The sequence below is a fragment of the Cupriavidus sp. CuC1 genome (assembly GCF_044627735.1).
GTDB classification, from domain to species: Bacteria; Pseudomonadota; Gammaproteobacteria; order Burkholderiales; family Burkholderiaceae; genus Cupriavidus; species Cupriavidus ulmosensis.
This window is the reverse complement of the sequence record NZ_JBIUHC010000014.1, coordinates 1-57281: the sequence shown is the minus strand read 5'-3', so window position 1 is coordinate 57281 and position 57281 is coordinate 1. Positions and strand designations below refer to the sequence as shown.

The 57281-nt window shown below is 63.1% G+C and carries 49 protein-coding genes, 1 tRNA gene and 3 pseudogenes (1 of these 53 running past the window's edge); 30 read left to right on the top strand and 23 right to left on the bottom strand.

The window, feature by feature from the left end:
• From ACGLHR_RS08745 to ACGLHR_RS08700, 10 genes are all read left to right on the top strand, one after another.
• Window positions 1-287, top strand: partial view of a pilus assembly protein gene (locus tag ACGLHR_RS08745; protein ID WP_400093260.1) — the 3' portion only. 343 nt of this gene lie to the left of the window's left edge; the window shows 287 of its 630 coding nt (coding positions 344-630); its start codon lies beyond the left edge, outside the window; its stop codon occupies window positions 285-287.
• Window positions 284-1834, top strand: a complete 1551-nt coding sequence (locus ACGLHR_RS08740; protein WP_400093258.1) for a pilus assembly protein PilY — start codon at window positions 284-286, stop codon at window positions 1832-1834. The genes ACGLHR_RS08745 and ACGLHR_RS08740 overlap by 4 nt, the downstream gene beginning before the upstream one ends.
• Before the next feature lie 82 nt (window positions 1835-1916).
• Window positions 1917-2366, top strand: coding sequence for a prepilin-type N-terminal cleavage/methylation domain-containing protein (locus ACGLHR_RS08735; protein WP_318234318.1), 450 nt, complete (start codon window positions 1917-1919; stop codon window positions 2364-2366).
• A gap of 7 nt (window positions 2367-2373) precedes the next feature.
• Entirely contained in the window at window positions 2374-2946 is a 573-nt protein-coding gene (locus ACGLHR_RS08730) for a GspH/FimT family pseudopilin (RefSeq protein WP_400093256.1), read from the top strand.
• 68 nt (window positions 2947-3014) lie between these two features.
• Complete coding sequence (gene ribD / locus ACGLHR_RS08725; RefSeq protein ID WP_267604008.1) at window positions 3015-4133, top strand: bifunctional diaminohydroxyphosphoribosylaminopyrimidine deaminase/5-amino-6-(5-phosphoribosylamino)uracil reductase RibD; 1119 nt, start codon at window positions 3015-3017, stop codon at window positions 4131-4133.
• 74 nt (window positions 4134-4207) lie between these two features.
• On the top strand, window positions 4208-4837 hold the full coding sequence (locus ACGLHR_RS08720; protein ID WP_400093254.1) for a riboflavin synthase: 630 nt from the start codon (window positions 4208-4210) through the stop codon (window positions 4835-4837).
• A 299-nt stretch (window positions 4838-5136) separates the two neighbouring features.
• Window positions 5137-6249, top strand: a complete 1113-nt coding sequence (gene ribBA / locus ACGLHR_RS08715) for a bifunctional 3,4-dihydroxy-2-butanone-4-phosphate synthase/GTP cyclohydrolase II (RefSeq protein ID WP_267604009.1) — start codon at window positions 5137-5139, stop codon at window positions 6247-6249.
• A gap of 64 nt (window positions 6250-6313) precedes the next feature.
• Window positions 6314-6817, top strand: a complete 504-nt coding sequence (ribH, locus tag ACGLHR_RS08710) for a 6,7-dimethyl-8-ribityllumazine synthase (protein ID WP_400093252.1) — start codon at window positions 6314-6316, stop codon at window positions 6815-6817.
• Window positions 6810-7331 carry a transcription antitermination factor NusB gene (nusB, locus tag ACGLHR_RS08705; RefSeq protein ID WP_318234310.1) on the top strand — a complete coding sequence of 174 codons (522 nt, stop codon included), beginning with the start codon at window positions 6810-6812 and terminating at the stop codon, window positions 7329-7331. The genes ribH and nusB overlap by 8 nt, the downstream gene beginning before the upstream one ends.
• A gap of 132 nt (window positions 7332-7463) precedes the next feature.
• Window positions 7464-8645, top strand: coding sequence for a pyridoxal phosphate-dependent aminotransferase (locus ACGLHR_RS08700; RefSeq protein ID WP_400093250.1), 1182 nt, complete (start codon window positions 7464-7466; stop codon window positions 8643-8645).
• 91 nt (window positions 8646-8736) lie between these two features.
• Here the strand turns inward: ACGLHR_RS08700 and ACGLHR_RS08695 are convergent, their stop codons facing one another.
• Window positions 8737-9822, bottom strand: coding sequence for a transglycosylase SLT domain-containing protein (locus ACGLHR_RS08695; RefSeq protein WP_400093248.1), 1086 nt, complete (start codon window positions 9820-9822; stop codon window positions 8737-8739).
• Between the two features lie 632 nt (window positions 9823-10454).
• Here ACGLHR_RS08695 and ubiD point away from each other — a divergent pair.
• Together ubiD and ACGLHR_RS08685 are read left to right on the top strand one after the other, a co-directional pair.
• Entirely contained in the window at window positions 10455-11984 is a 1530-nt protein-coding gene (gene ubiD, locus ACGLHR_RS08690; protein WP_318234308.1) for a 4-hydroxy-3-polyprenylbenzoate decarboxylase, read from the top strand.
• An 81-nt stretch (window positions 11985-12065) separates the two neighbouring features.
• Complete coding sequence (locus ACGLHR_RS08685) at window positions 12066-14102, top strand: acetoacetate--CoA ligase (protein WP_400093246.1); 2037 nt, start codon at window positions 12066-12068, stop codon at window positions 14100-14102.
• Between the two features lie 67 nt (window positions 14103-14169).
• On the opposite strand, the gene ACGLHR_RS08680 is transcribed toward ACGLHR_RS08685, so the two are convergent.
• Window positions 14170-14826 carry a glutathione S-transferase family protein gene (locus ACGLHR_RS08680; RefSeq protein ID WP_267604017.1) on the bottom strand — a complete coding sequence of 219 codons (657 nt, stop codon included), beginning with the start codon at window positions 14824-14826 and terminating at the stop codon, window positions 14170-14172.
• Window positions 14827-15318: 492 nt separating this feature from the next.
• On the opposite strand from ACGLHR_RS08680, the gene ACGLHR_RS08675 reads away from it, so the two are divergent.
• On the top strand, window positions 15319-16533 hold the full coding sequence (locus tag ACGLHR_RS08675) for a polyhydroxyalkanoate depolymerase (protein WP_400093245.1): 1215 nt from the start codon (window positions 15319-15321) through the stop codon (window positions 16531-16533).
• A gap of 44 nt (window positions 16534-16577) precedes the next feature.
• On the opposite strand, the gene ACGLHR_RS08670 is transcribed toward ACGLHR_RS08675, so the two are convergent.
• On the bottom strand, window positions 16578-17063 hold the full coding sequence (locus tag ACGLHR_RS08670; protein WP_400093243.1) for a cupin domain-containing protein: 486 nt from the start codon (window positions 17061-17063) through the stop codon (window positions 16578-16580).
• Window positions 17064-17318: 255 nt separating this feature from the next.
• On the opposite strand from ACGLHR_RS08670, the gene ACGLHR_RS08665 reads away from it, so the two are divergent.
• The 3 genes and pseudogenes from ACGLHR_RS08665 to ACGLHR_RS08655 form a co-directional block, all read left to right on the top strand.
• Entirely contained in the window at window positions 17319-18254 is a 936-nt protein-coding gene (locus tag ACGLHR_RS08665) for an aldose epimerase (protein WP_400093241.1), read from the top strand.
• Window positions 18255-18569: 315 nt separating this feature from the next.
• Window positions 18570-19817: an O-antigen ligase family protein gene (locus ACGLHR_RS08660; RefSeq protein ID WP_400093239.1), complete on the top strand. Its 1248-nt coding sequence runs from the start codon at window positions 18570-18572 to the stop codon at window positions 19815-19817.
• A 292-nt stretch (window positions 19818-20109) separates the two neighbouring features.
• A pseudogene (locus ACGLHR_RS08655) lies at window positions 20110-20644 on the top strand (IS630 family transposase); the annotation flags it as partial.
• Window positions 20645-20672: 28 nt separating this feature from the next.
• On the opposite strand, the gene ACGLHR_RS08650 reads toward ACGLHR_RS08655, so the two are convergent.
• The 7 genes and pseudogenes from ACGLHR_RS08650 to ACGLHR_RS08620 form a co-directional block, all read right to left on the bottom strand.
• Window positions 20673-21533 (bottom strand): phage integrase N-terminal domain-containing protein, encoded by an 861-nt coding sequence (locus tag ACGLHR_RS08650; protein WP_400093312.1) that lies wholly within the window; start codon window positions 21531-21533, stop codon window positions 20673-20675.
• 1039 nt (window positions 21534-22572) lie between these two features.
• Window positions 22573-23367: an ISL3 family transposase gene (locus ACGLHR_RS08645; protein WP_400093238.1), complete on the bottom strand. Its 795-nt coding sequence runs from the start codon at window positions 23365-23367 to the stop codon at window positions 22573-22575.
• The gene (locus tag ACGLHR_RS08640) at window positions 23355-23579 is read right to left on the bottom strand and encodes a helix-turn-helix domain-containing protein (protein WP_400093310.1); all 225 of its coding nucleotides are present in this window, start codon (window positions 23577-23579) and stop codon (window positions 23355-23357) included. Before ACGLHR_RS08640 ends, ACGLHR_RS08645 begins: the two co-directional genes overlap by 13 nt.
• Window positions 23574-23645, bottom strand: a pseudogene (locus ACGLHR_RS08635) (transposase family protein); the annotation flags it as partial. The pseudogene ACGLHR_RS08635 and the gene ACGLHR_RS08640, both read right to left, overlap by 6 nt.
• 36 nt (window positions 23646-23681) lie before the next feature.
• Complete coding sequence (locus ACGLHR_RS08630; protein ID WP_400093309.1) at window positions 23682-25004, bottom strand: IS4 family transposase; 1323 nt, start codon at window positions 25002-25004, stop codon at window positions 23682-23684.
• 105 nt (window positions 25005-25109) lie between these two features.
• Complete coding sequence (locus ACGLHR_RS08625) at window positions 25110-25295, bottom strand: hypothetical protein (RefSeq protein WP_400093237.1); 186 nt, start codon at window positions 25293-25295, stop codon at window positions 25110-25112.
• A 396-nt stretch (window positions 25296-25691) separates the two neighbouring features.
• Window positions 25692-26099, bottom strand: coding sequence for a hypothetical protein (locus ACGLHR_RS08620; RefSeq protein WP_400093235.1), 408 nt, complete (start codon window positions 26097-26099; stop codon window positions 25692-25694).
• A gap of 127 nt (window positions 26100-26226) precedes the next feature.
• Between ACGLHR_RS08620 and ACGLHR_RS08615 the strand changes: the two genes are divergently transcribed.
• Window positions 26227-26442 carry a helix-turn-helix domain-containing protein gene (locus ACGLHR_RS08615; protein ID WP_267604026.1) on the top strand — a complete coding sequence of 72 codons (216 nt, stop codon included), beginning with the start codon at window positions 26227-26229 and terminating at the stop codon, window positions 26440-26442.
• A gap of 165 nt (window positions 26443-26607) precedes the next feature.
• On the opposite strand, the pseudogene ACGLHR_RS08610 reads toward ACGLHR_RS08615, so the two are convergent.
• Window positions 26608-26911: pseudogene (locus tag ACGLHR_RS08610) on the bottom strand (IS5/IS1182 family transposase); the annotation flags it as partial.
• A gap of 122 nt (window positions 26912-27033) precedes the next feature.
• On the opposite strand from ACGLHR_RS08610, the gene ACGLHR_RS08605 reads away from it, so the two are divergent.
• The 3 genes from ACGLHR_RS08605 (at window position 27034) to trmB (ending at window position 29056) form a co-directional block, all read left to right on the top strand.
• The gene (locus ACGLHR_RS08605; RefSeq protein ID WP_400093233.1) at window positions 27034-27981 is read left to right on the top strand and encodes a hypothetical protein; all 948 of its coding nucleotides are present in this window, start codon (window positions 27034-27036) and stop codon (window positions 27979-27981) included.
• 156 nt (window positions 27982-28137) lie between these two features.
• Window positions 28138-28212, top strand: a tRNA-Gly gene (locus ACGLHR_RS08600).
• A gap of 76 nt (window positions 28213-28288) precedes the next feature.
• Window positions 28289-29056, top strand: a complete 768-nt coding sequence (gene trmB, locus ACGLHR_RS08595) for a tRNA (guanosine(46)-N7)-methyltransferase TrmB (protein WP_400093231.1) — start codon at window positions 28289-28291, stop codon at window positions 29054-29056.
• A 116-nt stretch (window positions 29057-29172) separates the two neighbouring features.
• Here trmB and ACGLHR_RS08590 read toward each other — a convergent pair whose 3' ends face one another.
• The 3 genes from ACGLHR_RS08590 to ACGLHR_RS08580 form a co-directional block, all read right to left on the bottom strand.
• Window positions 29173-30054: an undecaprenyl-diphosphate phosphatase gene (locus ACGLHR_RS08590; RefSeq protein ID WP_267604031.1), complete on the bottom strand. Its 882-nt coding sequence runs from the start codon at window positions 30052-30054 to the stop codon at window positions 29173-29175.
• 202 nt (window positions 30055-30256) lie between these two features.
• Window positions 30257-30817, bottom strand: a complete 561-nt coding sequence (locus ACGLHR_RS08585) for a DUF1439 domain-containing protein (RefSeq protein WP_267604032.1) — start codon at window positions 30815-30817, stop codon at window positions 30257-30259.
• A 19-nt stretch (window positions 30818-30836) separates the two neighbouring features.
• Window positions 30837-31121, bottom strand: coding sequence for a YkgJ family cysteine cluster protein (locus tag ACGLHR_RS08580; protein ID WP_267604033.1), 285 nt, complete (start codon window positions 31119-31121; stop codon window positions 30837-30839).
• 168 nt (window positions 31122-31289) lie between these two features.
• Between ACGLHR_RS08580 and ACGLHR_RS08575 the strand changes: the two genes are divergently transcribed.
• The 6 genes from ACGLHR_RS08575 (at window position 31290) to ACGLHR_RS08550 (ending at window position 39262) form a co-directional block, all read left to right on the top strand.
• The gene (locus ACGLHR_RS08575) at window positions 31290-32075 is read left to right on the top strand and encodes a TetR/AcrR family transcriptional regulator (RefSeq protein ID WP_267604034.1); all 786 of its coding nucleotides are present in this window, start codon (window positions 31290-31292) and stop codon (window positions 32073-32075) included.
• Window positions 32072-33196 (top strand): efflux RND transporter periplasmic adaptor subunit, encoded by a 1125-nt coding sequence (locus ACGLHR_RS08570; protein ID WP_400093229.1) that lies wholly within the window; start codon window positions 32072-32074, stop codon window positions 33194-33196. Before ACGLHR_RS08575 ends, ACGLHR_RS08570 begins: the two co-directional genes overlap by 4 nt.
• Before the next feature lie 12 nt (window positions 33197-33208).
• Window positions 33209-36415: an efflux RND transporter permease subunit gene (locus ACGLHR_RS08565; protein WP_400093227.1), complete on the top strand. Its 3207-nt coding sequence runs from the start codon at window positions 33209-33211 to the stop codon at window positions 36413-36415.
• 219 nt (window positions 36416-36634) lie between these two features.
• Complete coding sequence (locus ACGLHR_RS08560; protein WP_267604037.1) at window positions 36635-37288, top strand: protein-L-isoaspartate O-methyltransferase; 654 nt, start codon at window positions 36635-36637, stop codon at window positions 37286-37288.
• Window positions 37289-37302: 14 nt separating this feature from the next.
• Complete coding sequence (locus ACGLHR_RS08555; RefSeq protein WP_267604038.1) at window positions 37303-37626, top strand: rhodanese-like domain-containing protein; 324 nt, start codon at window positions 37303-37305, stop codon at window positions 37624-37626.
• 148 nt (window positions 37627-37774) lie between these two features.
• The gene (locus tag ACGLHR_RS08550) at window positions 37775-39262 is read left to right on the top strand and encodes a TolC family outer membrane protein (RefSeq protein ID WP_400093225.1); all 1488 of its coding nucleotides are present in this window, start codon (window positions 37775-37777) and stop codon (window positions 39260-39262) included.
• Between the two features lie 389 nt (window positions 39263-39651).
• Here ACGLHR_RS08550 and ACGLHR_RS08545 read toward each other — a convergent pair whose 3' ends face one another.
• Window positions 39652-40488, bottom strand: coding sequence for an META and DUF4377 domain-containing protein (locus ACGLHR_RS08545; protein WP_400093223.1), 837 nt, complete (start codon window positions 40486-40488; stop codon window positions 39652-39654).
• A 432-nt stretch (window positions 40489-40920) separates the two neighbouring features.
• On the opposite strand from ACGLHR_RS08545, the gene ACGLHR_RS08540 reads away from it, so the two are divergent.
• Together ACGLHR_RS08540 and pgi are read left to right on the top strand one after the other, a co-directional pair.
• Entirely contained in the window at window positions 40921-41955 is a 1035-nt protein-coding gene (locus ACGLHR_RS08540; RefSeq protein ID WP_400093222.1) for a hypothetical protein, read from the top strand.
• A 191-nt stretch (window positions 41956-42146) separates the two neighbouring features.
• Window positions 42147-43775 carry a glucose-6-phosphate isomerase gene (gene pgi / locus ACGLHR_RS08535; protein WP_400093220.1) on the top strand — a complete coding sequence of 543 codons (1629 nt, stop codon included), beginning with the start codon at window positions 42147-42149 and terminating at the stop codon, window positions 43773-43775.
• Between the two features lie 11 nt (window positions 43776-43786).
• Here pgi and rfbC read toward each other — a convergent pair whose 3' ends face one another.
• The 7 genes from rfbC to ACGLHR_RS08500 all read right to left on the bottom strand — a co-directional run bounded on the left by rfbC (window position 43787) and on the right by ACGLHR_RS08500 (window position 52048).
• A complete protein-coding gene (gene rfbC / locus ACGLHR_RS08530; protein ID WP_400093218.1) occupies window positions 43787-44338 on the bottom strand; it encodes a dTDP-4-dehydrorhamnose 3,5-epimerase in 552 nt (183 codons plus the stop codon).
• Complete coding sequence (gene rfbA, locus ACGLHR_RS08525; protein ID WP_400093217.1) at window positions 44335-45213, bottom strand: glucose-1-phosphate thymidylyltransferase RfbA; 879 nt, start codon at window positions 45211-45213, stop codon at window positions 44335-44337. Before rfbA ends, rfbC begins: the two co-directional genes overlap by 4 nt.
• An 11-nt stretch (window positions 45214-45224) precedes the next feature.
• The gene (gene rfbD / locus ACGLHR_RS08520) at window positions 45225-46142 is read right to left on the bottom strand and encodes a dTDP-4-dehydrorhamnose reductase (protein WP_400093216.1); all 918 of its coding nucleotides are present in this window, start codon (window positions 46140-46142) and stop codon (window positions 45225-45227) included.
• Window positions 46132-47196, bottom strand: coding sequence for a dTDP-glucose 4,6-dehydratase (gene rfbB, locus ACGLHR_RS08515; protein WP_400093215.1), 1065 nt, complete (start codon window positions 47194-47196; stop codon window positions 46132-46134). The genes rfbD and rfbB overlap by 11 nt, the downstream gene beginning before the upstream one ends.
• A 166-nt stretch (window positions 47197-47362) precedes the next feature.
• Window positions 47363-48787, bottom strand: coding sequence for a mannose-1-phosphate guanylyltransferase/mannose-6-phosphate isomerase (locus ACGLHR_RS08510; protein WP_400093213.1), 1425 nt, complete (start codon window positions 48785-48787; stop codon window positions 47363-47365).
• A gap of 96 nt (window positions 48788-48883) precedes the next feature.
• A complete protein-coding gene (locus tag ACGLHR_RS08505) occupies window positions 48884-50893 on the bottom strand; it encodes a capsular polysaccharide biosynthesis protein (protein ID WP_400093212.1) in 2010 nt (669 codons plus the stop codon).
• Window positions 50894-52048 carry a glycosyltransferase family 4 protein gene (locus ACGLHR_RS08500; RefSeq protein WP_400093211.1) on the bottom strand — a complete coding sequence of 385 codons (1155 nt, stop codon included), beginning with the start codon at window positions 52046-52048 and terminating at the stop codon, window positions 50894-50896.
• Between the two features lie 146 nt (window positions 52049-52194).
• On the opposite strand from ACGLHR_RS08500, the gene ACGLHR_RS08495 reads away from it, so the two are divergent.
• The gene (locus tag ACGLHR_RS08495) at window positions 52195-53355 is read left to right on the top strand and encodes a polysaccharide biosynthesis/export family protein (RefSeq protein ID WP_400093209.1); all 1161 of its coding nucleotides are present in this window, start codon (window positions 52195-52197) and stop codon (window positions 53353-53355) included.
• Between the two features lie 255 nt (window positions 53356-53610).
• Entirely contained in the window at window positions 53611-54225 is a 615-nt protein-coding gene (gene cysC, locus ACGLHR_RS08490; RefSeq protein WP_400093208.1) for an adenylyl-sulfate kinase, read from the top strand.
• 351 nt (window positions 54226-54576) lie between these two features.
• Here the strand turns inward: cysC and ACGLHR_RS08485 are convergent, their stop codons facing one another.
• Window positions 54577-56811, bottom strand: coding sequence for a hypothetical protein (locus tag ACGLHR_RS08485; protein WP_400093206.1), 2235 nt, complete (start codon window positions 56809-56811; stop codon window positions 54577-54579).
• Between the last annotated feature and the right edge of the window lie 470 nt (window positions 56812-57281).

Here is a 57281-nt window from a genome sequence, read left to right as displayed (position 1 = left end):
CGCCATGGGTGGGTTGGCTCGATTCGCGCCGGGCGGATGAGGCCACCGGCATCGCGATGGGCACGTTCAGCGGCGTTACCCTGCCCGCGTTGCCCCCCGGAGCGGCTGGCGCGGGAACCATGCCGCGATACGTTGCCGAGTTGCTGCACGAGCGCCCTCCTGGCGAATGGCTGGGATCCGGCTACGCGTCGGGCACGGGATCACGGCCGCGTTTTCGCATAACGGCACTGGGCATGGGGCGCGACGCGGCGGTACGCCGCTTGCTGCAAAGCGAGTTCCAGCCATGACGCGCACCGCCCGGTTCCACCACTCGCTGACTGCGCTCGCCGCCGGCTTGCTGCTTGCTGGCACGGCACAGGGCGCGCGGAGCACACCACCTGTCCTGGTACCACCTCCCGCGTGGATGCCTGGCTGGTCGGGCCACGCCGAGTTCGTCGTTCAACACGGCGCGCGCGCTGCGCTGGTTAGGCTGGGCATGCGCGACGGCCTGCTGCATGCGTTCGACGCCAGGTCCGGCGAGGAAGTACTCGCTTACCGACCGCGTGCATTGCTCAAACGGAGCGCCGCGCCCTGCCCCTATCCCGAGGCGGCGGATGTCTCGCTCGAATCCGGTCGCTGGCGCACTGTGCTGCTGTGTGGCCTCCCGGCTCCCGCTACCGGCACGCTTGCAAGCGTCTTCGTCCTCGACATCACCAATGCCGCGGCGCAGCCACCACTGGAGGCCCTCTGGGAAGCCAATGCATCCGACGCGCTGCCGCTGGCGCCGTCAGGGCCCGTGCGCGCATTGGCGCTATCCACGCTTGAGGGGCCTAGCTGGTATGCCATGGTGATGCTCGCCAGCGCACACGGGCGCAAGACCCGGCCTGGCGAGCCGCAACGCGATCCGCCATGGCGGCCCGCCGGCATCGCCATGCTGCCGCTCGGCAAACCCGCGCAGGCGCCTTGGCAAGGACCCCACGCGATACTGCGGCTTCACCTGCCTGCCAGCGGTTGCCGGAACGGCGAGCCCAGCCTGGCCCTGCTGGCCGCGAGCATCCTGCCTGACGCTGCCGGCGTGGCTTTGGCGGCTTATGCGGTGGATACCGCCGGTGGGCTCTGGCGCTTCGACCTGCGCGGCGCGCCGCCATGGCACGATGGCGACCGGCGGGTGCGTTGCATTCACCGCGCAGAGAATCCAGTGCCCTTGCCGGCGCCATCCGCCAGCGCAGGCGCAATCGTGCCGCCTGTCCTCATCAGCGCTTCCGGTGGCCACCTGGTGGTGTACGGCCACGGCGAACGCATCACTGCCGTATTTGACAGCACAGCCCTTTCAAGCACAGGTAATACCGACGGCAGCGCCGCGCGCATCGCGGCCCAACCCCACGGGGGCGGCGTGGTGCTGCGCCGGCAGCCTCACAAGCGGGCTACGCAAGGCGGGGCCGCATCCACCGCTGGCTGGCACTTGCCTCTTCCCAATCCCGGCGAGCGCCTGGACCGGTTTCTCCCCGCCGACCCGGGCTACCTCGGCTTTGTCACCCGGACGCCCGACGCGCGCCAGCGTGCGTACCTGATCCACGCGCTGAGCGGCGAATCCACTACCAGTGCGCAGGCGGGTGGCCCCCTCGCCCACGTAGCAACCGGACTCGGCGCGAGCGCCATAGCGGCAGTGGTTCTCCAACGCACCGCACTGCCGCCGGAGCGATCCGCGCAACCAGGGACCACCTCGCGCGAGGCCGTGGCGCTCACGCTCTGGTCGCTGGAGGAAGGAAGCGCCGTGCCACTCAACCGCACCATCGCCAGCCGCCGCACCGGCCGCCTGAGCTGGCGCGAGCTGATCCGCACCGGCCCGCCATGAGACCCCGATGCTCCCGATCGATCCGCTGCAACAAGCCACGTCCATTCGTCCGCAATGGCGGACGCACCCTGGAGACACGTTCATGACACCCTGCCCTCGCCTGGGCGGCTTCACCCTGCTCGAGTTGCTGATCACGCTGACTGTCTCCGCGATCCTCATGGCGATGGTAATGCCTGCCTGGCACCAGCACATGGCACGCGGCTGGCGCGCCGAGGCGCGCAGCGCACTGATCGGCGTGATGCTGGACCTGGAGCGCCACGCGCTCGCCACCATGAGCTTCGCCGCCCAGCCGGGCGGCGCCACGGTGGCCGGCAAGTGGCCGCAGCCGGTGCCCGCCCAAGCGGCGCGCCCGCGTCATTGGATCAACGCCAGCGCCTGCCCGGGCAGCGGGCTGGCGCATTGCGTGGAGCTGCGTGCCGTGCCGCTGACGCCGGATGCGTCATGCGGCACGCTGATACTGCGCAGTACCGGCGAGTGGCTTGCGCAGCCCGCCTTTGCCGCGGAGCCGGTGCCGCTGCCCCAGGCGTGCTGAGGCGGCCATGCGTCGGATCTGGCACCCGCACTGGCGCCGGCATTCGCGTCGCGGCGCAACGCTTGCCGAGCTGCTGACCTGCTTGGCCGTGCTGGCCATCCTGGCAGCGCTGGCTTTCCCGTCCTGGCAGCGCTTGCAAGCGCGCCAGCAGGTGATGCTGGCGGCAGACCGCCTGGCCGGCTCGCTGGCGGTGGCGCGCTCCGCCGCCGTGGCCCGGCGATCCGACGTGATATTGACGCCCTTGCCGGGCGCCTCGTCGCTGGATCATGGCTGGCGCCTGGCACTGGCGCCAGGGGGCGAGCCTGGCCAGGACGATGCCGGCTTACTTGCGGTCGTCGAACTGCGCAACGCCTGCCTGCGCATTGCCCTGCGCTCCACCACGCAAGGCAGCAATACGCTGCGCATGACAGCTGTGGGATACTCTCGCTCAGAGCAAGGCGGGTTCCTCGCTGCCACCTTCACCGTTTCCTGCCAGGGCGAACAGCGGCAGCTAAGGCTCGGTGCTCACGGCCGCGTCCGTCTGTGCACGCCGGGGCAGGATGCCGATTGCGGCGACCTCGCACAGTCCGCGCCGCCCTGACACCAGAAGACTGAAACCGTATCCAACGCATCAACTCACCGCCCGCGCGGCAGGAAGCACCAGGCCTCATGTTCTCCGATACCGACCACGCAGCCATGGCACAGGCTCTCGCGCTCGCCGAGCGTGGCATGTACACCACCACGCCCAACCCGCGCGTTGGCTGCGTTTTGTCCAAGGACGGCAAGATCATCGGCCAGGGCTTCACCCAACCCGCCGGGCAGGATCACGCCGAGATCCAGGCGCTCAAGGATGCCGCGGCGCGCGGGAACGATCCCAAGGGTGCCACCGCCTTTGTCACGCTCGAGCCCTGCAGCCATTTTGGCCGGACGCCGCCCTGCGCGGACGCGCTGGTGCGCGCCGGCATCGCGCGCGTGGTGGCGGCCATGGAAGACCCGAACCCGACGGTTTCCGGCCGTGGCTTGCAGCGGCTGCGCGAAGCCGGCGTGGACGTGCGCTGCGGCCTGCTCGAAAAAGAAGCACGCGAGCTCAACATCGGCTTTGTCAATCGGATGACGCGCGGCCTGCCCTGGGTGCGTGTCAAGGTGGCCGCCTCGCTCGACGGCGGCACCGCGCTGCACGACGGCAGTAGCCAGTGGATTACCGGCCAGGCGGCGCGCGACGACGGCCACGCCTGGCGTGCGCGCGCCAGCGCCATCCTGACCGGCATCGGCACCGTGCGAGACGACAACCCGCAGCTCAATGTGCGTGCCGTGGACACGCCGCGCCAGCCCCAGCGCGTGGTGGTGGATTCCCGGCTGGAGATTCCCCTGGACGCGCGCCTGCTGACGCCGGACACCGGGGACTTTGCCAAGCCGGTGCTGGTGTTCTGCGCCTTTGACGATACGGCGCGCCGGCGCGCCCTGGAAGCCCGCGGCGCGGAAGTGGTGGTGCTGCCCAATCCGCACGGCAAGGTGGAATTGCGCCACATGCTGGAAGAGCTCGGCCGGCGCGGCGTCAACGAGCTGCACGTGGAAGCCGGCTTCAAGCTCAACGGATCGCTGATCCGCGAGCATTGCGCCGACGAGCTGCTGATCTACCTGGCGCCCAAGCTGCTGGGCGACGCGCAAGGCATGTTCCAGTTGCCGCCCCTGGCGCGGCTGCAGGACGCCGCGGCCTTCCGCTGGCACGATGTGCGCATGATCGGCGAAGACCTGCGCCTGATCGCGCGCCGCGCCGATCACGTCTGATCGCCTGCCGGTAAAAACGAATCGGCTCCACACCTGCTAGCATGCGTGTTTTCCCATTGCATCACGCATCGATCATGTTCACTGGCATTGTCGCGGCCGTCGGCCGCATCGAAACCGTTTCCCCGCTGGGCGCCAGCGAAGCCGCAGCCGATGCCGGCGTGCGCCTGCGCATCCGTGCCAACGGGCTGGACCTGTCCGATGTCATCCTTGGCGACAGCATCGCCATCCAGGGTGCCTGCATGACGGTCATCGCGCTGGACGGCGACGCCTTCGACGTCGATGTCTCCCGCGAATCGCTCGACAAGACCGCTGGCCTGGACAAGCCCGGCCGGGTCAACCTGGAGAAGGCGCTGACCCTGGCCGACCGCCTCGGCGGCCACCTGGTCTCGGGCCATGTCGACGGGCTTGGCGAAGTCACGCACTTCGCGCCGGTGGGCGAGTCCCATGAACTGCGCGTGCGCGCCCCGCGCGAGCTGGGACGCTACCTGGCCTACAAGGGGTCCGTGGTGGTCAACGGCGTGTCGCTGACGGTCAACAAGGTCATCGACGACGAAGACGGTTGCACGTTCTCGATCAACCTGATCCCCCACACCATCGAAGTCACCACGCTGCAGGATCTGAAGCCCGGCGCGCGCGTGAACCTGGAGATCGACCTGATCGCGCGGTACGTGGAGCGGATGTTGAGCGCCCCGAAACCCGCCTGACACGCGTCCTTTCAGCACCCCGCCGCCTGGCAAGGCCACCTGACTTGCCGCCGCCCACCGTCACACGGAGGGCCTTCGGCATTGGCCCGGCAGGCGCCGCGCGCCCTGCGGCGCCCGGTTGACGTACAATATTGGGCCAGACCGCTGCCGCAGTCGGCCGGTATACCGCAAAAGCGCGCAAAAGTGCGTCAAAGCGGGTATCGGCCAGATTGCACCGGCAGCCGGCCAGCAAGCCATCCCGCCCGAAATTCAGCCAGAATTCCAGCCCAAACTTCAGCCAGCTTCCCAGCCTGCAAGCCATGACAATCGCCCGTACAGAAGAAATCATTGCCGAAATCCGTGCCGGCCGCATGGTCATCCTGGTTGACGAGGAAGACCGCGAGAACGAGGGCGACCTGGTCCTGGCTGCCGATTTCGTCACACCGGAGGCGATCAATTTCATGGCCAAGTACGGCCGTGGCCTCATCTGCCTGACACTGACCGCCGAACGCTGCCGCCAGCTCGAGCTGCAGCCCATGGTCAGCCGCAACGGCACGGTGCACGGCACCAACTTCACGGTGTCAATCGAAGCGGCGGAGGGCGTCACGACCGGCATCTCGGCGGCCGACCGCGCCCGCACCGTGCAAGCCGCGGTGGCCAAGGATGCCCGTGCCGCCGACCTGGTCCAGCCCGGCCATATCTTCCCGTTGACGGCCCAACCCGGCGGCGTGCTGATTCGCGCGGGCCATACCGAAGCCGGTTGCGACCTGGGCGCCCTGGCTGGCCTGACGCCGGCCGCCGTGATCTGCGAGATCATGAAGGACGATGGCACCATGGCGCGCCTGCCGGACCTGATCGAGTTCGCGCAAGAGCATCACATCAAGATCGGCACCATTGCCGACCTGATCCACTACCGCAGCCGCACCGAGAGCATCATCGAGCGCGCCGGCGAGCGCACCATGCAAACGCCGTACGGCACGTTCCACAGCATCATCTATCGCGACAAGCCGAGCGGCCGCGCCCACCTGGCGCTGGTCAAGGGCAACCCCCAGGCCGATCGTGAAACGCTGGTGCGCGTGCACGAGCCGCTTTCCACGCTGGACCTGCTGGAAGTGTCGCGTACCACGCACTCCTGGAGCGTGCCCGCCGCGCTCGAAGCCATTGCGCAGTCCGAGCATGGCGTGATGGTGTTGCTGAACTGCGGCGACACGGCCGAACAGCTGTTCACGCAGTTCTCGGCGCTCGACGCGCCGCAAAACCGCCCGCGCGTGAAGCCGGACTTGCGCACCTACGGCACCGGCGCCCAGATCCTCAAGGATCTCGGCGTGGGCAAGATGCGCGTGCTGGCATCTCCGCTGAAAATGCCGAGCATGACCGGCTATGACCTTGAAGTGACTGGCTACCAGCCCATGAGCGGCGGCCAGGCTAACTGAACTACCGGATACACGGCAGCCGCGAACCTGTCGCTGGCCGCCACCCGAACCCTGGAGAATAAAGATGGATCACGGTTTCTACCCCAGCAACCTCGAAGGTGAAGGCCTGCGCATCGGCATCGTGCAAGCGCGCTTCAACGAGCCGGTTTGCGCCGAGCTGCTCGAAGCCTGCGTCGCCGAGCTGGAAAAGCTGGGCATCGAAGGCGAGGACACCCTGGTGGTGACCGTGCCGGGCGCGCTCGAAGTGCCACTGGCATTGCAAAAAATGGCTGAAAGCGGCCAGTTCGATGCGCTGGTCGCGCTGGGCGCGGTCGTGCGCGGCGAGACCTATCACTTCGAGCTGGTCTCGAATGAATCGGGCGCCGGCATCAGCCGTGTCGGCCTGGACTTCAATGTGCCCATCGCCAACGGCATCCTGACCGTCGACACCGACGCCCAGGCCCATGCCCGCACCCGCGAGAAGGGCCGCGACTGCGCCCGCGCCGCGGTGGAAATGGCCAACCTGGTCTCCGCGCTGGATTCGCTGCGCAACCAGGAAGCGGATGAAGACGAGGACGACGATGAGTGACGCGCCCGAGAGCAGCAACCCCGCCGGCAAGCCAGCGGACGACGCCGGCACCAAGCCCGTCGCCAAGACCGAGCCCAAGGCAGCGCCCAAGAGCGCGCGCCGGCGCTCGCGCGAGCTCGCCCTGCAGGGCCTCTACCAGTGGCTGCTGAACCGCAACGATACCGATGCGATCCAGGCCCACCTGCACGACGCCCAAGGCTTCAACAAGGCTGACCGCGAGCACTTCGACGCACTGCTCAATGGCGCCATCCGCGAAGAAGCCCGGCTGACGGGCGCCTTCGAGCCGTTCCTGGACCGCCCGGTGAGCGAGCTCTCGCCGGTCGAGCGTGCGGCCCTGCTGATCGGCAGCTACGAGTTGATCCACTGCGTGGACATCCCGTACAAGGTTGTCATCAACGAAGCCGTGGAATTGACCAAGACCTTCGGCGGCGTGGAAGGCTACAAGTACGTCAACGGCGTGCTGGACAAGCTGGCCGCCAAGGTGCGCGCGCCGGAACTGGCCGCCCGACGCTGAACGACGGCAACCGGCGCCGTTCACGGTGCCATGCTTGCCGTACCGACACCCGCTCCGGCGGGTGTTTTTACATGTACTGCGCCCAACTCCGTCCAAATTCATTCAACCCAGCCCACCAAGCCTATTCCCACCATGGACCTGCAGCGCCTCGCCACCGCCTCCCGCCTTGCCAATATCGACGCCTTCCACGTGATGGAGCTGGCCAAGCAGGCCGCCGAACTCGAGCGCGCCGGGCGCCACATCATCCACATGGGGATCGGCGAGCCCGACTTCACCGCCGCCGAGCCCGTGGTCCGGGCCGCCGAGGCCGCCATGCGCCGCGGCGTGACCCAGTACACCAGCGCGCTGGGCATCGCACCGTTGCGCGAGGCCATCGCCGGCTATTACAAGACCATGTACGGGATCGACATCCCGGCGCGCCGCGTGGTGGTGACCGCCGGTGCCTCGGCCGCGTTGCTGCTGGCCTGCGCCGTGCTGGTGGAGATCGGCGCGGAAGTGCTGATGCCCGACCCCAGCTACCCCTGCAACCGGCATTTCGTTGCCGCTTTCGACGGCCGCGCGAAGATGATCCCGAGCGGCCCGGCCCAGCGCTTCCAGCTCACGGCCGAGCAGGTGGAGACCCACTGGGGCGAACAGACCCGTGGCGTGCTGCTGGCGTCGCCTTCCAACCCCACCGGCACATCGATCCTGCCGGACGAGCTGGCGCGCATCCTGAAGGCCGTGCGGGCCCGCCAGGGCTTTGCCATCGTCGACGAGATCTACCAGGGCCTGTCGTACGACGCGCCGCCGGTATCGGCGCTGAGCCTGGACGAGGACGTGATCACCGTCAACAGCTTCTCCAAGTACTTCAATATGACCGGCTGGCGCCTGGGCTGGCTGGTGGTGCCGGACGAACTGGTGGGCGCCTTCGAGAAAGTGGCGCAGAACCTCTTCATCTGCGCCTCGGCCGTTGCCCAGCATGCCGCGCTGGCCTGCTTCTCCCCCGAGGCGCTGGCGATCTACGATGCGCGCAAGGCGGAGTTCCACCGCCGCCGCGATGCCGTCGTGCCGGCGCTGGAGTCGCTCGGCCTGCGGGTGCCGGTCAAGCCGGATGGCGCCTTCTACGTCTATGCGGACTGCCGTGGCGTCAACCACCCGGCCGCGGGCGATGCCGACAGCCTGACGCAGGCCATGCTGCACGATGCCGGTGTGGTGCTGGTGCCGGGCCAGGACTTTGGCCCCTTCACGGCGAGCGACTACATCCGGATTTCCTACGCGACCTCGATGGAGAACATCGAGGAGGCCATGGCCCGCCTGGGCAAGTTCTTCGCCTGAACGCCAGCCAGAGCCGTAGCTGCAACGAAAAAAAAAAGCACCCGGAAGGGTGCTTTTTTTCTGCGCTGCCCGAGATGTGAAGATCCCGGGATCAGGCGCTTTTCGGAACGTTGCCTGCCGCTTCCAGCTTATCGCCGGCCGTGCCGTGATGATGTTCGGCTTGAGCCTTGGCATCCGCCGTCACTTCAGGCTTGGCGGACACCGGCTCAGCCGCGACGCTGCGCACGCCCGGCAGCTGGCGCAGGCGGGCGCGCTCTGCCAGCACCTTGGCGCCATAGCCGCCATCAGTGTTGGTGGTCGCCGCACCCACGTAATACTTCAGGCCGCCTTCCAGCGAACCGGCGCGGGCGATGCAGTCCTTGAGCACCAGCGCGCCGATCTTGATGTTGGCATACGGGTTCAGCGCGGCTGCCACGCCGCCCACGGCCTCGTATTTGTCCTGGTGGACCTTGGTCATCACCTGCATCAGGCCCTGGGCGCCCACGCCGCTCTCCGCGTACGGATTGAAGCTGGACTCGATCGCGATCACGCCCAGGATCAGCAACGGATCGATACCGACCTCGCGCCCCGTCAGGTACGCGGCCTTCACCAGTTGCGCGGTAGCCTGCGCCGCCACTCGATACTTGCGAGCGATGTACTCAGCCACCACAGCCTGCTCGCGCGCGCTGCCCAGCGTGGCCGGATTGCGCGCGTCAAGCGCCACGCGCTGTGCCGGGATCTGCGCGGCCAGGTGGGCCACGGAGGGTACCTTGCCGGCGGGCTGCTGGCCCCAGTCGTCCGTGCCGGACACGGTCGGCAAGCCTGCGGGCTTGGACTGCGTGGACTGCGTGGACTGCGCCATCGTCAGGCCCAGCTTGGCCGCGGCCACATCGGCCGTGGACGCAGGCACTGCGGCTTCCATCAACACTGCGGGCGCTTCCTCGCCGGCCAGCGCACCGGCCAGGGCCGTACGCCATTCCTGGCTGACAGACAGCGATACCGCAGCGACTACAGACATGACCCCGAGACTGTTCAGGGCATATTTCAATGTTGCGCGACCGCTCCGTAAAGCGCGGCCAGCGACCGGATGCGCAAGGCGGACCTGCAATGCCCGACTCACTCCGGGTACCGGGTGTCTGAAACGGACCTGCAATGCCCGCCCGACTCCGGGAAGATGAAGGGTTTTCCAACCACTCATACTTACCTCCATCCGCTGCCCGCTTCGTGCCGCGCTGCTGCGCCGCACGCCCGTTGACCGCGTATTCAAGTAAGGATGCCGCGCCGCCTAGCAAAGACGTCCAGCACCTGTTGGTGGGCGCTCCCCATGCGCCCAACGAGAAACAGGGTAGGCTCTTGGGGGAGCCTGCCCTGCCGCGAACTACTCAAAGCACCCGGCCACGGCCGGGGCGATCGATCGAATCCGTCCTGCTCAGACGCATCCGTTCATATGATCAGATATGGATATTTCCCCACTAATCCCCTTGACAGGGCAGAAGAAAATGTGCTGCACCGCAACAGTCCAACGAGCAGAACCGGATTGTAGGAACCCTTTTATACATCGTCAAGAATAACGTTTATATAAAACAAAGCTTTTAGTTATATGTAACAAGGGTCTTTGACGCACTTTCATGCCACCTCGATTGGGTAAATCTCAGTACTGGCAAAGCATAGAGGCCATCCCTACCGACCAAGGCAGAGTCAAAAAATTTACAATTTGGAGATGCAAATTGGGACGATTTTTTTGTGTCCCATCACTTTCATGTGAATATTGCTTCACACCACTTGCATGGACAGGTGCGCTAACGTGCCTGCGCCTCAATCGAATAAATCATGAAATACAACGACTTGCGCGATTTCCTGGGCCAACTGGAAGGCCTTGGCGAGCTGAAACGGATCGGTGCGCCGGTGTCGCCCAACCTCGAAATGACCGAAATCTGCGACAGGCTGTTGCGAGCCGGCGGACCTGCCGTCGTGTTCGAAAACCCGAGCGATCCGCATCGGCCTGGTCAGACTTATAGCGTGCCCGTACTGGCCAATCTGTTCGGCACGACACGAAGAGTGGCCCTCGGCATGGGCGCGGAGAGCCTGGCCGACCTGCGCGACATTGGCCGCGTCTTGTCGGCGCTCAAGGAGCCCGAGCCGCCCCGCGGCCTGCGCGAAGCGGGCAAACTGTTCACCTTGGCCAAGTCGGTGTGGGACATGGCGCCCAAGCGCGTCAGCAGCCCGGCCTGCCAGGAGGTGGTCTGGGAAGGCAACGACGTGGACCTGGCGCGCCTGCCGATCCAGACCTGCTGGCCGGAAGACGCGGCGCCTCTGATCACCTGGGGCCTGGTGATCACCAAAGGCCCGCACAAGAAGCGCCAGAACCTGGGCATCTACCGCCAGCAGGTGATCAGCCGCAACCAGGTGATCATGCGCTGGCTGGCGCATCGCGGCGGCGCGCTGGATTTCCGCGAGCACGCGCTGGCCAACCCCGGCAAGCCGTTCCCGATCGCGGTGGCGCTGGGCGCTGACCCGGCCACCATCCTCGGCGCCGTCACCCCGGTGCCGGACACCTTGTCGGAATACCAGTTTGCCGGCCTGCTGCGCGGCAGCCGCACGGCGCTGGCGGGCTGTATCACGCCGACGCTGTCAGAGCTGAGCGTGCCGGCCTCGGCCGAGTTCGTGCTGGAAGGCCATATCCAGCCCGACCCGGATCATCCCACCGGCTACCAGCACGCGCTGGAAGGCCCGTATGGCGACCACACCGGCTACTACAACGAGCAGGATTGGTTCCCCGTCTTCACCATCGACCGCATCACCATGCGGCGCGACCCGATCTACCACTCCACCTATACCGGCAAGCCACCCGACGAGCCCGCGGTGCTGGGCGTGGCGCTCAATGAAGTCTTCGTGCCGCTGCTGCAAAAGCAGTTCCCCGAGATCACCGACTTCTACCTGCCGCCGGAGGGCTGCAGCTATCGCATGGCCGTGGTGCGCATGAAGAAGCAGTACGCCGGCCACGCCAAGCGCGTGATGTTCGGCGTCTGGAGCTTCCTGCGCCAGTTCATGTATACGAAGTTCATCGTAGTGGTGGACGACGATGTCGACGTGCGCGACTGGAAGGAAGTGATCTGGGCCATCACCACCCGTGTCGATCCCGCGCGCGATACCGTGCTGGTGGAGAACACGCCGATCGACTACCTCGACTTTGCCTCGCCGGTGTCGGGGCTGGGCTCGAAGATGGGCATCGACGCCACCGACAAATGGCCGGGCGAAACCACCCGCGAATGGGGCCGACCGATCCAGATGGATGCCGCGGTCAAGGCACGCGTCGACAGCATGTGGGACTCCCTGTTCGAGGCCCGCGCCAAAGCGTGATCGCGGGCAACATGTAAGATCCCACTAAATCGCATCGCAACCCATCCGCACGTCCGCGCGAGACGGACCCCAGGAGGAGCCATGACCACCCTTGAAGAAGGGCAACTGATGTGGACGCCATCGCCGGCGTTCCGCGACGGCAGCCGCGTTGCGCACTTCATGCGCTGGCTGGAGAGCGAGCGCGGCCTCGCCTTTGCCGATTACGCCGCGCTGTGGCAGTGGTCGGTGACCGACCTGGAAGCCTTCTGGGACGCCATCCGCGCCTATTTCGACCTGCGCTTCGACACCCCGCCCACGCGCGTGCTCGCCAGCGCACGGATGCCCGGTGCGCGCTGGTTCGAAGGCGCCAGCCTCAACTATGTGCAGCAGGTGTTCCGCCATGCTGGCAGCGGCACCGCGCGCCAGCGCACGGCCATCCGCTACGCCGGTGAATCCATCGCGGTCACTGACCTGAGCTGGGATGCGCTGGAGCAGCAGGTTGCCTCGCTGGCGCATGCCCTGCGCGGCATGGGCGTGGCGCGCGGCGACCGCGTGGCGGGCTACCTGCCGAACATTCCCGCCACCGTCGTCGCCTTCCTGGCCACCGCCAGCCTGGGCGCGACCTGGTCGGGCTGCGCGCCCGACATGGGCCAGGTCGCGGTAATCGACCGCTTCCGCCAGATCGAGCCCAAGGTGCTTGTCGCAGTCGATGGCTACCGTTACGGCGGCAAGGCCTACGACCGGGCAACGGTGCTGGCCGAGCTGGCTGCCGCCCTGCCTTCGCTCACGGACCTGGTGCTGGTGCCGGGCGAGCATGCCGATGCGCAGGCCGGCCCGGACGCCATCCCGCTCCCCGCCAACGTGCGCCGCCACACATGGCAGGCGGTGCTGGCGCATCGCGTGGCGCTGGCGATCGAGTCCGTGCCGTTCGACCACCCGCTGTGGATCGTCTATTCCTCAGGCACCACCGGCATGCCCAAGCCCATCGTGCATGGCCACGGCGGGATCGTCATCGAGCAGCTCAAGCTGATGGCCTTTCACAACAACCTCGGGCCGGACGACGTCTTCCATTGGTACAGCAGCAGCGGCTGGATCATGTGGAACGCGCAGATCGCAGGCCTGCTGCTGGGCAGCACCATCGCACTCTACGACGGCAATCCCGCGTGGCCCGATGGCGGTGTGCTTTGGCGCTTCGTGGACGCCGCCCGCGTCACCGCCTTTGGCGCGGGCGCGGCGTTCTTCACCGCCGGCATGAAGGCGGGGATCGAACCCGCCCGCCTGGCCGACCTTTCCCGGCTGCGCGCGCTCGGCTCGACCGGCTCGCCGCTGCCGGCCGAAGCCTATGACTGGATCTACCGCCACGTGGGCGCGGACATCTGGCTTGCGCCGATGAGCGGCGGCACCGACTTCGCCGGCTCGTTCGTGGCAGGCTGCCCGATCCTGCCGGTCTACTCGGGCGAGATGCAGTGCCGCTGCCTGGGTGCGAAAGTCGAAGCCTTCGACGAAGCGGGCAACGCGCTGGTGGGCGAAGTGGGCGAGCTGGTCTGCACGGCGCCCATGCCGTCGATGCCGCTGTTCCTCTGGGGCGACACGGACGGGCAGCGTTACCGTGACAGCTACTTCGACACCTATCCCGGCGTGTGGCGCCACGGTGACTGGATCAAGATCACCGCGCACGGCGGCGCCATCATCTACGGCCGCTCGGACGCAACCATCAACCGCCACGGCATCCGCATGGGCACCAGCGAGCTGTACCGCGTGGTGGAGGACCTGCCGGAAGTGCTCGACAGCATGGTGGTGGACCTCGAATACCTGGGGCGCGATTCGTACATGCCGCTGTTCGTGGTGCTGCGCGAGGGCATGGTCCTGGACGATGCATTGCGCGACACCATGCGCGCGCGCATCCGCTGCGCGCTGTCCTCACGCCATGTGCCCAACGAGATCCTGCAGGTGCCCGGCGTGCCGCGCACGCTGTCGGGCAAGAAGATGGAAGTGCCCATCAAGAAGCTGCTGCTGGGCCACCCGCCCGACAAGATCGCCAACCGCGACGCCATGGCCAACCCGGGAACGCTGGACTGGTACTTCGCCTACGCCGAGCGCTTTATCGCGGCGCGCGCCAGCGAATCCGCGGCGGTGTGAAACGAACAAGGGCGCACCGCGGCGCAAAACGCCGCGGTGCGCCCTCTTCCATCTCCTGGCAAGAAGGTCAGAACTCCACTTCGAGTTCGCTGATTTCGTCGGGCTCCTTCTTCGCCGCGGCAATCCATTCCTGCAACTCCGGCATGGCAAGTATCTGCTTGCAGTACTCCACCGGCGCCGGATCCAGCATCACGCCGTAGGTCACGAAGCGCGTCACCACCGGCGCGTACATCGCATCGGCCATGGTGCGCGTCGCACCAAACAGGTAGGGGCCGCCGTATTGCGTCAGGCACTCGGTCCAGATCTGCGTGATACGGTCGATGTCGGCCTGCGCGCGCGACCACACCTTGAAGCCAGGAAAATGCCCCTTCAGGTTCATCGGCAACGCCGCGCGCATGGCGGCGAAGCCCGAGTGCATCTCGCCGCAGATGGCGCGGCAATGCGCGCGCGCGGCGCGATCATCCGGCAGCAGTCCGGCCTTGGGGCGGACCTCGTTGAGATACTCGGCGATGGCCAGCGTGTCCCACACTGTCACGCCCTGATGCAGCAGGCGTGGAACGAGGATCGAAGGCGACAGCAGCAGGATTTCCGCGCGCGCCGCGGCGTCGTCGGGGGGCACCAGCACCTCCTCGAATTCCAGCCCCGCGAAGCGCACCAGCAGCCAGCCGCGCAGCGACCACGATGAATACGTCTTACTGCTGATGGTGAGTGTCGTCCTTGCCATCCCGCCTCCTTGCCACCTGGAAAAGCCGTTGCATGGCGGGCGAACCCCGTCATCTGTGTGCCAGCAGACGGTGCGCCCGTGCCTCTCGCTGCAGTGTCGCGCTATGCGTTGTGTGCTTTGTGCTAGCTGCTTCTACTATGAATTTGTACTACATCATGGCGGGAACATTAGTCCTGCTTGCGCTTACCTTGACGGGATGCAAAGGCATGCGCCGAGCCTGAAGCCGGTGTGCATCGGGTACGCCATTTCATGGTCCGGACGTGCTGCGGCCACGGCGGCACCGGCACGGTGCGCCGCGCGGCACCAGCATGAGGCAGATGTACTGGCGAAGATCCGCGTGCGTCGTTCGCGCGCGCCGCTTGCGCCGCATACGAACCAGAACAGGTCACCCCGTTCCGCTATACGGGCAGGCCCGCAAGCCTCATGCCAACTGGAGCGGCCGTGGCACGCATATTGCGGCTGATGAGGTGAACGCATAAAAGGGGGCGAGCCATGCTGTATCAGGTGTACCAGACTTATGCGGATCTCATGCAGCCCGCATGCTGCATGGCCGACATGGTGTCGAGCACCCTTGCCGCCAACCCGCGCCTGGCAGGCAGCGAGCCGATGCGCGCCACGCGCGCGGCCTGCGACGTGCTGGCGCTGAGCCGGTTGACGCACCATCGCCCGCCCTTCGCCATCGACAGCGTGATGGTGAACGGCACACCGGTACAGGTCACGGAGGAAGTGACCGGGAGCACGCCGTTCTGCTCACTGCTGCACTTTCGCAAGCACGGCGTCTCGGGCCAGCCGCGCGTGCTGCTGGTGGCGCCGATGTCGGGCCACTTTGCCACGCTGCTGCGTGGCACCGTGCAGACCATGCTGCGCGATCACGATGTCTATATCACCGACTGGCACAACCCGCGCGACATCTCGCTGGCGCATGGCCGCTTTGGCTTTGACCAGTACGTCTACCACCTGATGGATTTCCTGCGCGCGCTTGGCGGCGGCACACACCTGATGGCGGTATGCCAGCCCACCGTGGCCGCGCTCGCCGCCGTGGCGTTGATGGCCGAGGATAGCGATCCGGCACAGCCGCCGAGCCTGATCCTGATGGCCGGCCCCATCGACGCGCGCATCAACCCGACCAAGGTCAATGAGCTCGCCACCAGCCAGCCCATCGAATGGTTCGAGCGCTCGCTCACCAGCTACGTGCCGTTTCGCTTTGCCGGCGCGATGCGTCGCGTGTATCCCGGCTTCATGCAGCTGATTGCCTTCATGAGCATGAACAGCGAGCGCCACCAGCAGGCCTTCCGCGACCTCTATGATCTGCGTGCCAACGGCCAGCATGATCGCGCGGATGCCATCCAGGTGTTCTACGAGGAATACTTCGCCACCATGGACCTGACCGCTGAGTTCTATCTGGAGACCGTGAGCATGGTGTTCCAGGAATTCCTGCTGGCACAGGGCCTGCTGGACGTCGGCGGGCGCCGCGTGAACCCCCACGCGATCCACCGCACGGCACTCCTCACGGTGGAGGGCGAGCGCGACGATATCTGCGCCATCGGGCAGACCATGGCCGCGCAGGAACTGTGCGGCAGCCTGCGGCCCTATATGCGTATGCACCACGTGCAAACCGGCGTGGGGCATTACGGCGTGTTCAATGGCAAGCGCTGGGATTCGCAGGTTTATCCGCTAGTGCGCAACGCCGTCCATATGAACGCGTAATGTTGAACACACAAGGCCGAACGCATAAGGCCACGCGGCGCGGATTAAGCGGCGTCGCGGTCCGCCGGCCACGGCGTCACCGCTGGCACCGCGCACGGGCCCTCGACTTCGACGGTGCCAAAATCCGCTGGCCCCACGATCTCCAGGTACTCCATATCCGGCGAGTAGTCGAACAGGAAATGCGTGATGCCGGGGCGCTGGTGCACACAATCGCCGGTCGCCACCAGCGTCTCCTTGTCCTCGTACATAAAGCGCGCCCAGCCCTTGAGCATCAGCACCACATGGAACTGCGCCTCGTGCCGGTGCCAGCCTGTGCCTTGCTCGGGCGGCTGGTTGGCCTTGACCAGTTGCACCAGCAACTTGCCGCCGGTGGCCTCGGCGATGCCCAGGTCGCGATACAGGAAGAAATCGCGCAAACCCTGGTCGACGAAGGCGGTGTCTTGCGGGCGCACGTGGGAGAACTTCGTGGGAGAGGCGTCCGTGGCAGCATCGCCGGCGGACGCGGTGGACTTGCTGAGGGACTCGGCCATGACAAGCTCCTTTCGCTGGGGGAAACGCTCTGCGCTGCGACGCAACATTCACGCCAGCGCCCGGCCTGCCCGGCAGCGCCGGAAGCGGCGAGAACCGATCCGAATGTGGCGCGCCGATCGCTGCGCAAGGCGCACGCCGGATGATCGCCCGACGCTTCTGCACTCGTCGAGGGCGCTGGCGGGCACCGGGTCGGTGCCGCGGCACGGCGCGTTGACGGCTATCATGCAGCGATGTCCACTCCCGCCGTAACTTGCATGCCGCCTCTCAATTCTATGCATTTCCAAGGCCAGGAACTGATCCGGGTCGGAGACGATTCGAGTTTCTTGCTGCTCGCCCCGGAGTTTGGCGCCCGCCTGGTGCGCTGGGTGCATCGCGGCGAGGACATCCTTTACTGGCCGGAGAACGCCGACTGGTCCCAGCTGGCCCGCGTGCGAGGCGGCAACCCAATCTTGTTCCCCTTTATTGCCAGGCACTTCGTCGACGGCGTGCCCGGCGCATGGAAAGACGCCAGCGGCACCGTGCGGGCGTTGCCGGTCCACGGCTTCGCACGCGACCTGCCCTTCGCGGTCACGCAGTTTGAGGCGGGACGCAGCCTGACCATGACGTTGCAAGCTTCGGACGCAACGCGCGCGGCCTACCCCTTCGAGTTCCTGTTCGAGGTCACCTACCGGCTGCTCGACGACGGCCTCGAAGCCACGTTGCGCACGAGCAATGCCGGCGAGCAGGCGCTGCCTTACTACGCTGGCCATCATTTCTACTTCCCGCTTGCCCACCAGGCGCGCGCCGCTTCCACGCTGGCCATGCCGGCCGCGCAACGGATGCGCCAGCGCCCCGACGGCTCGCTGGAGTCGAACGGCCAAGGCGCTGAGACCTATCGGCTCGATGACCCACGCCTGCAAGACACATTTCACATACTGCAGGCACAGGCTGTAGCGCCGCGCATCAGCGCGCTGGCCACGCCGCCCGATGCCACCGCCCCGCATGGCCGCAAGCTGGTGATCGAGCTGGATACGCCGGGCAGCACGCCGTGGTTCGCGGTCACCACCTGGTCGGAGCGCGCCGACTCCGACTTCTATTGCGTGGAACCCTGGCTCGGCCTGCCCAACGCCATCCACCACGGCACCGGCTTGCGCTGGCTCGCGCCAGGCCAGGAAGAAGCGGCGGTCTGCTGGCTGCGGCTGGATCCATAGGGGGCAAGCGCGCTATCGAGTTTTCCCGGACGCTTCGGCAGAGCGCGGCTCGGTCACGCGGGAGCCGCGCCGGACAGTGGACAAGCCATTTCCCGACGCGATCCTCGATGCAGGCCCCATTCGCGGTAGATGCCCACTAGGCGCTGGGCGTTCTGTCTATCAGAACTTGGTGGCCTGCATCCTGAAGCTTGGCGTGGCGGTTCGACCTGTGGCTCGCAGCTCCCCCTGCCCCCCTGGGGCCACCTGCGATCCCATCCACTATAATCGCGCGGTCGCGACGGGGGTTCCGCCGCTATTGAGAGTCAAGCAGAGTTTATGACGTTTCGAGCAACGAAGCTGGCTACCTTTGCCAGCGCCCTGGTTCTGGCATTTCCAATTCTTCTTCTCTGTGTGCCACGTGGTTCAGGGATCTTTCTGGCCGCGGTGGCAGTGCTAGCGTTATGCGGCGGCCACCGAATGGCCAAGACCTGGGGGACATACCGTGATCTGCTCAATCCCTTGAGCCTGGCCATTCTGGCCCTGATGGTCGTCTACCTGGGATCAAAGCTGTACTTCGGCGTGCCGTGGAACGTCATTGACAACCCGTCAAGAATTCTACTTGCCCTACTGGCCTGCGTGGTGTTCATGCGCACGGTCCCGGATCCCACTGCAATCTGGCGTGGGATCACCATCGCACTGGTAGCTAGTCTCGCAATCGTCACCATTCAGCACTACACGCTAGGCGAAGAACGACCGTCCGCGTGGACACAGGCCATTGCGTTCGCCAACATGGTCGCCGCGCTTGGTTTAGTCGGCTTTGCTCGACCGGGCACCAGTCGTTGCGCGCACGGGTTGGCTTGGGTGAACCTTGTGCTTGCAGCGATGATCCTGTTCTTGAACGGGACACGAGGGGCAACGCTCGCCATGCTTCTCACCGCGCTTCCGCTGCTCTTTGTCCGGTACCGCGGACTGAGCGCTGCAAGGTTCTTTGCTGCAATAGCGCTTTTTGCAGCGTTGGGCGTTGGCGCCTATCTGATTCCGGGCGGTCCTGTAGCGCAGAAAATTGATCAGGTGCGCAACGAGGTCGGGCAGTTCGAGAAAGGGGATGTGGAAACATCCGTCGGCGCGCGTCTGGAGGTATGGAGAATCGCGGCAAAGTCGATCACCACGCACCCTTGGATGGGCGTAGGAGTGGGGCAGTTTGCCCGAATCCTGCATGCATCTGACTTCTGCAAGAGCACCAAGTCCGCGGCCTGCAATCTGGAGCACGCACACAACGACGTGGTGGAGGCTGCCGCAACCACCGGCCTACCCGGCATGCTCGCGCTGCTGGGTATATTCCTTATTCCTGCAGTCCTGTTTCTGCGGACGTTGCGCGCATGCCGCAGCAATGACAACGCGCTCGGCGTCAGCCTCAGTGGGGCTGGCCTTGGCGTCGTGATGGCAAGTTTGATCAGCGGCCTGACGCAAGTGACGATGGCGCATCAGGCGAACATCGTCTTCTACGCCGGCATTATTGGGCTGTTGCTCGGTCTAGCCGGGGTGCAAGCAAAGCTTCCCCGCGCCGCCAAGGCAAATGCCTGAGGAAGCCCTGTTCAACGACTTGCCAATCAACGGCCGGACGCGGAAACATGAAAGGCATCGGAAACCATGCTAAAATCCGCCTCCAGCAAGCCTTAGCGGGCGTCGTATAATGGCCATTACCTTAGCTTCCCAAGCCGCAACGGCCTGACCAAACCCACTGTTCATGCGGGTTTCATACGCGAGTTCTCGCGGCTGACCATCTTTCCCCACCAAATCTGCGTGTCTTGGCGCGATGCAAGTTTCGGCGCCACCTTGTTCTGAAGAAAGCTAATATCCTACCGATCGCTGTATAACCGGTGTTCAGACGCTGAATCGCAAAGATCCCGTGCTGCCACTTTCGCTAGGTCGGGCTGAGCGCCATGGTTTCGAATACTACCGGCATGGCACGTTATCGCTCTATGCGGCATTCAACACGAGAACGGGTGAAGTGCTTGGCAAGACGGCTGCGCGGCACACCTCTGCAGAGTTCGTCGCGTTTCTGACTGACATCGTGGCCAATCAGCCTCGCGGTAAAGAGATCCATGTCATTGCCGACAACCTCTCCGCCCACAGGAGCAAGCTGGTTGAAGCATTCTTGGCCGACCACACCAACGTGCATATGCATTTCAGTCCAACGTATTCGTCATGAATCAATCAGGTGGAACTGAGGTTCGCCAAGATCGAGCGAGATGTCATCGCCCGCGGCATCTTTACCTCTGTGAGCGATCTCAATCGAAAGCTCATGCGCTATTTACCGCCACTACAACAAACAGCCCAAACCTGTGAAGCGGAAGAACTTCGATTCCGCTCGTCGAATTACTCCCAGATCAAACGTTACGGCCCACTAGTAGCATCGAGCAAGGCCACAACAACGCGTTAGCGGCCTAGATAAACGGCTGTAATCTCCTCGCGATTGTGGCCCAACTCGGCAGACACTTGGAGCCGTGCTGCACGATCCACGGCCCGCTGCTGCGGCGTGAACTGTGCTGACACTGGACCACCCGCGGCAGGAGCAAGCCAGCCGGTGAGCTGGTGGTAACGCTGCTGGGCATACTCATGCCGAAGGCCATGTAACTTCGACATGCCAGCCTTCTCGACAGCCCAGACATAGCGGTGGAGCTGGTCGACGTACTTGAGATTCTTCGGGATCATGGAGCCACTTCCACAGAGCGCTACCGCACGCGCAAGCACAGCCCGCTGATGCTCATTCGTGACAGGCACAGCACGTGCCCGGCCGCCCTTACACCAGGTTGGCTTGAGCTGTATCTCCCGTACTACATCCGGCGTAAGGCCTGTCAGCGCATACCTCGGCTGAAACTTGAGGCACTCCTCTCGGCGCAACCCAAAGGCCTGCTGCAACTCGACAGAACAGCGCAGACGTTCATCGGTAATTTTCTCGATATCACCCGACGCCAGCACCAGTGCCTTAGAAACGTTGGTCACATACCTGCGCCTGCCAATGCCCAGCTCGGCATTCGTACGCGGAACACAATTCCGCTTGCCGACCTTCTCTGCCCACCACCGTACATGTGACATACGGTTCTTCATGGTGCCCAGAGCAATGCCGGAGGCCTGCCAACGATTGACCAGCGCGGCAACATGCTTTGGCTTCAACCCGGTAGCAGGAAGCATTCGGAAGCCCATGTCCTTGAGGTCATGAGCCACCTGCGCGAGCACTTCCCTGCGGGCCGCCTGGGTCGCATACGAGCCATCCCGATTGCGGTCAACCATACGCATCAGGTCCACAAAAATATCCAGCTTCACTAGATTCCTCACTTGGTCAGTGTTAACGGCGGCTGGCTAAACCAGCCCTGGCACCGGAACCCTCGGGTAGCGGTACGGGATACAGGGAACAGCTACGGCACCACCAGCGGGCCTGTGCGTCCCGTCAGGCACACACAGACGTTCTGGCGACAACATGCCGGGACTACGTGAGGTGGAGCGCTACAACAGCATCGATGTCCGGGGCTGATGCGGCAAGTAACCGCATTGCTCCAGCCACATCGCGCCCGGGCCAGTCGAACCTTCTTCGTACCATCGTCATCGATGTCCAGCTTCACGAACTGACCATCGCACTAGGTACAGGCTGTCCCTACGTCCACCTTCATCACCTTCCCCAACTGACAACGGTTGGGTTCCGTTCGTTGGATGTCTGCTTTGAGAGTGCAGACGAACTCGCCAGATACAGTCCGGCCATGCTCAGGCTGTCCTGAGAGCATCACTAGGGAGAAGGGCATGAAACCCCTTATCAACGCTTCCGAATAACGGCCACAGCGAAAAGGCAAGAGTGGACGTGAGTACAAGGGCATGCAAAACCCTTCGGCTACGATTCAGGAAAGTTGCGGAGGAAGGTAGAAGACAGGAAAACGGGAGGGATACCCGCAGCGACGCTACGGGGATCATTGCAGGCAGGGGATGAGAGCTGGACGGACTTAGACAGCCCGCCCGGATGGCCCAAAAAATGGATAGACGGTGGCCAAGGGAAGCGCTTACGGTGCCAAAGCGCCCAAGCCCATGAACCGCATCCTGTCGTGGCGCGCCGCGCCGATGTCGATGTCAATGCCGCTAAAGCGGCGATAAGTGCTGACAGAATAATCTGTAGAATTCAATTTGACAAGGTTGCCGGCGCTTCATGGCCCCTCACCTTAATTCAGGCGAGCTTCTTGAGCTGCCATGCGCTACGCCCCATAGCACAGTTGACTTGTCCGATGCCCCCTTGATCAACGAAACCATCTCCCACGGCCGAGGCTACCACTGTCGCGCCCAGGAAAACGGTTCATCCGACTTTCGTGTGGGTCAGCGCAGCCGGATGTAGGTTGAGACCACCGCAGTGGAAGTAGACGGCGATCTTAAAGTGGTCCGGATTGCGATAGCCGCAGGCTCGCTTCTGGACAGTGGCGATCTTGGAATTCAACCCCTCGGCAACGGCATTGGTGATGCGATGTTTGAAGTAGGTCAGCACATTCGGCAAGTGGCGGGCGATCAGCCGGGCGGCGTCAATCATCGGCGCCAGCCGGCTATGGGTCGCCCAGAAGTACCAGCGCCTCCAGAAGCGTGTGGCCCAGCCGGTGGTGCGGTAATTCCACAGCCCCCGCAGCGCCTCCTTCAAGGCCCAGGCTCGAGCTGTTTTCAGCTCCATCGTCCTCAGTGCATTGAAGCGTTCCCTGGACGGCTCCAGCATGTTCTCCGGGTTGGTCAGCCACAGGTATTTGCTGCGAGCAAGGGTGTCGTCTCCGGCTTTCAGCAACGCCTTGTGCTCCTGCTTTCTGACTTTGTCCACCGCCTCAATGACATGGCGCATGATGTGGAAGCGGTCAAAGACCATCTTCTCGTCTGCGCCAGGCACATTGGCCTGGCAGGCGTTGATGTAGGCCGGCCACATGTCCAGGCTGATTGCGTCAATGGCCTCGCGATCCGCCACCGGGAAGGCCTCGAAGTAAGCGGCCAAGCTGGCCTGCTTGCGCTCTTCTCCGATGTATTCCACCGTCGCTTCTTCCAGATCGCACACCAGCGTCATATAGCGATGTCCCTTGGCGATTGCCTTTTCATCCACGCCCATCAGCCGGGGCATCTCGTTGGCTTTCGCCGCCCGCCCCCCTCAATACAGCTCTTTCCATCACGTGCCAGGCAGTCCCACGTAATGCGCAAGATCTCCGCGGCTCGCTTGACATTCGTTGCCAGCAATATGTCGATGGCCAGCGCTTCAAACAGATGCGTAAACCGACTCCCAGCCTCCGCCCACGGCATCCTCACTTGCCTCACGCCATGCTCCGGACACGACACTCGCGGAGGCCGCGCGTGCAGATACGTCAGGAACTGGCAGCTATCCAGGTGTCGCCACACCCGTTCTCCAAGGTGGTCATAGACCCACCCCTTTCAAAGTGATTAGACGACACGTCCAGCCTTGATGACACGGGCGGTAGAAACATGCCGCCGTGCTACGCATCCGGCCACATAGCCGTTCTTCTTCGGCGCTTTCGGTCCCCGCGTATGTTTACGCATCGCGCGGGGATCAACGTGCGTCGCCATCTTGATCAACTCGCGACCGAGCTGAGCTGGGGTGAGGAGGTCATAGGCCTGCCACACCTCGGGCGGCACCGCGATCATCATGCCGGCATAAGTTGCCCGGATTTCGCTGGCGAGGTAATACGGTGAGAGCTCGATGTCGCTGGTATCCAGCTCATGCCGGATTCTCACCGCAGTCGCAATCACGCTCAGTACGTTATACGCGAGCGCCGCCACGCCGAAGGCCAGCAGCGCCGCGCGCGGTTGGCTCAACGAACGAATCTCACTGTTGAGCACCGATTCCAGCCGCTGAAACATATTCCCTATGCTCCAGCGTCGCCGGTATAGCCGGGCGACGGCCTCAGCCGTCAGATGGGCGGACGGGACATTGGTCAGCAGGCGGATGACGGTGTCACCATCCTCGGTGGCGCCATCCAGATGCAGCTCGATGCGCCGCAGCACCAGCGGCGCGTTCGATTCATCTGGGATGCTGACCGCTTGCTCGTACACGATGCCGGTTTCGACCCGGCCCATTTCGCGTAGTGGCTCCAGCTCGCTGGGGCTCGGATTGCGGCCGTGCTCCCGCACGATGAAGGCGCTGCCGCGACGCTGCCACCCGGCAAGAATCGCCCGGGTGCTGAAGTTGCGATCGGCGATCCACAGTTCGGCCGGCTGGGCCGATGCGAGCAGGGTTTCCATGATGGCCCGCTCCTGGGCGTGCGCATCTTCACAGGGCACCAGATCGACGATCATCGCCGTGCCCGGGTCATAGACGACCAATGACTGCCCTGGCAAGGCCGCACCCCGAAACCCCCGCAATGGTTTCAGGCGCTTTTCGCTCGCCGGCAAATGGCTGCCATCCACGATGCGCAGGCGATAGCCATTCACCGATGGCGGCTGCTTGCGCAACATCGGTTGCACGACCGGCCCCAACCGCTGCGCACTGCCTTGCACCAGGGCACGAACCAGCCCCGGCTCGGTCCGGCTGAGCTTGTCGTACAGCGCGGTGATGGAAACCGGCAGCGCCGGACTGGCCTTGGCTGCCGCATGCACCGACGGGCGCAGCCCCACGGCGACCAGCGACATGATTTCCACCGTCGTCGAGAACAATAACTCCCGCGTGTACTGCGTTTCACGCTCTTGCTCGAACAATTCGTCGATCCAGGCCGGATCAAGGGCGCGTTGCAACCCCAGGCGCGCCATCACGCTGATCGGGCTGTGTTCGAGAAAGCGTTCCACTACTGCGTCCAGTACCACGCCATTGACTCCGGTTTCTGTTCGAGAACACGGAGGGTGCCCTAATTTTCGTCACCTTGAAAGGGGTGGGTCATAGACCGCCAATTCCCTCCCGCACTCGGGGCACGAAAACCGCTGTCCCTCCAGTTGCCCTACATGCACTTCGACATGCTGCCGCGCCACGTCCAGGTCGACACGCTCCACCGTCCATGGCGCAGTCACGCCAAGCAGCTGCCGGTACAGTTCCACGCTGTCCATCGCACACCTCCTTACCAAGCCATGCGCGAAAGCGTACTACCTACCCACACGAAAGTCTGAAGAACCAGGAAAACAAAACGGTCGGGATTCTGGACCTGATCGATGCGACCGGTTGCATTGTGACCGTAGTGGAGCCCACCCGCTGGGCACTGCGCTGCTCGTGCCGGGCGATTGTGCCCTGGGGTGGATCTGACACCAATAAGCCTTGGCTGTCTTTCTTGCCAGAGGGCTATGGAGGCAGTTGGTGGTCGGCGCTGGTCTGCCGGCGCCCGCAGTGGCAGCTGCGCCCACGGCGCTCCGCCCGTTCCGCCTCCTGTACGCGAAGACTGTTCCGGGCAACCCAGATGACGAAGGCCGCGATGGGCACGCCCACGGCCAAGACGGCTAAGCCGATCGTCATAGCGATGCTCCCAGACTACAGTGTGAGATATAGGGATATAACTCCTGCCTGACCGCGTGGACGCGGCTCGACAGAAACAGTGGATCTGCCAGGCTGAATTCAAAGCGCAGCACCTGGTTGCGGATCCGGCGCCAGTGGCAGGGCAGCGCGCCTCTGCCCTGCCAGTAGGCGGTACAGGCGGCCACGCACTGTACGGCTGCCTGGTAGTGGGCCAGCTGGCCCTCCTGGTATTGCAGGTAGGCCGCCACCAGCCGCCGCAGTTGCAGCGCGGCAGCCTGCTGGGGAGCAGGAAGGCGAAACGGCCGCTGCGCCAGGGTGGCGCCTAGGGCGTGGTACGGCGCGGCCGTCCGGGCGAGATCGCCGGCGTGGCGTGCCGTTTGCCAGAGGACAAACATGCCGCTCATGGTGAGAGTGTGCTCCGGTTCGGCGCCGGCAAGGGGATGCCGACGCCGACATAGCATAGCCAACCTCGCCCGGAATGTCACGATTAGTGTGTGGCCGATTAGTGTGCACCCTCCCACAGTAGGGGCCATGAAAACGATCCTACGCCGTCGCTTTGGCAAGCGCATTCGTGAACTTCGCCAAGCCACCGGCCTGTCCCAGGAAGCCTTTGCCGATCATGTGGGCTTTGCCCGCACCTACATGAGCCGGATTGAGACCGGCGCTGCCAACCCGTCGCTGGACGCGATCGAAGCGCTGGCCACGGCGCTGCGGATCAGCGTGGCGGAACTCTTCAGCACACTTTGAGCGCGGTGATCTGCGATCCTTGGGTCCCTAACAGGCTGCTGAAACAAACGATGAAGCTTTCCCTGTGCGGTTTTTGTGCCCCGCATTTTTCACAGTCCGGAAGCTGCGCGTCACTTCATCACCTTTTTCAGTGATTGGGGCCGGTTTCCGGCCCCATTGCCGCGATTACTGCAACTGCGGACGGATTCGTCCCAGCGAGCGCATGCGCACGAGGTTGTAGGTGGCCATGCTCAGGACAAACCGCTGGTCGACCTTCTTCAGGCTGCGCGCCATCACCTGACGCATGCGCCCCACTGTATTGACCCAGCCGAAGCCCTACTCGATCAGCTTGCGCGTTTGCTGCGAGATGACATAACCCTCGCTGCGAGCAATGGCATCAGGAACGGTCCGAGCGTCGTCCCGAGGTGTTTTGTGCCACGTGCGGCGTCACCTTCATCTCCAGGCATGCGTGAATGTGTTGATTTGCATCCAAATCTGACCCAGGTAACGCTGGTTTTTGCATCGAATGTTGACCCACGTATAGAACACTGTCCTGCTCGGGAACCCTAGACAGACCAGCGGGTCCGTCTACTGACATTTAGGCGGCGCAAGATGGAAGTCCTGTTTCTGGACCAAAACAAGTGGATCGAACTCGCCCGCGTGCGAGCAGGTGTGGTGACCACGGGTCCAGCGTACATTGCCTACGCAGAACTCCACGAGGCCGTCGACAAAGGCCGAGTCATTGCCCCGTTGACGGTCTCTCATATCCTGGAGACATCCAAGCGCAACGACCAAACAAGTCGTACGCACGTCGTCGAGGTACAGTCCGCCCTTAGTAAGGGCTGGGTCTTCAGAAGTCGTGAAGCCCGAATTCTGATCGAGATGCGGAACGCGTTGCACTCCATATTCGAGGAGTCCCCGGTTCAGTTTGACTTAAACTGGGCCATCGCTCCAAGTTTCATGCAAGCGTTCGAGACTTTCGACACGCTCGTGGCTTCGCATACCGAGGCTACTACATCTCGCTTCCTGAATGAGCACGTTGATCCGAAGCGTCAATACATCGACTACATGCTCGATCAGGACGACCAGCGCCGTCGAACGGCCCATGCCGCATTCTCCGCTGAATCGGACGCGCTTCTTGCCAGAATCGAACAACGTCGCGCGCTCATGAGAGGCGCAACAATCGATTTGCGCTGGCGAGCATATGCGGCTCTGCTCTTCTACGATCATCAAGGCTATGTTGCCCACATGCTCGAGGTCATTGGGCATACCGTAGATGAAATGAAGCAGCTCGGACCGGAGGCAATTGTGACGTTCATCCGAAACGTTCCAACTTTGAACGTGGAGGCTGCGTTAGCCACTCGCCTGGAGGCGCAGACCGGTTCTCTGGAGCCGAATGACATTCGCGACATGCAGTCCTTCTGCGCCGCCATTCCATACGCAAACCGTCTGGTTGCGGAGAAAAGTTTCATTTCCCTGGCACGGCAAGCCAAGCTGGATGCCAGTTATCAAGCTGGCTTGTACACGAACCTGACAGACATCAGTGGCGTGTACAAATGACGCGTACCACTCAGACAAATGGAGACTCAAGAGTCTGGTTGCGAAAGTAACGCCAGCGTACCCAGCAAGCCGAGTGGCAGTGGATACACTTTTCAATGCAGCAGCCAGCACGGGCGCTTGCACTTGCCGGGGAATCCCGCGTAGAATCGCGGTTTCGCGGGCGTCGTATAATGGCCATTACCTTAGCTTCCCAAGCTAAAGACGTGGGTTCGATTCCCATCGCCCGCTCCACCTCAGATTGAGACGAGCCGCCTTCGCCACTGGTCGCATGCCCGATCAGGATTCGCCCGGCGGCTTTTTTGTTGCCATGCTCCCCCAAGACCCGAGTTCCGACCCGACGCCAGCTGACGACGCTGACAACGCGCCCGCCAAGGCTGCCGACGGCAGCGACGTGGCGCATCCGCGCCGTATCCGTTCCTTCGTGCGCCGCGCGGGGCGAACCTCCACCGGCCAGCAGCGTGCCATCGATGACCTGGGGCCGCGCTTTATCCTGCCCTACGCACCGCAACCGCTCGACTGGGAGGCCACGTTTGGCCGCGCCGCGCCGGCGATCCTCGAGATCGGGTTCGGCATGGGCGAGACCACCGCGCATATCGCGCAACTGCGCCCCCAGGACAACTTCCTGGGCTGCGAGGTGCATGAACCCGGCGTGGGCGCCCTGCTCAAGCTGCTGGGCGAGCGCGAGATCGGCAATGTGCGGATCATGCCGCATGACGCCGTTGAGGTCATCGCGCACATGCTGACGCAATCCTGCCTGGACGGCGTGCATATTTTCTTCCCCGACCCGTGGCACAAGAAGCGCCACAACAAGCGGCGCCTGGTGCAGCCGCCGCTGGTCAAGCTGCTGGCCGACCGCCTCAAGCCGGGCGGCTACCTGCACTGCGCGACCGACTGGGAAGAATATGCTCACCAGATGGTGGAAGTGTTGTCGGGCGAGCCCACCCTGGCCAACACCTCGGACGCCGCCGACGGCTTTGCGCCGCGGCCGGACTACCGCCCGGTGACCAAGTTCGAACGCCGCGGCGTGCGGCTGGGGCATGGCGTGTGGGACGTGGTGTTCCGCAAGCGGGCCTGAAGGCGAAGGCCGCCCCGAGAGACGGCGCACAATAAAAAAAAGCGTGGCCTGGAGCCACGCTTTTTTATTCCTGCGACAGTCGCCGGTGCTACCTACTGCGACTACCGCGACCGCCTTCAAGCATGCCAGGCGATCAGCCCCGAGTACGCGGTCGCCAGCACAACGATGCCGAAGATGATCCGGTACCAGGCAAAGGGCTTGAAGTCATGGGTGGCGACAAAGCGCAGCAGCCAGCGCACGCACAGGAAGGCGGACAGGAAGGCGAAGACGAAGCCGATGCCGAAGATGCCCAGGTCGTCGGCGGACAGCAGCGCGCGGGACTTGTACAGCTCGTAGACGGTGGCGCCGAAGATCACCGGGATCGCCAGGAAGAAGGAGAACTCGGTGGCCACCTGGCGCGACAGCCCGAACAGCATGCCGCCGATGATGGTGGCGCCGGAACGCGAGGTGCCCGGGATCAGCGCGAAACACTGCGCCAGCCCGACCTTGATCGCATCGCGCCAGTGCAGGTCGTCGACCGACTCGATGCGCGGTGCGCCGGCCTTGGCGGCCTCCAGCAGCGCGTTGCCTTGCGGGTGGGAGACCTGGCCGCGATGGCTTTCGCGCCATTCGGCCCACAAGATCACCACACCGCCGATGATAAACGCGGTGGCCACGGTGATCGGGTTGAACAAGTGGGCCTTGATCCACTTGCCGAATACGAGCGCCAGCACGATCGCCGGCACGGTGGCCACGATCACATTGATGGCAAAGCGCCGGGCCTTTTCATCGGTGGCCAGTCCGCCCACCACGGTGACGATGCGGTGGCGGAACTCCCAGCAAACCGCCAGGATGGCGCCGAACTGGATCACGATCTCGAAGATCTTGCCTTTTTCATCATTGAAGTCGAGCAGCTGGCCGGCGAGGATCAGGTGGCCGGTGCTGGAGATGGGCAGGAACTCGGTCAGTCCTTCGACGATGCCGAGGATCACGGCTTTCAGGGCGAGGGCAATATCCATGCTGATTGGAATGAGTGGAATGCTGAATGGAGGAGCAAAGGAAAAGCCAGGAACAGGCCGAGGACAAGCGAGCAAAAAGGAAACGAGCAACCGTCAACCCTATGCCATCAGCCACGCACCAGGCGCCAGGAATCACGACTATCCGCCACGACCATGACACCGGAGTGGCTGTGCAAAGCGCATGCCTGCGCGTGGCGCGTCATCAAGGACGATTGATCTTGACGTTGATCCCGTTGGGCAAAACGGTGATTGTACCGGGTTCGACACTGGCGCCGGCGAGGCGCAGCTCGTCGGGACGGAAGGTGTAGAGCGGATAGCCCTGCAACAACTGCTCCGCAAGGATGCCGCCGAGCGCATTGAGCTGGCGCGTGAATTGAGGCGGCAGGCCTTTGACGTCGAACTGCTGGACCTGCGGATCCTGCAGCACCACCGCGCGGCTGGCCGGATCGTAGCGCAGACCGCTGTCCAGCGCGAAGCGGCCTGCCAGCGGCTCGCCGAAGAACAGGCGGTTGTTTACGGTGGCGTCGAACTGCACGTTGACCCGGTTGCGGCTGGGATCGAGCGTGAGCTGCGGGTTGGCGAGCTGGATGTCGAACAGCTCCATGTAGCGCTTGTTGAACGGAAACTTGCGCTCCAGGGCCGATTGCAGCTGGCTCTGTGAGAAGGTGTAATCGTTGCCCATCATGCCGCAGGCAGCCAGTGCCGCGGCCAGCGCGGCGGTGCCGCTTGCTGCCAGCCAACGCCGGCGAGTGATCATGACCATCTGTTTGTTCCTTGCGGGTTCAGCCGGCGCGGCCAGGCGCGGTGGCAACCTCGAGTTGCGTCAGCCAGGCCAGCGCATGCCCGCGGGTTTCGCCGCACATGTCGGCAGAGGGCTTGAGCCCGGCGCAAAATGCCGGCCGCGTGGGCTCGCCAAAAATCGCGCAGCGCCGGTCGGGCAGCAACTGCACACAGGGTACGCCGGCCGGCTTGCCGCCGGGCATGCCGGGAATCGGCGAGGTGATGGAGGGCGCGGTGCAACAAGCGCCACAATCGGGCCGGCAGGAGAGTTCAGACTGATGGGACATGGCAAAGGTTCAGGCGCGGACGACGCCCGGCAGCCCATATTGTGCCCCAAGCCGTTCGGCCCTCCCCGCGCTTGACCGCCGGATTCCGCTCCACTACATTACTGACCCAAGAGTTATTAATTAGCAAATCTCGCGGCGCGCCCGCCCGCAGAGGTGCGCAGCGCCCCAGTGAAAAATCCTCCAGGCCAGAATCAGGAATCCGCGAACACCAAACGCTGGGCTCGCCGCAAGGCCGCGCGCCCACAGGAACTGGTGGCTGCCGCACTCGATCTCTTCGTCGAACGCGGCTATGCGGCCACCCGGCTGGAAGATGTCGCTGCCGCGGCTGGCGTGTCCAAGGGCACGGTGTATTTGTACTTCGCTAATAAGGAAGAGCTGTTCAAGACGGTGGTGCGCGAAAACCTGGTGCCGACCCTGACCAGGGGCATCGACCTGGTGGAGAACTACCAGGGCTCGACGCCGGAGTTGCTCAGGGAATTGCTGCGCGGCTGGTGGGGCCTGGTCGGGGCAACGCCGGTAGCCGGCCTGACCAAGCTGATCATGGCCGAATCCAGCCATTTTCCTGACATTGCCCAGTTCTACCATGAGGAAGTGGTGCTGCCGGGAGATGAGTTGTTCGCGCGCGTGCTCAAGCGCGGTGTGGCGCGTGGCGAGCTGCGAGACATGCCGGCCAACCCGACCACAACGCTGATCTGCGCGCCGCTGATGTTCCTGATGCTGTGGCAGCGTGCGTTCAGCGCGTCGTCGCGCATCGAGATCGACCCCGAGGCGTTCCTCGACAACCTGCTCCAGATGTTGCTGTTCGGCCTGACTACCGGCGCGGCGCGCGATACGCCGCTGCCACCTAAGGTCGGCCCCTACGTCTGGGAACAGATACAACAAGAAGCCCTGGCACAAGCGCAGGGGCAGCAGGCCGCGCGGGAGACCCCGGCGCAGCCGCCGGAGACAGCATGACCCGACGCAAGAAAATCCTGATCGCCGCGGTCGCCACCATTGCGGTGATTGCCGTGCTCAGCGCCGCTGCCGCCGTGCGCAAGGCGAGCAACGGCAAGCACGGCGCTGCCCCGGCTGCCGGGGCGCCCGAGTTGGTGGAGTTCCTGCAATTCGACCTGGTCGATGCCGCTACGCAAGACTTGCGCGTGTCGCTGCCGCTCTCGGGCGGGCTGCGGGCGCTCAACCAGGCCTCGGTCAAGGCCAAGGTCTCAGGCGAGGTGCAGCAGGTGCTGGTGCGCGAGGGCGAAGCCGTGCGCGCTGGCCAGGTCATCGTGCGCATCGATGCGACCGAGTACCAGGCCAAGGTGGCGCAGGCGCGCGGGCAGATGCTGGCGGCGCGCGGCCAGTACGAGAATTCCAGGCAGACCTTCGAGCGCAACCGCGACCTTGTGGCCAAGGGCTTTATCTCCAAGACCGCCTTCGACAGCTTCCAGAGCAACCTGGACGTGGCGCACGCCAATCTCGACGCCGCCCAAGGCGGCCTTGAAGTCGCGCAGAAAGCGCTCGCCGACACCATCGTCAAATCGCCGCTGGATGGCCTGGTGGCCGCACGCGCGGTGCAGCCGGGCGAGAAGGTCTCGCCCGACACGCGCCTGATCGACGTGGTCGACCTGCGCGCGCTGGAACTCGAGGCGCCGATCCCCATGGCGGATGTGGCTCGCGCTGCCATCGGCCAGGCGGTGCAACTCGATGTGGAAGGCAGCGGCCGCTTCGAGGGCAAGCTGGTGCGCATCAACCCGGCGGTAAGCCAGGGCACGCGCAGCATCACGGTCTATGTGCGGGTGGACAATCCCGAGGCGCGCCTGCGCGCGGGCATGTTCGCCCAGGGCGCGCTGGTGCTCGGCCACCACGCCGGCGTGGTGGCGGTGCCGGCCACGGCGGTGCGCAGCGATGGCGAGCGCGCCTTCGTCTACAGCGTGGAGAATGACGTGCTGGCGGAACGCCAGGTCCAGCTTGGCATCCGCGACGATGCGAGCGGGCTGGTGGAAATCGCCAGCGGGCTGGCCGCCGGTGCCAAGGTGGTGCGCAACAACCTCGGCACCCTTCGCGCGGGCAGCCGCGTCAAGCTGGTCAAGGCGTAGGAGCCCCCGCCCATGTGGTTCACCCGCCTGTCCATCCACAACCCGGTGCTGGCCACCATGATGATGATGGCCTTCATCGTGATCGGCCTGTTCTCCTACCAGCGCCTGCCGGTTGACCAGTTCCCAGACATCACCTTCCCCATCGTCGTGGTGCAGACCGAGTACCCCGGCGCCGCGCCGGAATCGGTGGAGTCCGACGTCACCCGCAAGATCGAGGAAATCGTCAATACCATCTCCGGCATCGACGAGATCTTCTCGCACTCCTACCAGGGCACCTCGGTGGTGGTGATCAAGTTCGATCTCTCCGTCGATGTGGGCCAGGCCGCGCAGGACGTGCGCGACAAGATCGCGCTGATCCGCCCGCAGTTCCGCGACGAGGTGAAAGACCCGCGCGTGCTGCGCTACGACCCGTCGGACGCGCCGGTGTTCTACCTGTCCGTGTCGAACGCGCCGGGCGCGCAGCGCACGCAGCGCGAGCTGACCACCATCGCCGACCAGATCGTGCGCAAGCGGCTGGAGACCGTGCGCGGCGTGGGCGCCATCAGCCTCGTTGGCGGCACCAAGCGCGAGGTCGAGATCCGCATCCGCCCCGCCCAGCTGGAGGCGCTCGGCATCGGCGTGAACCAGGTGATGGACGCCATCCGCAACGAGAACCAGGAACTGCCCGCGGGCGAGCTGCGCTCCACCTCCACCGAGACGGTGGTGCAGATCAAGGGCCGCGTCATCACGCCGGATGCCTTCCGCCACATCATCGTGGCGCGCCGCGCGGGCCAGCCGGTCACGCTGGAGCAGGTCGCCGACGTGCGCGACGGCGAGGAGGAGCAGGAAAGCCTGGCGATGCTGGACGGCAAGCGTGCGCTGTTCCTGGCGGTGGTGAAGGCACAGGGCCAGAACACGGTCGACACCGTCGATGGCCTGATCAAGATGACCGACGAGGTGCGCAAGCTGGTGCCCGCAGGCGTGCAACTCGCCGTGGTCAACGACGCGGCACGCGGCATCCGCAGCAGCGTCAAGGAAGTCCGCTCCACCCTGCTCGAAGGCGCCTTCCTGACGGTGGCCATCGTCTTCCTGTTCCTCGGCTCATGGCGCAGCACGGTCATCACGGGGCTGACCTTGCCGATCGCGCTGATCGGCACGTTCGGCGTGATGTATATGTTCGGCTTCACGCTCAACGTGATCACGCTGATGGCGCTGTCGCTGTGCGTGGGCCTGTTGATCGACGACGCCATCGTGGTGCGCGAGAACATCGTGCGGCACAACCTGATGGGCAAGGACCATCGCACGGCAGCGCTCGACGGCACCAACGAGATCGGGCTGGCGGTGCTGGCCACCACCTTCTCCATCGTGGCGGTGTTCCTGCCGGTGGGCTTCATGGGCGGCATCATTGGCCGTTTCTTCCACCAGTTCGGCGTGACGGTGGTGGCGGCGGTGCTGATCTCCATGTTCGTCTCGTTCACCCTGGACCCGATGCTGTCCTCGGTCTGGCACGACCCCGACCTGCACGGCACCGGCAACAAGAAAGGCCTGTACGGCCGCACCGTGGGCCGCATGCTGGACTGGTTCTCGGCACGCATGGATGCGCTCGGCCACGGCTATGGGTCGATGCTGGGCTGGGCGCTCAAGCACCGGCTGGCCACCGCCATCATCGCGGCGGTGACGTTCTTCGGCAGCTTTGCGCTGGTGCCGCTGATCGGCACCGAGTTCGTGCCTGCCGCCGACCTCGGCGAAACGCAGGTGGGCTTCACCACGCCGGTGGGCACATCGCTTGCAGTTACCGAAGCCAAGGTCAGGCAGGTGCAGGCCGCGCTCAAGGCCTTCCCCGAGGTGGCCTACACCTACGCCACCATCAATTCGGGCAACACGTCCGGGCGCAACAACGCGCTGGTGTCGGTGCGCCTGACCGAGCGCCGCGCGCGCAAGCTCACCACCACGCAGCTCAACCCGATGATCCGCGAGCGCATGGCCAGCATCGCCGGCATCACGCTGACCATGGTCGGCATGCCGGACGGTGCCGGCGGCCAGAAGGCACTGCAGGTCTCGATCCAGGGCGACGACCTGGAAACACTGCGGCGCCTGTCGCTGGAAGCCAGCCGGCGCATGGCCGCGGTGCGCGGCCTGACCGACCTCGACTCCAGCATGAAGGACGACCGCCCCACGGTGGAAGTGCGCATCCGCCGCGAGCTGGCGTCCGACCTGGGCGTGGGCATCGTGCAGATCGGCAACGCGCTGCGCCCGTTGCTGGCCGGCGACGCCATCAGCTCATGGCGCGCGCCCGACGACCAGAACTACGACGTACGCGTGCGCCTGCCCAAGGACGCCCGCACCGGCATGGCCGACCTGAGGGCGCTGATGATCGCCAGCAGCCAGAACAACACGGATGGCTCGCCGCGCATGGTGCCGCTGCGCCAGATCGCCGAGCTGGTGCCCACCACAGGCGCCAACCAGATCAGCCGGCGCGACCTCTCCCGCGAAGTGGAGCTGACCGCCAACACCGCGGGCCGCTCGCAGGGCGAGGTGGCACGCGAGGTCAAGGCAGCGCTGGACGGGATGAACTGGCCGGCCGGCTACAAGTACCGCTTCGGCGGCTCCACCAAGTCGATGAACGAATCGTTCGGCTTCGCGGTGTCGGCGCTGGCGCTGGCGGTGATCTTCATCTACATGATCCTGGCCTCGCAGTTCGCCAGCTTCTTCCAGCCGATCGCCATCATGACCTCGCTGCCGCTCACGCTGGTTGGCGTGTTCGCCGCGCTGCTGCTGTTCCGCTCCACGCTGAACATGTTCTCCATCATCGGCTTCATCATGCTGATGGGGCTGGTGACCAAGAACGCCATCCTGCTGGTGGATTTCGCCAACCAGGCCCGGCGCGGCGCCGACGGACAGCCGCCGATGTCGCGCGAGGCCGCGCTGATCGCAGCCGCGCGCGTGCGGCTGCGGCCGATCCTGATGACCACGCTGGCCATGATCTTCGGCATGGTGCCGCTGGCCTTCAGCCTGGGCGAAGGCGCCGAGCAACGCGCACCGATGGGCCAGACGGTGATCGGCGGCATCATCACCTCGTCGGTCCTGACCCTGGTGGTAGTGCCGGTGATCTATACGTACCTCGACGACTTCAGCGCGTGGTTGGGCCGCAAGTGGCGCGGCAAGCAAGCCGTGGCGACTCCCGCCACCGCGCCCGAAGCCGGCGACACAGCAGCGCACAAGCCAGCAAGCGCAGAATGAGGCAAGCCGCCCCAAAAGCCCTGAGAAGGCCGGGAGTCAGCCCGGAATGGCGCAGCCATGGCCGGACTGCGGCATCGAGGCCACAACCTGGGCGACTCGCTTGGGCAAGTGTCTTGGCGCGGGGTTAAAATATCAGGTTTGACGGATTTCCCCGGCCCCTGGCACCGCGCGGCCGGAACTCTGAACTGATTAGCGGTTGGCATTGGAAGGAATGGCAAGATGGACCTCGAGAAAGCCCGATTCAATATGATCGAACAGCAAATCCGCCCCTGGGATGTGCTGGATCAGGAAATCCTGGACCTGCTGGCGGTAGTCAAGCGGGAACAGTTCGTGCCGCAGGCCTACGCCGCGCTGGCCTTCGTCGACATGGAAATCCCGCTGCCGGGCGGCCAGAACATGCTGGCCCCGCGCGTGGAAGCCCGCATCCTGCAGGACCTGGCCGTGCGCAAGCATGAGCAAGTGCTGGAAATCGGCGCCGGCTCCGGCTACATGGCCGCCCTGCTCGCTCACCGCGCGCGCCACGTGCTGACCGTGGACATCCTGCCGGAGCTGGCAGAGCTGGCCCGCAAAAACCTGGCCGACGCCGGCGTGACCAATGTCGACGTGGCCCAAGGCAATGCCGCCACCGGTTGGGCCGCGAGCGCCCCGTACGACGTGATCTGCATTTCCGGCGCGCTGCCCTCGGTGCCCGCGTCCATCCTGTCGCAAGTCAAGGTTGGCGGGCGCATCGCCGCCTTCGTCGGCGCGCTGCCGGCCATGGAAGCGCAGATCATCACGCGCGTCAGCGAGACCGAGTACAAGACCCTCAACCTGTTCGAGACCGCCGTCACGCCGCTGATGGGCGCCGAGCAGCCGTCGCGCTTCCAATTCTGAGCGGGAAACAAGACATGCAGGTAATCAACGCCCCCGAACTGATGCACTGGCTGGCGGATGCCAGCCGGCCGCAGCCGGTATTGCTCGACGTACGCGAAGGCTGGGAGGTGCAGACCTGCGCCATGCCCGGCATCACGCATATCCCGATGGGCCAGATCCCGGCACGCGCCGGCGAGCTCGACGAAGACGCCGACATTGTCTGCATCTGCCATCACGGCGCGCGCAGCATGCAGGTGGCAAGCTTCCTCGAGCGCCAAGGCTTTGCCAAGGTCTATAACCTGACGGGCGGCGTCCACGCGTGGGCCGAGCAGGTCGACCCGGCAATGCCGAAGTACTGAGCACCACGATCACGAACAGCACTACCAGCACCACAAGCATCACCAGCACCAATCTCTAGGCGCCGGCTTCCCGCGGCGCCAATTCCCTTGAACGCTGATCGTTAGAAACGTTAGCCGCGCGCCCGGTGCCCGGCAGACTGGAGATGTCATGAGGTTTGCGCTTTTCCCTGCGCGGGGCGTGCCCAAGACGCGCCTGGCACTGACGGGTTCCCTGCTTGCGCTGCTGCACCTGCCGGCCGCGCATGGCGCCGACCTGCTCCAGGTCTACCGCGATGCACAGGCCAACGACGCGCAGTTCGCCAGCGCGCGCGCGCAACTGGTGGCCAGCCAGGAGAAGCTGCCCCAGGGGCGTTCGGGCTTGCTGCCGCAAATCAATGGCACGGTCGGCGCCACGCGGACCAAGATCGAGCAATCGGCACCCATCTCCGGCGACCGTTTTATCAACGGCAATAACTGGGCACTGCAACTCACCCAGCCGCTGTTCCGCTGGGACCGCTGGGAAACCTACAAGCAAGGCGAGCTGGCGGCGCTGGCCGGCGAGGTAACCTTCAGCCAGGCGCAGCTCGACCTGATCACCCGCACCTCCCAGGCTTACTTCGACGTGCTGGCCGCGCAGGACAACCTCTACCTCGCCGGCGCGCAGAAGAAGGCCATCGGCGAGCAACTCGCACAGGCCAAGCGTAACTTCGAAGTGGGCACGGCGACCATCACCGACGCCAACGATGCGCAGGCCCGCTACGACCTCGCCACCTCGACCGAGATCGCAGCGCAGAGCGACCTGGAAATCCGGCGCGCCAACCTGCAGCAGATCACCAGCAAGCCGGTTGACGAACTACTGGGATTGCGCACCGCCGCCACGCTTCCCGGTCCGCAGCCGGCCGATGTGAACACCTGGGCCAGCCAGGCGGAGAACACCAATCCGCAAGTCGGCCTGGCCCGCTACAACCTCGACACCGCGCAACGCGAGTACAACAAGGCGCGGGCTGGCCACCTGCCCTCCGTCGACCTGGTGGCCTCGTACGGTTTCAACAACTCCACCGGTAGCGCGGTCCAGACCGTCAACATCAGCAACCGCTACAACAGCGCCCAGATCGGCGTACAGCTCAACGTGCCGATCTACAGCGGCGGCCAGATCCAGTCGCGCGTGCGCGAAACCGCGGCGCTGGCCGACAAGGCCGCCAGCGACCTCGAGTTCGCACGCCGCACCGCCGCCCAGAACGCGCGGCAAACCTACTCCGGCGTGTCCAACGGCCTCGCCCAGGTCAAGGCCCTGGAAGCCGCCGAGCACTCCGCCCAGAGCGCGGTGGAATCCAACCAGCTCGGCTACGAAGTCGGCGTGCGCATCAACATCGACGTGCTGAACGCCGAAGCACAGTTGTTCTCCACCCGCCGCGACCTGGCCAAGGCGCGCTACGACACCATCATGAACGGGCTGCGCCTGAAGGCCGCTACCGGCGCGCTGACCGAGGACGATGTGGTGCAGATCAACACGCTGCTGACCTCAAGCCCGGGCTCGATGTACAAGCTGCCGGAGAAGGTCAAGCTTGGCACGGCATCGCCGGCAGGCACGCCAGCCGTAAAGCGCCCTGCCACACGCAAGGAAGCCATTGCCGGAGCGCCCGCGCCGCGCAGCTGAACGCGGAACACCAAGCACCGATCGGCAATCGGTATCGACTGAAAACCAAAACGCCGCGGCTTCGACCGCGGCCAGCTTGCGGACAAACCTGCGATGTGGCCGGTTTGCTCCCCTCTCCTACTTGTGGGTGGCTGTCTCCCTCTCCCCTCATGGGGAGAGGGTTGGGGAGAGGGGCGGTTTGGCTAGGAGCCACTGGAAGCGAAGCCAATTGTTTTATCCAGCACGACGGCGTAACGGGCGCCCGCCCTCTCCCCCGGCCCCTCTCCCACAAGTGGTCGTCATTGCGGACGGCATTGGCGCGTCCGGTCGGCTTCGGCCAATGCCCCTGGTTTGTCATTAATCTCGCCGCGGCTTCGACGGCGGCGTTTTGCTTGCTGGCTTAGCCTGGCTCAGTTAGCCCTTGTACGCGACTCCACGTTGAGCAACTGCCAGCGAATAGCCGAAGCATCCATCGGCGGGTTCTCCACCCGCGTCTCGCGCACCCGCAAGGTGTACGCCACACCCGGCTCGAAATCCAGCCCCTCGATCGGGCCATACCAGAGCGTCCATGGCGCATTGGGGTTGTCGCGCACGCGATAGCAGGTCTGCCGGCCCATGCCCGAGCACTCCACCCGCTGCGAATCCACATACACGATCTTCTCCACGCCACCGGCGGCCGCCTGCGCATCCATCTTCGCGCCGCGCCTGCCCACCCCTTCACGCTCGACGAATTGCAGCAGGTCGCCGTCGGCGGTCTTCCAGATGATCTGGCGTCCCGTCGATCCGGCCGACGGCTGCGTGCCCACGGTGGTGAACGGCGACTGCATGGTCTTGAGCAACGCGCTCTCCAGCTCGCCGCGCGGCGGAACGCAAGCCATGCGCGTGCCGGCCAACCTGTCGAAACTCATGCCGGTCGCCGTCTTGCCGTAGCCCCCGGTAAAGCGATTGCAGCCGCTGTAGCCGCTGACGGTGCCTTGCGCCGAATCGATGCCGCCGTTGAAGTCAAAGATGATCGGCTCGCCGTTGTCGCCATGCGGGATGGGCTTGAGCGTGCCATCGGCCTGCTGCCAGCGCACCAGCTCCCAGCGGCTGGGGCCGCCGGTCTGGGCCTGGTTCAGGCTGACGCCGGCACCCGGCGAATCCGGCGCGGGCGAGGTTGCACAGGCGCCCAGGGCGGCGGCAAGCAGAACTGCAGCGGCGGCACGCGCGGTCAGCGCGCCGGGGGAAAAACGAGTGGTTTTCTGCATGTGAAAGCTCCTGTAGGGAGGCGCGGCCTGGCCGGCCTGCACTGCCCCGAGGCGGGTTGCGGGCCCGATAGGGCAGCGGGCCTCGCCCTGGAACAGGGAAGTTTAACAAGTGCGTGGCCGCAGTCTATCGGGTGGGGGCCTACAAGCACATGGGAACGCACGGGCGCAGGTACGTCGTCGCCAACCGTTGGCGCCGCCCTATGTGCGCTGGCAAACACTAGGCGCCAGCGCGCGGATGGCGTCGAGGCAAATCGGCACTAGAGTAAAAGCACAAAACGCGAGATCTTGCGAATCGGGGCACTCGCGAAAAAAGGTGGAAGCCAACACCGGGGGGACAGAATGGCTTTGAACCGCACGATAAATCACGCGCGGGGAGATTGCCTCGCCATTGCCATTGGCGCCGCGCTACTCTCCGGCCATGCCCGCGCCGCCATGGAAGACGAGTTCCTGCAGGCGGAACCCATTACCGCCGACGCAAGCGGCTGGCGCATCGAAGCCAGCTACGACGCCTTCAACAAGACGCTCGACATCTTCAACCTGCGCGATCACAAGGACACCGCCGAACGCACTGGCGACTACAGCGGCGGCCGCTTGGCAATCGGCTACAAGATTTCCCCCGCATGGTCCGTGCAAGCCACCTACTGGCGGCGCAATCTCAAGTTTCAGAAAGACACCGACAACATCAATAGCTGGCAGTTGGCCGTGCACTACGGCATCCTGGTTGCGCCCGAGGGCGAACGGAAATTGACGCTAAAGCTTTCCGCCTGGGGCGACTACGCCAGCAGCCTGGCGAGCAGTACGACGACGCGGATCAATGGAACCAGCTTCAGCAACGTCAGCATCGCGCACGCCAATGACGTCCAGGCACAAGCAGACCTAATCTACTCGGGCAGGCTATGGGAGCACAACTTGCTCAGCGGCTTTATCACCGGCGGCTTCAGCCGGGTGACGACCGGCGATTTCCAGGGGACATACCAGCAAGGCAGTTGCCGCTTCAATGTGCAGGCGGAATCGAACAACATGGCAACCGCGACCCTCGTGAATCCCTGCCAGATCGGCCGCGCCACCGTGCGCAACCTCCAGCTCTCGGCCAACGCCAGCCAGTACGGCCTCGACGTCGACCATGATTTCCATTACACCGCACCCTTCCTGGCGCTTGGTGGCTCCTGGCGCTGGGAATATAAGCACTTCGGCGTGATGGCGGGTTACCAATTTCAATACCTGTTTCGCAATGGTATCGATGACCGGCTTGCCAGCCATGGTGTGCCGCAGGTGCGGTTCAACCAGACCGTTGGGCTTGAGCTCTCGTATGCGCCGGTGAAACACTGCGAAGTCTTCCTGCGGGCGCAGGGGTTTCAGAACAGCTTTGTTGGGTATGTGCCGCTTTTGTACAACGCGGCTACGACTAGCCGGCTGGATAAGTTTTATGGGTTGGCTTCGGTGGGGGTGCGGGTGTTTGGGTTTTGAGGTTGAGATTGGTAGTGGTGACAGGGATGAAATATCGAGTCGTGTGATCCCGGGTCTGGAACCCAGAGAGTTCCTATGGGGGGCGTTTCGCGCCAGCACACATCGCGCGCCCTTTTTCTAGCTGGCCCGCTATACTTTGCGCTCGATGCGGCCAGCAAATCCCGCGCCCTCTCACTTCCGATCTTAAGCATATGCCCACGGACTTTCACGCTTGGCCCCAATTGTTGCAACACTACGAGGCCATGCGCGAAACGCCTATGCGTGAGTGGTTTGCTAGAGATTGTGCGAGCGAGCGCGTCAAGCAGTTCTCATTGGAGGCGGCTGGCCTTTACCTGGATTTCTCCAAAAACCGGATTACACCCCAGACTCTCACCCTGCTCACACACCTTGCCGGGGAGGCCGAGGTCAGGCAGCGCCGCGACACCATGTTTGCCGGCACGCGCATCAACACAACCGAGAGCCGCGCGGTACTCCATGTTGCCCTGCGCGCACCGCGCAATGCTTCGTTCTCAGTGGACGGGGAGCCCGTGATGGCGGCCATCCACGATGTGCTCGCCCGCATGCGGGTCCTTGCCGACCAGGTACGCAACGGCGAATGGACTGGCGCCACCGGCAAACGCATCACCGACGTGATCAACATTGGCATCGGCGGATCCGATCTCGGCCCGCGCATGGTGTGCCGGGCGCTTGCCCACCTGGCAGATGGCGGCCCGAGCATGCATTTCGTGTCCAACGTCGACGGCACCGAGCTTGCCGAGATACTGGCCAAGCTAAACCCCGAGCAGACCCTGGTGATTGTGTGCTCCAAAACCTTCACTACGCTCGAAACCATGACCAATGCGTGCAGCGCGCGCCAGTGGTTTCTCGACAAGGGGATTGCCCAGGATCAACTCACCAGGCACTTTGTTGCGGTCTCCACCAACCTGCAGGCGGTGCGCGACTTCGGCATCGATTCCGCCAACATGTTCGAGTTCTGGGACTGGATCGGCGGGCGCTTCTCGCTGTGGTCTTCGGTGGGCCTATCGATCGCGCTGGCAGTGGGGTTCGATACCTTTGCCGAGCTGTTGGCTGGCGGCCGCGCCATGGACGAGCATTTTCTCAGTGCTCCACTGGACCGAAATATGCCCGTAGTGCTGGGCATGCTCGGCATCTGGTACCGCAACTTCTTCGGCGTGCCGAGCAGTTGCATCGCTCCCTATTCAACATCATTGGAGCTGTTCCCGGCCTACCTTCAACAGCTCGAAATGGAAAGCAACGGCAAGGGCGTCAGGCTCGACGGGCATTGCGTGCGGACGCATACCGCGCCGGTGGTCTGGGGTACGGCAGGCACCAATGGGCAGCATGCCTACTTCCAGATGATCCACCAGGGGTCCCAGATCGTGCCCGTCGACTTCGTCGCGCCGCTCAAGCCCCCGCGCGGGCTGCCGGGACACCATGCCAAGCTGCTTGCCAACTGCTTCGCCCAAGGCGAGGCGCTGATGCGCGGACGCGGCGCCGATGAGTTGCGCGCGGCGGGTATGACAGACGAAGGCCTCATCGCCCACATGGTGTTCGAGGGTAACCGCCCCAGCAACACCCTGCTGATGGACGCTGTTACCCCACACACGCTAGGCGCCTTGATTGCTCTCTACGAGCACCGCACCTTCGTACAAGGCGTGGTGTGGAACATCAACTCCTTCGACCAGTGGGGCGTCGAGCTTGGCAAGGCCCTCGCCAGACCGATCGAGGCAGAGCTCACTGGCGGAGCCTGCATATCGCATGATGCCTCTACCGAGGCACTGATCGCGCGCGCTCGGCGAACCGAGCACGCTTGCTTTTGATCAGGCACTCTTCAAGCAAAGAGCTCCGCTTCGACAAGTCGCTTTCCAGATGCATCCTTGGCAGCGAGGATCGGTGCGCTGAGGAGCGGCCACTCTATGCCGACATCGGCATCATTCCAGACCAAGCTCCGCTCATGCTCCGGATACCAATAATCCGTGGTCTTGTACAGGAACTCCGCGTAGTCGGATGTCACCACGAAGCCGTGAGCAAACCCTTCCGGCACCCACAATTGCCGCTTGTTCTCTGCTGAGAGAGTGGCACCAACCCATTTGCCGAATGTGGGCGAACTCTTACGCAGATCAACGGCAACATCGAATACCTCGCCAACCACAACACGCACCAGCTTACCCTGCGGATGCTGGATCTGGTAATGCAGGCCGCGCAAGACATTGCGCGCGGAGCGCGAATGGTTGTCCTGAACAAAAGTCCGCTTCACTCCCGTCGCATCCTCAAACTGCCGGGCATTGAAGCTCTCATAGAAGAAGCCGCGGTCGTCGCCGAACACCTTCGGCTCGATAATCAGCACTTCAGGAATCTCTGTACGAATGACGTTCAAGCTCATTTGATCGCTTCCAAAATAATCTGCTGCAGGTACTTGCCGTATCCATTCTTCGACAGCGGCTTCGCCAACTCCGCAACCCGATCTGCGTCAATCCACTTGCTGCGGTAGGCGATCTCTTCCGGACAAGCCACCATCAGCCCTTGCCGGTGCTGTAAGGTCGCAATGAAGGAAGCCGCTTCCAGCAGCGAATCGTGCGTACCGGTGTCGAGCCACGCGTAGCCGCGGCCCATGATTTCCACGTCGAGTTGCGCCATCTCCAGATAGCGCTTGTTGACGTCAGTGATTTCCAGCTCACCTCGAGGCGATGGCTTGATATCAGCGGCGATATCGCACACCTGGTTATCGTAGAAATACAAGCCGGTAACTGCGTAGTGAGAGCGCGGATTGACGGGTTTCTCTTCGAGCGATAGCGCGCGAAATTTATCGTCGAATTCCACCACGCCATAACGCTCGGGGTCGTGCACGTGATAGGCAAATACCGTCGCACCCTCTTTCTGCGTGGCCGCGCGCTCCAGTTGCCCCACGAGGTCATGGCCATGGAAGATGTTGTCGCCCAGGATCAGGGTAGACGGGTCGTTGCCGATGAAGTCGCGGCCGATGATGAAGGCCTGCGCCAGACCGTCCGGCGAGGGCTGCACCGCGTACTGCAGGTTGATGCCCCATTTGCTGCCATCGCCGAGCATGTCGGCAAAGCGCGGGGTATCCTCCGGCGTCGAGATAATCAGGATGTCTCGAATCCCTGCCAGCATCAGCGTGGAAAGGGGATAGTAGATCATCGGCTTGTCGTACACCGGCAGCAATTGCTTGGATACCGAGCGAGTGATCGGATAAAGCCGTGTGCCGGAACCGCCGGCCAGGATAATACCTTTGCGCATAGTCTCTGAAATCAGGGAAGGATCTGGTCTAGCAGGAGATGAACGCCCTGCTGCCAATCCGGAAGATGAATGTTGAAGGTTTGACGCAGCTTGCTAGTCTCCAGCCGTGAATTGGCCGGCCGCGGCGCGGGTAGCGGATAGGCGGTAGCCGGAATCGCCTCAATACGCGCCGGGTCCACTTTCAGCTCGACGCCGCGTGCTGCCGCATAACGCAGGACTTCCGTGGCATAGCCGTGCCACGTGGTTTCTCCGGCAGCGGCCAAGTGGTACACGCCAACGGGGAAGGCATCACGCTGGCCCTGCAGCCAGTGGCGCGCCACAATCTGCGCAGTCACGTCGGCGATTAGCGCGGCCGTGGTCGGCGCGCCGAACTGGTCTGCAATCACGCGCAGGCTGTCGCGCTCGCGGCCCAGTTTGAGCATAGTCTTGGTGAAGTTGCCGCCATGGGCGCCGGCCACCCAGCACGTGCGAAGAACCAGCGCCTGCGCGCCGGATGCGGCGATCGCCTCCTCGCCAGCCAGCTTGCTCTTACCGTAGACGGACTGCGGGTTGACCGCATCCGCTTCCACATAGGCGCCGTCCTTGTTGCCGTCGAATACGTAGTCGGTGGAGTAATGCACCAACAGGCTGCCAAGCGCCTTGGCCTCCTCGGCCAGTACGCCGGCGGCGGCGCCATTGACCGCGAACGCGGTCTCGGCGTCGGTCTCGGCCTTGTCCACAGCCGTGTACGCGGCAGGATTGACAATCACCTCCGGCCGGTACTGGCGGACCAGCCGGCGCAGTTCGTCGGGGCGCGACAGGTCGCAACTTGCGCGGTCAAGCGCGATCACATTGCCCAACGGTGCAAGGCTCCGGCGCAACTCGAATCCAACCTGGCCGTTGCTCCCTGTCACAAGCAGGGTGGGAGTATGAGCGGCCTTACGCTGCATATTGCCTCTCGACCCAATTGCGGTATTCCCCGGACATCACATCCTGCACCCAGGCCTGGTTGTCCAGATACCACTGAACAGTCTTGCGCATACCGGTCTCGAACGTCTCAGCAGGCTTCCAGCCGAGTTCACGCTCCAGCTTGCGCGCATCGATGGCATAGCGCCGGTCGTGGCCAGGCCGGTCCTTGACGAAGGTAATCTGGTCCCGGTAAGAGCCGGCCGCCTTCGGGCGCAACTCGTCGAGCAGATCGCAAAGGGTATGGACGACGTCGAGGTTGGTCTTCTCGTTCCAGCCGCCCACGTTGTACGTCTCGCCCAGGCGGCCATGCGCCAGCACTTCGCGGATGGCGGCGCAGTGATCGCCAACATACAGCCAGTCCCGCACGTTCAGGCCATCGCCATAGACGGGCAAGGGCTTGCCGCCCAGCGCGTTGGCGATGATCAGCGGAATCAGCTTCTCGGGGAAGTGATACGGGCCGTAGTTGTTGGAGCAGTTCGTTGTAAGAACCGGCAAGCCATAGGTGTGGTGATAGGCGCGCACCAGGTGGTCCGATGCGGCCTTTGAAGCCGAATACGGGCTGTTCGGCGCGTAGGGCGTGGACTCGGAGAACTGCGGGTCGTCGGCCTCCAGCGAGCCGAAGACTTCGTCGGTAGAGACGTGCAGAAATCGGAAAGCTGCCTTGGCCTCGTCATCCAATGCGCTCCAGTAGGCGCGCACCGCCTCGAGCAGCGCGAAGGTGCCGACGATATTGGTCTGGATAAACTCGCCCGGGCCGTGGATGGAGCGATCCACATGGCTCTCTGCGGCAAAGTGCACCACGGCGCGCGGCTTGTAGGTCGCCAGCAGCTGGTCCAGCGCGGCGCGGTCGCAGATATCCGTCTGCGAGAAGACATGGCGGCTGTCGCCATCCAGCGAGGTAAGTGTCTTGCGGTTGCCCGCGTAAGTAAGCTTGTCGACATTGACAATGCTGTCGGCGCCATCCTTGCCGAGCCAATTCAGAACGAAGTTGGCGCCAATGAACCCAGCGCCGCCAGTCACAACGATATGTGCCAAATCTGCACTCCCTGTTTTGCGTGAATTTATGTGATAACGAAACGCAGTAGCATCAAGCCACATGCGACAGACAAGCCCTTGCGAGCGCGCACTCTAGATCGGCACTATTTGGCGCGTTGATACTCGAGGGATCAGCACGCGGGCCAAAGCGTTTTACCGGCATCCCCTACGGCATACGCGAGTATTGATCTTCAAACCGCACGATATCGTCCTCGCCGAGGTAAGAGCCCGACTGCACCTCAATCAGTTCAAGCGGAATCTTGCCCGGATTCTCCAGCCGGTGGGTCGCCCCTAGGGGAATGTAGGTCGACTGGTTTTCCGACAGCAGCAGCACCTGGTCGCCGTTGTACACCTTGGCCGTGCCACACACAACAATCCAGTGTTCCGCACGGTGATGGTGCATCTGCAAGCTCAGCGCGGAACCCGGATTGACGACAATGCGCTTGACTTGAAAGCGCTCACCCTGGTCGATACCTTCATACGAGCCCCACGGACGGAACACCTTGCGGTGCGTGACCGACTCGTGCCGGCCCGAGCGATTCAGTTGCTCGACGATCTTCTTCACGTCCTGCGCCTTGTTGCGGTGGGCAACGAGGATGGCATCGGCGGTTTCCACAATGACGAGGTCTTTCACGCCAACCGCTGCAACCATGCGATGCTCTGCGCGCACGTAGCTATTGCTGACATCCTCGGTCAGCACATCGCCGAACAGTGCATTGCCATTGGCGTCGGCTTTGGCAAGCTCCGCCAGCGCCGTCCATGAGCCAATGTCATTCCAGCCGAGGCCAGCCGCGGTCACCACCGCGGCACGATCGGTCTTTTCCATCACGGCGTAGTCGATCGACACGTTGGGGCAGGCACTGAACGCTTCCACATCCAGCCGCAGGAAGTCAACGTCACGCTTGCCCGCCGCCAAGGCCAACTCAGCCTGGTGCAAGATCTCCGGTTCATGGCGGCGCAGTTCGTCCAGAAAGGCCGACGCCTTCAACATGAACATGCCGCTGTTCCAGCAATAACCGCCCTCTTCGAGGAAACGTCCGGCGGTGGCGGCATCCGGTTTCTCCACAAATCGCTCGACCCGGTATGCGCCGTCCTCGACAAGCAGCGCCTCGCCGGTACGGATATAGCCGTAGCCAGTATGTGGCTCGGTCGGTTCGATACCGAAGGTCACCAGATAATTGTCTTTGGCAATGCCTGCCGCGATGGCGGCTAGTTTGCCGAATACCTCGTCGTTCAGGATCACGTGATCGGAGGGCAACACCAGCAACAAGGCATCCGGCGTTGCTTGCCGCGCAAGCAACGCCGCCACTGCCACTGCCGGCGCTGTATTGCGGCCAACCGGCTCCAGCACGATTGACGAAGGCTTCACGCTAATACTGCGCAACTGCTCCGCAACCAGAAAGCGTTGTTCCTCATTGGTGATGATGATGGGCGCAGCCACATCGCCAGCATTCCGCAAGCGCAGGACTGTCTGCTGCACCAGCGTGTGTCCTCCATCGAACTTCAAGTACTGCTTCGGATAGCCGCCGCGGGACATCGGCCACAGCCGCGTACCACTGCCGCCGCAAAGAATGACAGGATAGATGCTCATACCGGTTCCCACAAAGAATACGCCGCGATCAACCGATCGCCCAATTCCGTACAAAGCTGGTGACTTCCCAGCACGAGTTCATCGCACTCATCGGACTCATCGGATCTGCGCCGCCTTTCGACTTTGCCACACCCAGCATCCATATCGCACTGCATTGCGGCTCCAGCGCCATGCCTTGCGCAGCATGCGGCTACGATCACGCGCGATCGGCACCAACGGGCGTCCCGCGGTTCGCCCCAGCTTGCGCACCACGGACTCGGGCGTGGTGAAGAGCCGGGTGCGCCAGTCCCAATAAATTGCGTAGCGTAGCAGTACGCCAGCCACCAACATGTCCAGGCTCAGCGCCCGCTGACGCCAGGGCTGCGCCAGCGCATCCTCGGTCAAGCCCCAGCCCGCATAGAATGGCAGTCCGTAGGTGAACACGCGCTTTCCGCGCAGCAGTGCGTCGAAGCCCGCGAGCGAGGACAGCACATGTACCTCGTCGGCACAATCGACCAGCGACAGCAGATCAGCATCGGCGTCGACGATATCCGCCAGTTCGCGGGCCTGCACCAGTCCCACCCGGTTGCCCGACAGGACATCAGGGTGCGGCTTGTAGACAATGAACCCATCCGGATTGCGCCTGCGCACCTCTTCGAGCAGCGCCTCCGCCGTGCCCAGCGCCCCGGTGCCAAAGCGAATCGAAGCATCGTCCGCCACTTGGCCCGGAACCAGGATCACGGGCTTGCCGGCCGGCGCTTGCCAGACGGGCGCGCGCCGGCCCAGGTTGTACTTGGTCACCCCCAGCCGGGCAATCAGCTCACGCAGCGCCGCCGCGCGCGCAAGCTCCGCAGCGTCGAAATGGACGTCATTCAGGATACGCGTCAACTCGTTCGGGCTGCGCGCATCGAAATACAAACCTTGCCGATCCAGTACCTGGCTGCACGGCGCATTCATATCGGACCCCAGACCATCCGAATGGAGGAACCCGTCTTCCATGCGCAGCATGGGCGTGCCTGCAGGTATGCCCTCGTTGCTCTTGCCGCCCCAGAGCGCCACACGCTCGCCGGGCTTGATGTCCGCGGGCGAAGCAGGCCAGCGCAGTTCACCGCCGCCCGCTGTCAGGAACGGCTCGGCAAAATGCCGTTTCCAGATCTGAAACCGTACGCCCGCCACCCGCGCGCAATCCGCATAGCGGGCTCGCACCGTGCGCTGCAACTCGAGACTGTCCAGCACCTGCTTCAGCGTGCCAGGACGGTGCGTTTCCGGATCAAAATAGGACGCGAGGCGCAGATAAACAGCGTCGAACAGCGCCGCGAGCGTCGGTCGGCATTGGCGGTCCGGCATAGGCAGGTCATCCTGCGTCAATCCCCAGCCAGCATAGTAAGGACGACCGAAGACACGCACAGGTAGCCCGGCCAACAATGCCTGCATGCCTTCTGGCGCGCTCACAGTATAGACACGATCGACGTGCGGCAGCGAGGCGAAGAGGCTGAAGCCGCCGGCAACACGCCTCGCGCCAACCGGGAGTTCACGCGACCGAGACAAGCAACCCTGCCTGTTGCCGGTGGCCGGCCAGATCCAGAATTCCGCGTCGGGGTATTCCGCGCGGGCCGACGCCACCATCCGCCCGAAGGCGGCGCGATCCGTCCCGGCAACCCGGCATTGATCAATGAGCAATACCCGTAGCCTGCCGCGCGGCGCGCTCAAGTCCGGCGGGCAACGAGGCACCGCATCGCGGACAGGATCCGCACATGCGGCAACCAGGCGCGTCATCAGCCCAGATAATTCCGAATCGCTCCCGAGGCCAGGTGTGTTCTCGAGCAGTGCCTTTACCGCAGGTGCCAGCAAGTCCGGCCCGGCGCCCTGACCAGGTAGCGTGAACCACGACAACATTGGTAGCCCCACCCCGCAGGCGGACCAGACCGGCCCGGGCAGCAAGGCCGGGGCGGCGAACCCGCATTGCAGCGCAAGCCTATGGAAAAACCGACCCGCGGGCCTCCCGACCCATACGCCGCCAGCGAAGCCCGTCACGGACGCCAGCGTACGCCAGCCGCGTGTCACGCCGCGCAGGCTGACGCCAGGCGTCGGCATCAAGGGCCCCATGACCGCGCCTTCACCACGCATCTACGCGATTTCATCAATGAATTGGTCGACCAATTCAAAATGCTCTTTCCAGGTCGGCTCCTGGAATCCCTTGATCCGCGCCAGCTGCGCCGTGCGCCCCTGGCTGCCGGCGTCCGCATATTCCATAATGCGGGAAGCCCATCCTGGCCCATCGAGCGGATCGAGATACTCTGGAATCTCGGCGGCGATCTCCCGAAACACGGGCAGATCGCTGGCAATCACCGGCACGCTCATCGCCAGGGCCTCCGCCAGCGGCATACCGTAACCTTCCACGAAAGACGGGAACAGCAAGGCCTGCGTATGGTGCAGATAATTGTGGAGACGCTCGTCCGAACAGTTGCCTTCCTCGATCACCTTGCCGCGTAGCGGCTCGCAGCGTTCCAGCATATCGATCACATTCTCGCATTCCCAGCCTCGCCGCCCGATCACCACAAGTGTCGGTGCCCGCTCGCCCAAGTCTTCAACCAGGCGACGCCAGACGTGGAGCGCAAACCAATGATTCTTACGTGGCTCGATGGTGCCGAGCATGACGAAATAAGGCTGCTGGATAGGACGCTCGCCGGCAACGCCTGCAGGCACGCCGGATGCGAGGCGGGCTACCACGGTCGCCGGCAATGTCCAACCGGCCTTTTGCGAAGTTTCAACCAGAGAATCGAGCGTGGCCTGGGAGTTGGCAACAATGCCGTCCGCATGGCTTAGTGCAACGCGCATCCTTTCATGGTGCTTCTCGCGCACGCCGGGCCGGCAATACTCCGCGTGAGTAAGCGGAATCAAATCGTGCACCATGAATACAGACCGAATACCCCTTCTTTTCATCGTTCTGAAATATCGGCCGAACTCCATTCCGGAATGACTGGTATGCAGGAGCACACCCTGACTGCGTCGTTCACGCCGGATCCCGCCGAGAATCGCGCGCACCATCAAGGCCCGCGCTGCCCTCGATCGGGTGAAATCCTGGTTCAACAGCAGCTCGAAAGCCAGCGCCGACTCGCGCTCCGACAACACCACGTGAAACCCGTATTCGCTGAGCACGGCACGGGCCCGGTAGGCATAGTGCCGGATGTAGGCGAGGCCGACGCGATCGACGCCAGTCGGCAACATGCGCTTGGCAAAGCGATCCAGAAGGCGCGTAACGTCGAGGAATATCGGGAGCACGTGTAGTGGCGGGAATCAGATTCCGCAAGCAGTGTGTGAGAATTTCCAACAATGCCCGAAATGAGCTCGCCGGCAGGGAGCTTATTCTAGCCATGAACATGCCATAATTGCAAAGATTAGCCTAGCCTTAAAGAGACTCTCGAGAAATGCGTAGCTTTCCCGCCGTGTTGTTGGCCGTATCGACCCTCTCGATCAGCCTTACCGCCTGTTCCATCGTGTCTTCCTCCGGACCAACCAAGTCCCAGGTGCAGGATACGGTCAATGCGTCCGTCACGGCTGGCATCCAGATCGTCGATGTCACCGAGGACGTTGCCCAGCGGCTGCTTGCGGAACGTCAGGGCGATGACTTCGCCAGAGCTCTGGGCAACAACAAGCAATTCCAGCAGCAGCTAGGCGTGGGGGACACCATCGAGGTCTCCGTCTGGGAGGCACCGCCGGCCACCCTGTTCGGCGCCTCGGTCGCGGATCCGCGCGTAGCCCCCAGCAATGCCAGGGTGACTGTACTGCCCGAGCAAATGGTTAGCGGCGACGGCTATATCAACGTTCCCTTCGCCGGCCAGATGAAGGCCGCCGGCCGAACCACCACCCAACTGGAACGCGACATCACCGCAGCCCTCAAGGGCAAGGCCAACCAGCCTCAGGTGCTGGTAAGACTGTCAAAGAATGTTACGTCCTATGTCACCGTCGTAGGTGACGTTGCCGCCAGCACCCGCATGCAACTGACGCCACGGGGCGAACGGCTTCTCGACGCAGTTGCCAGCGCGGGCGGCGTGCGCCAGCCCGTGGAAAAGATGACCATCCAGGTCACCCGCGGCAGCGAAGTCCAGGCCCTGCCGCTGCAAACCATCATCCGTGACCCCCGCCAGAACGTACCCCTACGTGCCGGCGACGTGGTGACTGCGCTATACCAACCTCTCAGCTTCACCGCGCTTGGCGCCACCGGCAAGAACCAGGAAGTCAATTTCGAAGCGCAAGGCATCACGCTGGCTCAGGCTATCGCCCGGGCTGGTGGTCTGGACGATGCCCGCTCAGATGCACAAGGCGTGTTCCTCTTCCGCTTTGAAGACGCCAAGGCACTGCCCTGGCCGCGCCAGCCGGTACGCACCACGCAAAATGGCAAGGTGCCGGTGATCTACCGCATCAATTTGAAAGACCCTGGCAGCTTCTTCGTGGCGCAGACCTTCCCGGTGGACAATAAGGATTTGCTGTACGTGTCGAATGCGCCGATCACGGAGCTGCAGAAGTTCTTGAATGTGGTGTTCTCCGTGGCTTACCCGGTTGTAACAACGGTGAATACGTTCAAGTAACCGCCGCTATAACCGGAATGCCCGTGCTGTTTGCGCACTATCGAGTCAAGGTGCTTGACGTTTGCAAAAATTGGCACTTACGTCCAACTGAGCTTTGCCAACGATGCCTCGGAAAGGCCAAGCATACTTGGCGAGTAGCGGATCCAGGAATCTGCATATAGAAATTGGGATCATATAAAGGCTACACTGAATTGATGCGCGGATCATGACGCATCATCTCAGTGTTCCTTGCCCCAAAATTCCCATCATATAAGAATGCCTACAGACAGATATTCTGCCGAATTGATCACTCGACCTTGTTTAGCCATCGACAAGCAGCAGCGAGCAGATTTGAAAAACCAAAAGCCATTTGTACTATGGTTCACTGGTATATCAGGGGCAGGGAAAACCACGCTCGCCAATCTTGTCGAGCACTATCTCCATGCACAGTGCTATCACACATTCCTTCTCGATGGCGATGTCGTTCGACTTGGTCTGAACCAAGATCTTGGGTTTAGTGATGGTGATCGCCAGGAGAATATCCGCCGCGTAGCCGAAGTTGCAAAATTAATGGTTGATGGAGGCCTGATTGTCTTGGCGTCGTTCATTTCGCCATTTCAAGTAGATCGTATTGCAGCGAGAAAATTATTCGAGGCCGGAGAATTCGTGGAGGTATACGTAGACACCCCCGCCAGTACAGCCGAAGCAAGAGACCCCAAGGGCCTGTATGCAAAAGCAAGGGGGGGAATGGTCAGAAATTTCACCACGATCGATTCTCGGTACGAGCCTCCCCAGTCACCTGAAATTCACATTCGCACAGTAGATAAGAATCCACAAGACTGTGCGGCACTGATTATTTCAAAACTGGTTGCGAGGAAGCTGTTGCGGTAAACGCAACTCCTATGGTCGTCCGAGCACCCCAAGAGCCTAGATGAGACAATGGATTAAGGTTGCCAAGGTAAGCGTAGAACTCCGGGAATCGATACGATATGCGCCATTTTCCGGAGGTTTGAGCACACCACCCTCCTCTCGCAGCCGCTTGATCGACCTACGCCACCCGCTGGCGGTTTCGGCTAAATGCATGCTGTGGGACATGAATTCCAGCGTGACTTTCCCACAAGCTTCCTGCCGCTCCTCGAACTCCCGCTCATATTGCTCACGGATATCCAGCCGCTAGGGTTGCAGGGTGTTTTCCACCAGTTTCCCCCCCCTTCCCCCTCTACGTCAGAAAGCGATGATCCCCTAGATTCCTATTTTTTTGGGGCGATTCAGCCAAGAAAGAAATCCATATCCCCTCCAGTTACTAATCACCTGCAAGGCTCGTTCAAGCTCATTAATCTTCTGGAAGCAGTCTTGCAATTGCGTAAAGTGCTCGGCTCTTAAGAGCGCCAGCGTCTCTCGATTCGCCTGATTGGCAGACTCCTCTCTGGCCGACATTACGTTAATTGCAGCGAGATGTTCGTCTCGCGAAAGCGCGATCATCTTCTCGTACTCTGCTGCCAATCGTCTAGCGCCCGACTCTATCACATCCAGCGCAGAGTTATATTCACCCCGGAGTGTCATCACGCCGCGCTCGTATTCCTCCCGCATGCGATCCTCTCGTCCCTTGGCTTCGCCCAATGCAGTTGAATGTTCACTGCGCAATACCCCGAGCAGTTGTGTGTAGGTTGCTTCAAGCCGAGTTTCCCTCTCGTCAGCGAGGCGTCTGGTATCCGCTTGCTCCTGCCGAAGGCTATGGAGTGCCCGCTCGTGATCCTCCTTCAGCCGTGCTTCGCGTAGACTACCTTCCCGCAAGGCCTGCGCACGCTCGTCGAGCAACTGGTGAATCAACTGATCGTGGGAGGCTTTCAGCGCCTCGTCTTTTGCAGCAAGAGCGCTGACCTCCGATGCGTGGGCTTCGATTAGCAATGCAAGCGCCTTCTCATGCTCCGCACCCAATAAATTGCGCTCTTCCTCAATTTCCTCCCTCAGCCGTGCCTCGCGTACGCCACCTTCTTGCAAGGCTTGCGCACGCTCGTCGAGCAGAAGGTGGATCAGCTGATCGTGCGAGGCTTTCAGCGCCTCGTCTTTGGCAACAAGAGCACTGATCTCCGATGCGTGGGCCTCCGATAGCAATGCAAGTGCCTTGCCGTGCTCAGCACCCCAGAATTTGCGCTCTTCCTCGACTGTCTTTCGCGCCTCATTAGCCTCGACTTCAAGCACCCTGATACGTTGCGTGTTATCGGCGTAAAGCTGATGTATGGATTCCGCTTGCGCCTCCCGACCGGTTTTGAGGAACCTTATCCTGATACTGAATTGAATCGAATCGGCAAGAACATCGGGATTGATATTTTCAAAATAGATCTGAGGATCGCACGTTTCAAAAAAATATTTATCCCCAGCAACCACAGATGCATTAGTCCGCTGCTCTCCAAGAGGCCTGCTCTCCCCACTCTCCGATATCAAACAAGCATCATTAATAATCAAAATAACGCTATCATCCAAAGGATCCAGACGCAGAGCCTTTACCCCCCTCCGACTGTCTAGCTCGAAAATGGGGTTGCATTCAGGCAAGGTCGCATCAACAATATGAATAATCGACTCGGACTCCGAAAATCCACTACCGCTATCGACGAACAATTGAACTATGCTTTTTTCATTCATCGATTTACCATTTGATCCACCACCGAAGGACCAGGGGGAAATCAATTTGGACAGTAGGTCGAATCTATTGCGTATAGCTGGAATATTTTCAAATTGATCTGCCTCTATTGCCTCATATGCGTCGACGGCCAGCCTTACTGATTCATGAGAAGCTGATATGTCTTGCGAGGCATAATGATGCCTTAATGTCGGCTCAAGAAAAGCATTAACTTCCGCTTGTTTATCCCAGCATAAGGACAGGTTGAAAGTTTCTGCGATATTTCGCACTATCGCCTGCCAATCGTTTAGCAGGAGGTCATATGTGACAACGGTACGAGGGGAATGGCCAGACCAACGCTCGGCCTCCAAGACATGGGCCAGCCATGACATGCATGAAAGCTCCTCTGGAACCGCCTCTCGCGCGGCAAGAGAAGCAGCAACTTCACGAGGATGGCGCAAGCAAAGTATGAAATGCGGCGATATCTCAAGCTCTACCAGTATATCCATCCAGAGCGGCAATAAACGGCATAATCTTGGATCTTTCAAAAGCCATAATGGCTTAGCACCATAGTAATGGCGCACAAGATCCATCAACTGGACGCGGAAGGGTTCCACCTCTTCAGCCTTCCACCAATTCTCGGGAAGTGGACGATCATCCTGCCAAGTAGACCCAATCCTCGCCAACAGCGCATCATGGCAAGCTACGATTGCTGAGTTTTCCCAGTAGCCTTTCGGGTTATCTCCCTTGACGGGCGGAAGCAGATTATCACCCGCATCCACCCCCATCAAATCTAGCACACCAGCCAACGCCGACGTGCCACTTCGATGCATCCCAAGAATAATTATTGCGTTCATCCGAATTACGCGCGTTATCTAATAATGATTTCCAAATAGGACGATGTAAGTCCGCTACAGCCCAGCATGGAAGTGCATATCGCAGCACTCTAACACAAAGCATTTAGACATCGTGGTCAAGAAAGCTGTACTTTTTGCTCCTATTCCCACATATGCCATTGCGTCTTATCGTTTACCCGGCTGCGCCGCGTTTTATCAAGCGACGCATATCGCAGGCGGGAAATTGTACCCTGAACTTCCGGAGTAGGATATTGACCATCTAAACCATCGTATTAGGTGAATAACCAGTATCTTGGATACCAATCCACCGCCGGCGTTATAGTGCCGGTGGCTCATTGACATAAACAGGGCAGTAGATCACCACGCTAGTACAGCCGCCGCCCGGCCTAGGCTCAATACTGTTAACAAATTCGAATTTGTGTTAACTTTCAAGCCTCTGCAACAACAAGAAGAGCTTGAAGGATGGCAAG

Bases quoted from the DNA above. Each gene is read 5' to 3' on its own strand.
- ACGLHR_RS08740 (WP_400093258.1), top strand. From the start codon at position 284: ATGACGCGCACCGCCCGGTTCCACCACTCGCTGACTGCGCTCGCCGCC.
- ACGLHR_RS08735 (WP_318234318.1), top strand. From the start codon at position 1,917: ATGACACCCTGCCCTCGCCTGGGCGGCTTCACCCTGCTCGAGTTGCTG.
- ACGLHR_RS08730 (WP_400093256.1), top strand. From the start codon at position 2,374: ATGCGTCGGATCTGGCACCCGCACTGGCGCCGGCATTCGCGTCGCGGC.
- ribD (WP_267604008.1), top strand. From the start codon at position 3,015: ATGTTCTCCGATACCGACCACGCAGCCATGGCACAGGCTCTCGCGCTC.
- ACGLHR_RS08720 (WP_400093254.1), top strand. From the start codon at position 4,208: ATGTTCACTGGCATTGTCGCGGCCGTCGGCCGCATCGAAACCGTTTCC.
- ribBA (WP_267604009.1), top strand. From the start codon at position 5,137: ATGACAATCGCCCGTACAGAAGAAATCATTGCCGAAATCCGTGCCGGC.
- ribH (WP_400093252.1), top strand. From the start codon at position 6,314: ATGGATCACGGTTTCTACCCCAGCAACCTCGAAGGTGAAGGCCTGCGC.
- nusB (WP_318234310.1), top strand. From the start codon at position 6,810: ATGAGTGACGCGCCCGAGAGCAGCAACCCCGCCGGCAAGCCAGCGGAC.
- ACGLHR_RS08700 (WP_400093250.1), top strand. From the start codon at position 7,464: ATGGACCTGCAGCGCCTCGCCACCGCCTCCCGCCTTGCCAATATCGAC.
- ACGLHR_RS08695 (WP_400093248.1), bottom strand. From the start codon at position 9,822: ATGAGTGGTTGGAAAACCCTTCATCTTCCCGGAGTCGGGCGGGCATTG.
- ubiD (WP_318234308.1), top strand. From the start codon at position 10,455: ATGAAATACAACGACTTGCGCGATTTCCTGGGCCAACTGGAAGGCCTT.
- ACGLHR_RS08685 (WP_400093246.1), top strand. From the start codon at position 12,066: ATGACCACCCTTGAAGAAGGGCAACTGATGTGGACGCCATCGCCGGCG.
- ACGLHR_RS08680 (WP_267604017.1), bottom strand. From the start codon at position 14,826: ATGGCAAGGACGACACTCACCATCAGCAGTAAGACGTATTCATCGTGG.
- ACGLHR_RS08675 (WP_400093245.1), top strand. From the start codon at position 15,319: ATGCTGTATCAGGTGTACCAGACTTATGCGGATCTCATGCAGCCCGCA.
- ACGLHR_RS08670 (WP_400093243.1), bottom strand. From the start codon at position 17,063: ATGGCCGAGTCCCTCAGCAAGTCCACCGCGTCCGCCGGCGATGCTGCC.
- ACGLHR_RS08665 (WP_400093241.1), top strand. From the start codon at position 17,319: ATGCCGCCTCTCAATTCTATGCATTTCCAAGGCCAGGAACTGATCCGG.
- ACGLHR_RS08660 (WP_400093239.1), top strand. From the start codon at position 18,570: ATGACGTTTCGAGCAACGAAGCTGGCTACCTTTGCCAGCGCCCTGGTT.
- ACGLHR_RS08650 (WP_400093312.1), bottom strand. From the start codon at position 21,533: ATGCGTATGGTTGACCGCAATCGGGATGGCTCGTATGCGACCCAGGCG.
- ACGLHR_RS08645 (WP_400093238.1), bottom strand. From the start codon at position 23,367: ATGCCCCGGCTGATGGGCGTGGATGAAAAGGCAATCGCCAAGGGACAT.
- ACGLHR_RS08630 (WP_400093309.1), bottom strand. From the start codon at position 25,004: ATGGCGCGCCTGGGGTTGCAACGCGCCCTTGATCCGGCCTGGATCGAC.
- ACGLHR_RS08625 (WP_400093237.1), bottom strand. From the start codon at position 25,295: ATGGACAGCGTGGAACTGTACCGGCAGCTGCTTGGCGTGACTGCGCCA.
- ACGLHR_RS08620 (WP_400093235.1), bottom strand. From the start codon at position 26,099: ATGAGCGGCATGTTTGTCCTCTGGCAAACGGCACGCCACGCCGGCGAT.
- ACGLHR_RS08615 (WP_267604026.1), top strand. From the start codon at position 26,227: ATGAAAACGATCCTACGCCGTCGCTTTGGCAAGCGCATTCGTGAACTT.
- ACGLHR_RS08605 (WP_400093233.1), top strand. From the start codon at position 27,034: ATGGAAGTCCTGTTTCTGGACCAAAACAAGTGGATCGAACTCGCCCGC.
- trmB (WP_400093231.1), top strand. From the start codon at position 28,289: ATGCTCCCCCAAGACCCGAGTTCCGACCCGACGCCAGCTGACGACGCT.
- ACGLHR_RS08590 (WP_267604031.1), bottom strand. From the start codon at position 30,054: ATGGATATTGCCCTCGCCCTGAAAGCCGTGATCCTCGGCATCGTCGAA.
- ACGLHR_RS08585 (WP_267604032.1), bottom strand. From the start codon at position 30,817: ATGGTCATGATCACTCGCCGGCGTTGGCTGGCAGCAAGCGGCACCGCC.
- ACGLHR_RS08580 (WP_267604033.1), bottom strand. From the start codon at position 31,121: ATGTCCCATCAGTCTGAACTCTCCTGCCGGCCCGATTGTGGCGCTTGT.
- ACGLHR_RS08570 (WP_400093229.1), top strand. From the start codon at position 32,072: ATGACCCGACGCAAGAAAATCCTGATCGCCGCGGTCGCCACCATTGCG.
- ACGLHR_RS08565 (WP_400093227.1), top strand. From the start codon at position 33,209: ATGTGGTTCACCCGCCTGTCCATCCACAACCCGGTGCTGGCCACCATG.
- ACGLHR_RS08560 (WP_267604037.1), top strand. From the start codon at position 36,635: ATGGACCTCGAGAAAGCCCGATTCAATATGATCGAACAGCAAATCCGC.
- ACGLHR_RS08555 (WP_267604038.1), top strand. From the start codon at position 37,303: ATGCAGGTAATCAACGCCCCCGAACTGATGCACTGGCTGGCGGATGCC.
- ACGLHR_RS08550 (WP_400093225.1), top strand. From the start codon at position 37,775: ATGAGGTTTGCGCTTTTCCCTGCGCGGGGCGTGCCCAAGACGCGCCTG.
- ACGLHR_RS08545 (WP_400093223.1), bottom strand. From the start codon at position 40,488: ATGCAGAAAACCACTCGTTTTTCCCCCGGCGCGCTGACCGCGCGTGCC.
- ACGLHR_RS08540 (WP_400093222.1), top strand. From the start codon at position 40,921: ATGGAAGACGAGTTCCTGCAGGCGGAACCCATTACCGCCGACGCAAGC.
- pgi (WP_400093220.1), top strand. From the start codon at position 42,147: ATGCCCACGGACTTTCACGCTTGGCCCCAATTGTTGCAACACTACGAG.
- rfbC (WP_400093218.1), bottom strand. From the start codon at position 44,338: ATGAGCTTGAACGTCATTCGTACAGAGATTCCTGAAGTGCTGATTATC.
- rfbA (WP_400093217.1), bottom strand. From the start codon at position 45,213: ATGCGCAAAGGTATTATCCTGGCCGGCGGTTCCGGCACACGGCTTTAT.
- rfbD (WP_400093216.1), bottom strand. From the start codon at position 46,142: ATGCAGCGTAAGGCCGCTCATACTCCCACCCTGCTTGTGACAGGGAGC.
- ACGLHR_RS08510 (WP_400093213.1), bottom strand. From the start codon at position 48,787: ATGAGCATCTATCCTGTCATTCTTTGCGGCGGCAGTGGTACGCGGCTG.
- ACGLHR_RS08505 (WP_400093212.1), bottom strand. From the start codon at position 50,893: ATGCGTGGTGAAGGCGCGGTCATGGGGCCCTTGATGCCGACGCCTGGC.
- ACGLHR_RS08495 (WP_400093209.1), top strand. From the start codon at position 52,195: ATGCGTAGCTTTCCCGCCGTGTTGTTGGCCGTATCGACCCTCTCGATC.
- cysC (WP_400093208.1), top strand. From the start codon at position 53,611: ATGCCTACAGACAGATATTCTGCCGAATTGATCACTCGACCTTGTTTA.
- ACGLHR_RS08485 (WP_400093206.1), bottom strand. From the start codon at position 56,811: ATGAACGCAATAATTATTCTTGGGATGCATCGAAGTGGCACGTCGGCG.